Origin of the sequence: Nocardia sp. NPDC057663 (assembly GCF_042799895.1) — a bacterium.
Lineage (GTDB): Bacteria > Actinomycetota > Actinomycetes > Mycobacteriales > Mycobacteriaceae > Nocardia.
Map to the genome: position 1 here is coordinate 1 of NZ_JBHVHX010000019.1, position 52,876 is coordinate 52,876.

Consider the following 52,876-nt stretch of genomic DNA (forward strand, 5'->3'; position numbering starts at 1 on the left):
GGTGCCTGACCGGCGGGACACAAGGGGCCGCCGACTCGAGCGCGCCAGCGCTCCAACGACATAGACTCCTCTCATGCTTGCCGAACAGGCCGCTCAGGCGATCGCCGAACGTACGGGAGTGCCGCGCCATCGCGTGGCCGTGGTGCTGGGATCGGGGTGGCAGGAGGCAGCGGCCGAGATCGGCGCGCCGCATGCCTCGATCGCGATGCCGGAGTTACCCGGCTTCGGCAAACCCAGCGCGCAGGGCCACGGCGGCATGGTCCATTCGGTCACCGTCAACGACAACAACGTGCTGCTGCTGATGGGCCGTCAGCATCTGTACGAGGGCTACACGCCCCAGCAGGTGGTGCACCCGGTGACGGCGGCGATCGCGGCAGGCGCCGAGATCGTGCTGCTCACCAATGCCGCGGGCGGGATCAGGCCCGGCCTGCAGGTCGGCGAGCCGGTGCTCATCGCCGACCATCTCAATCTCACCGCGCGCACGCCGCTGGAGGGCGCCCGATTCGTCGACCTGGTCGATGCCTGGGACCCGGAGCTGCGTGCCCTGGCCAGGGAGATCGACCCCAGCTTGACCGAGGGCGTCTACGCGGGCCTGACCGGTCCGCAGTACGAGACGCCCGCCGAGATCCGCATGCTGGCCACGATCGGCGCCGACCTGGTCGGCATGTCGACGGTGCTCGAGGCGATCGAGGCGCGCTCGCGTGGGGCCAGGGTGCTCGGGATCTCGCTGGTCACCAATCTCGCGGCAGGCGTCACCGGTCAGCATCTGTCGCACGCGGAGGTGCTCGCCGAGGGCCAGGCCGCCGCGCCGCGCCTGGGCAAGCTGCTGCGCGGGATCCTGGAGCGCGTGTAGATGCTGCGCTTCGGGACCGCCGGCCTGCGTGGACCGCTGCGCGACGGCCCGGACGGCATGAATGTGACCACGGTGTCGCGGGCGACGGCCGGTGTCGCGGCCTGGCTGCGTGAGCGGTGCCTCGGCGGCGGCGCGGTCGTCGTCGGGCGGGACGCCAGGCACGGTTCGGCCGAGTTCGCCACCGCGACCGCCGAGATCTTCACCGCGGCAGGCTTTCCGGTGACGCTGCTGCCCGATCCGGTGCCGACACCGGTGGTGGCCTTCGCGGTCCGGCAGCTGGGCGCGGTGGCGGGCGTGCAGATCACCGCCTCGCACAATCCGCCCGCCGACAACGGCTACAAGGTGTACCTCGACGGCGGCTCCCAGCTCATCGCGCCCGCCGACACCGAGATCGAGCAGTGCATCGATGCGGCCGTCGAACCTGTTGCGCGGGAATCTGTTTCCCCCTCCGGCGCGGACCTCGTCGACCGCTATCTCGCGCGGGTCGCCGAGCTGCCCGGCGTCCTCGGCGGCGAAGGCGAGCGGGCCGCGGTGCGAATCGCGCTGACCCCGCTGCACGGTGTCGGTGGCGAGCTCGCGGTGCGGGCGCTGGCCGCGGCCGGGTTCACCGACGTGCACGTCGTCGACGAGCAGTTCGCCCCCGACCCCGACTTCCCCACCGTCGCGTTCCCGAATCCCGAGGAGCCCGGCGCGGCCGACCTGCTGCTGGCGCTCGCCGAGCAGGTCGACGCCGATCTGGCCATCGCCCTCGACCCCGATGCCGACCGCTGCGCCCTCGGCATCCCCGGCCCACACGGCTGGCGCATGCTGCGCGGCGACGAAACCGGTGTCCTGCTGGCCGATTACGTCCTCCGCACCGCCACCGCAGACCCCCTGGTCGCCACCACCATCGTCTCCTCGCGCCTGCTCTCGAAGCTGGCCCCGGCGCGGTCGGCCCGCTACGCCGAGACCCTCACCGGCTTCAAATGGCTGGCCAGGGCGGGCGAAGGCCTCGTCTACGCCTACGAGGAAGCCATCGGCCACTGCGTCGACCCCGCGACCGTCCGCGACAAGGACGGCATCTCCGCCGCGGTCTCGGCCGCCGACCTCGTCGCCCTGCGCAAAGCGGACGGCCGCACCCTGCAGGACGAACTCGACTCCTACGCAGTCGAATTCGGCCTGCACGCGGGCGACCAGGTCTCCCTGCGCCTCCCCGACCAGGCGGCGGCCACCAACCTCGCCGCCGCCCTGCGCGCGACTCCACCCAGTGAGATCGCCTGCACTCCGGTGAAATTCACCGACCAGGCCCAGGTCCGCGGCCGCATGCGCACCGACGCCCTGATCTTCGACGCCGACGACTTCCGCATCGTCGTGCGCCCGTCGGGCACCGAACCGAAACTCAAGTGCTATCTGGAGGTCTTCGCCCCCGTCGTCGATGCCACTGCCCTGCCGCCTGCCAGGGCCGAAGCCACCGCCCGCCTCGCCGACCTGGCTGCGTACTGCCGTTCCCTGGCTACAGTGGCTGGGTGACTGCGCGACACTGCACGCATTGCGGCGGAACGGTTCTACGCCCAGGGATGTTCGAAGGGCCGGCGCAGAACGTCTTCCGCGAAACACGCTGGGTGGAGGGCCCGTTCGAACCGGGCCCTTTCGGCGGACGGCGCTCCCGCAATGTGGCACACAACATCGACGTCTTCCGCTGCCTCTCCTGCGATCACCTGGAGCTGTTCGTCGCCCCTGGCAACTGACTCAGCGCGGCCCGAACTGGCGGTCGCCCGCGTCGCCGAGGCCGGGGACGATGTAGGCGTTCTCGTTGAGCTTCTCGTCGATGACGGCGGTGACCAGCCGGACCGGCAGGCCCGAGTCGGCCAGGGCGGCAACGCCTTCGGGGGCGGAGACTACGCAGACCGCGGTGATGTCGGTGGCGCCGCGGGCGACCAGGAGTTCGAGGGTGTAGCGCATCGAGCCGCCGGTGGCGAGCATCGGGTCGAGCACGAAGACGGGCAGGCCGGTCAGGTCGGCGGGCAGCGATTCCAGGTAGGGCACCGGCAGGTGCGTCTCTTCGTCGCGGGCGATGCCGACGAAGCCGACCCTGGCCTGGGGCACGAGTTCGGCGGCGGCATAGACCATCCCGAGGCCGGCGCGCAGCACCGGAACGAGCAGCGGCGGGGCGGCCAGGCGGAAGCCCTCGGTGACCGCCACCGGCGTGTCGATCGGCGCACGCACTACCGGCGCGTCACGCAGCGCCTCGTACATGAGAATGCCGGTGAGGTCGCGCAATGCAGTGCGGAAAGCAGCGTTGTCGGTGCGAACGTCCCGCATGATGCTCAGCAGGGTCGCGGCGAGCGGATGGTCGACGGTGTCGGTGCGCATGAAAAAACGATAGGGTCGCGAGGCGCTCCGGGGTACGACCGCTGGGGATATTTTTTGCGGTCGAGGGAACCGAATGCGGCCTCGGTGCGTCGAAGCAAGTGAGTGACATAGTCTGCCCGGGAACTCGAGGATTGGGGGAAGTTCGATGCGAAAGATGTCGGCCGATGCCGAAGGTATCGTCGCCTATAGCGCGACTGCCGAGGTCATGGCCACCGACCTGGCAGCGGCGGCAGCCGGTTCGATAGCCTCCGACCCCACCCTCCTCGGCCCGATCATGGGCCTGATCGGCAGCGAATTCGTCACCGCCTACGCGGCGGCACACGCGGGCCATGTGGCCGCAATCGGCCAGCTGTCAGCGGTCATGGCGAGCATGGGCGCGGCCACCGCGAGCGCGGCAACCACCCTCGTCGACACCGACCTGAACAACGCGGCCCCGCTCACCTCGGCCGCCGGCGACATCGGTGTCGAGGCATGATCGACCTCAGCGGATTGGCCCAACCGCTCCTCGATCTGCTGTCCAGCTTCGGCACCGGCGTGCTCGGCACCGACGGCGCGTCCGACGGCCTGCGCTCGACGTCGACCAATCTCGACCAGATCTACGAACTCGGTCGCAACAGCATCAACAACGTGAACACCGCGTGGGACGGTATGGCGGTCGACGCCGCCACCTCCAAGGCGCTGCGCGTGCAGACCTCTTCGGCCACCTTGTCCGACACCGGAAACGAGATGGCGACGGTGCTCGATCAGGCCGCGGCCTACGTGGAGACCGGGCAGAAGGATCTCGACACCGTCGTGAATTCCTTCCTCAGCGATGTGTCCGCGCTCAGTCCCACCCTCGGCACTCCCGTCGGCCTGGCCGCCGTGGTGAGCTCGGCGATCGACCACATCGGCCAGGGCCTCGGCGTCGTCAGCCGGGTGCAGGACGAACTGAGCACCCAGACCGCGTCGATCCAGGAACTCACCCCGGCGCCGTCGAGCACCTCGCTGGCGAGCACCTCCACCGGCGCGACCAACCTCGCGTCGTCGGCGTCGAGCCTGCTGTCCACGGCCACGAGCACCGGCGGCTCGGTGCTCAGCGCGGTCTCGTCCGGCCTGTCGAGCGCGATGAGCAGCACGTCGAGCGGCTCGAAGTCGGGCACCAACGGCACCACCAACAACGGCGGCAAGACGTCGACGGGGTCGTCGTCCGGATCGTCGACCGGGTCCGACGGGACCGGCGTCAAGATCACCCTGCCCGACGGCAGCACCGTCGAGGCGCCCAACGAGGAGGCAGCGACCGCGGTCCGCTCCGCGATCAGCGCGGTCGGTACCCCGTACGTGTGGGGCGGCAACAGCCCCGGCTCCGGCATCGACTGCAGCGGGCTCACGCAATACGCCTACGGCGAGGCCGGGGTCGAGCTGCCCCGGCTCGCGCAGGAACAGCACATCGGACATCCTCAGGTATCCCCCGGTGACCTGATGCCGGGCGATCTGGCCGTGTGGGACGGTCACGTCGCCATGGTGGTCGGCAACGGGCAGCTCGTCGAGGCAGGCGACCCGGTCTCGATCAGTTCCATCCGAACGGAGAACATTGGCATGGAGTTCTACGGCTTCTACAGGCCTACCGCATGACCGGCACGCCGATCCCCGAGGTTCCCAATGTGGAGTCCGCGGTCAGCACCAACCGGTCGGGCACGATCTCGGTCCGCGCGACCAGCATGGGCCTGCCGATCGCGATCAAGTTCGAGCGCAGCGAATACCAGTACGGTGCGCAGGCGCTCGCCGATGAGATCCTGCGCCTGACCCGGCGCTCGACCATCGCCGCCGCGGCCCGCCTGCGTGAGATCTACAGCGAGCAGGCCGCCATCCCCGACCAGCTGCTGGACCGGATGAACCTGCCCACCCGGCGCCAGGCGGTCGACGAGCTCGATCGCATCGACGACGCCGACACCGGTCAGACGAGTTGGATGAGGCCACTGTGAGCGCGGAAATGGATGCCCTGGTCGCCGGAGTGACCGGCAAGCTCGAGGCGCTGGAGGCGGCGCTGTACGGGTTGAAGCAGGTCAACGGGCGATTCACCACCGAGGACGGACTGGTCACCGCCGAGGTGAACAGCGACGGCGCACTGGTCGCGTTGTCCCTGGACGAGGGGATCACGGCGCTGCCACCCGCCGAGGCCGCGCAGCTGATCCTGACGGCGTGCAAGCAGGCCACCGAGAGCGCCGGTGCGGCACGTTCCAACATCATTGCGACACTGAACGAATCGCTCGCCGGGTCCGCGCCGCAGGGGTCTGAGCAATTAGCACCCGGGCCGGATAGTGCCCGGCGCTGAAGCTCGATAGGCTTCGCGTCATGGCTTCTGGAGACATCGTCCCGATCGAGCTCGGTCTGACCGATGGCGATCTCGTCACCCTGTGGGCACCGCGCTGGCGCGACGGTGACGACGAGTGGGAGGCGTTCCTCGGTCACGAGGACGACCTCTACGGTTTCGAGTCCGTTGCGGAGCTGGCGGCGTTCATCCGCACCAACTCCGACAACGACCTCGTCGACCACCCCGCCTGGGCGATCATCGCCGGACTCTCGGCCGCCGAGCTGGAGCCGGAAGAGAACTTCAGCTTCGATCTGGTCGCCGTGCCCGAGCTCGCCGCGGGCGATCCGGACGTCGATGTCGTCGGTGAGCTCGAGGACACCCTGGCGATGGTGCGCAACATCGGCGAGGTGTGCGAGCTCGACGTGGTGACCAAGTTCTTCGGGTCGAACCCGGTGCTCGGCGCCCTGGCCAGCGGCGCGAGCACGTTCGTCGGCCGCGACGGCGAAGAGCTGTGGGATCAGGTCGGCGCCGCGATCGTCAAGGGCTGGGACGACGTGCTCGACGCGATCGACAGCGTCGTCAGCACGCCCGAGGTGGACGCGGCCGCGGTCGCGGTCGCCGAGGCCGAGTTGCTGGCCGCCGAGGAGAACGTGGTCGACGCCGACGACGTCGCCGAGGAGGACGAGGAGTTCGAGAACGTCGACCTCGACGCCGAGGACGACGAAGACGAAGACGAGTCGTTCTGGCACGAGGTCGGCATCGACCCGGTCAAGATCGTCACCTCCGACGGCGAGCAGTACACCCTGCGCTGCTACCTCGACGACGAGCCGATCTTCCTCGGCAACGGCCGCACCATCACCGTGTTCGGTTCCGAGCGCGCGCTGGCCCGCTACCTGGCCGACGATCACGAGCACGAGCTCGCCCGGGTCTCCACCTTCGCCGAGGTGCAGACCGCCGCGGTCGACGGTTCGCTCGAGGTCGAGGTGACCGACGAGAACGTCTACGTGCTGACCGGCCTGGTCGACGACCTCGCCGAGGGCCCGGAGGCGGTCGACGTCGAACAGCTCGATCTGGCCGTCGAACTGTTCAGCGACGCCGCCGACTACGCCGACGACGACAGCGTGGAACAGGCGCTGGCGCCGTCGACTCCGCTCGGCTGGTACATCTCCTACCTGCTCAACCCCGACCCGAACCGGATGGCGCCGAACCCGCCGTTCGCCGCCGAGGCGCAGCAGTTCCGCGACTTGCAGCGCGCATTCGAGGCGCGGCTGGTCAGCGAGTAGCAAGGTTCCCGGTGAGTACATGGGTAACTCACCGGGAACGGGCTGACCTGGCGCCGGCGTTACCGGTAGCCGCGTCGCTACCGGTAACGCGCCTGAGTCTGGCCAGAAGTCGCGGAGAGGCGGGACAGCGTCAGCCGAGCAGTACCGCGTAACCCGGCTTGATCACCTCGTCGATGATCTTGAGGCGGTCGGGGAACGGGATGAACGCCGACTTCATGGCGTTGATGGTGAAGCGCTCGAGGTCGCTCCAGCCGTAGCCGAAGGTGTCGACCAGTTTGAGCATCTCCTCGCTCATGGTGGTGTCGCTCATCAGCCGGTTGTCGGTGTTGACGGTGACCCGGAAGCGCAGGCGGGCGAGCAGGTCGAACGGATGCTTGTCCAGCGAGGGCACCGCGCCGGTCTGCACATTCGACGACGGACACAGTTCCAGCGGGACCCGCATGTCGCGCACATAGTTGGCGACCAGGCCGAGCTCGGCGTCCTCGATACCGCCGGGCACGCTGATGTCGTCGGTGATGCGCACGCCGTGGCCGAGCCGATCACAGCCGCAGAACGCGAGCGCCTCGTGGATGGACGGCAGGCCGAACGCCTCACCCGCGTGAATCGTGAAGTGCGCGTGGTTGACTCGCAGATATTCGAACGCGTCGAGGTGCCGGGTGGGCGGGAACCCGGCCTCGGCGCCCGCGATGTCGAAGCCGGCGACGCCGCGATCCCGGAACCGCACCGTCAGCTCGGCGATCTCCCTGGACCTGGCCGCATGCCGCATCGCCGTGAGCAGACACGTCACCCGGATGATGTTGCCCTGCTCGGCGGCGATCGCCTCACCCTCACGGAAGCCCTCGATGGTGTGCTCGACGACCTCGTCGAGGGTGAGCCCCTCCTCCAGGTGCTGCTCGGGCGCGAACCGCACCTCGGCGTAGACCACACCGTCGGCGGCAAGATCGATCGCGCACTCCCTGGCCACCCGCCGCAGCCCCTCCGGGGTCTGCATCACCGCGACCGTGTGGGCGAAGGTTTCCAGATACCGCTCCAGCGATCCGCTGTCGGCGGCGTCGCGGAACCACGCCCCCAAACTCTCCGCGTCGGAAGCGGGCAATTCGTCGTAGCCGCTGTCGGCGGCGAGCTCTAGCACCGTCGCGGGCCGCAGACCACCGTCGAGGTGATCGTGCAGCAAAGCCTTCGGTGCGCGTCGGATCGAAGCAAGGTCAAGGGGCGCCGGTCCAGTCATGTTTAGACGGTAGCCGCACTCGCCGATCCCGGCAGCGAACTACCCGCATGGCAACCGTCTCGTTGACTGCCCGACCCGCAACGGACTAGTACGTGCCACCCCCAGTGCACACGCTGCGGGTCGCCACCTACCGCCCTCCCGGCCCTGACCACAACTTGAATCCGCCATGACCGCACTCCCAACCCCGCACGACCCGACCCCGAGGAGGGTCCGGCCGCGCAACGGCCTCTCATCGGCGGGACATAAGGGGCCGCGAACACGCACGTGCCAGCGCGCCAAAAACGCAGCACCGTTCTGGGACTGCGCACATAAAGCCGCAGCTGACAACGTCAGCCGAGCCGTAGCTGATCAGCCGACACGCCCGAGAACCAGCTCCCCCGGCTTCCCATCCGGCGCAGATTCGATACTCACCACGTCGACGAGCGCGGCCAACGCCCCCACGAACGCTTCCGGGGTGTCGGTGTGCAGGGTGAGCAACGGCTGCCCCTCCACCACGGAATCGCCGGGTTTGGCGTGCATTTCGATACCCGCACCCGCCTGGACCCGTTCCCCCTGACGCGCACGCCCCGCGCCGAGCCGCCAGGCGGCGATGCCGACGCCCATCGCGTCGAGCCGGGTGAGGACGCCGGTGGATTCGGCGCGGACGGTCTCGGTGTGCCGCGCTACCGGCAGCGGAGCGTCGGGATCGCCACCCTGGGCCTGGATCATCGTGCGCCAGTGGTCCATGGCCCGGCCGTCGGCGAGGGCATCGGCGGGGTCGATGTCCAGCCCGGCCTGGGCAACCATCTCGCGGGCGAGGGTGAGGGTCAGTTCGACCACGTCGGCCGGCCCCCCTCCCGCGAGCACCTCCACCGACTCGGCGACTTCGAGCGCGTTGCCCGCGGTCCGGCCGAGCGGGGTGTCCATCGCGGTGAGCAGCGCGACCGTGTTCACGCCCGCGTCGCGGCCCAGCTTGACCATCGCGGACGCCAGTTCCCGCGCACCGTCGAGGGTCTTGAGGAACGCGCCCGACCCGACCTTCACGTCCAGGACCAGCGCCGCCGTGCCCTCGGCGATCTTCTTGCTCATGATCGAGCTGGCGATCAGCGGAATCGACTCGACCGTGCCGGTGACATCGCGCAGCGCGTAGAGCCGCTTGTCGGCCGGCGCCAGATCGGCGCCCGCCGCGCACACCACGGCGCCGATCGCCGGGTCGGCCAGGATCTCGCGCATCCGCGGCACCGTGACGTCGGCCTGCCAGCCGGGGATCGACTCGAGTTTGTCCAGCGTGCCACCGGTGTGGCCGAGTCCGCGGCCCGACAGCTGCGGCACCGCCGCGCCGCAGGCCGCCACCAGCGGGGCCAGCGGCAGGGTGATCTTGTCGCCGACGCCGCCGGTCGAATGCTTGTCGACGGTGGGCCGAGGCAAGTCGGTGAAGTCCATCCGGCTGCCGGAGGCAATCATCGCCGCGGTCCAGCGGGCGGTCTCGCGCCGGGTCATCCCCCGCCAGAGAATCGCCATGGCCAGCGCCGACATCTGCTCGTCGGCCACGCTCCCCCGCGTGAACCCGTCCACCACCCAGTCGATCTGCGCATCCGACAGCTCGCCGCCGTCGCGCTTGACCCTGATGACCGATACCGCATCCAGTGCCGTCATCCGGCCAGTTTGGCACGCAAAAGCCGCCGCGGCGCGGGGACACCGCGGTCATGCGGCCGTTGCCGCCGACGAAGGGGTGGATCGACTCGAACTGGGCGTGCACACCCGTCATCCTGCGGAGAGCCAGGCGTCCCGCTATTTTACCGCTGCCCCGCCGCCAGATCGTCCGGCCCGAACGCATACGGCAGCAGCTCGCTCAGCGCCTTCGGCCCCTCCGCATGAGCGACGAGCAACTCGCCCCCACCGTGCTCGAACAACAGCTGCCTGCACCGCCCACACGGCATGAGGATTTCCCCTCGGGAATCGGTCACCGAGACCGCAATGAGACGCCCGCCACCGGTTGCGAATAAGTTACCGACGAGTACACATTCGGCGCACAGGGTTAGCCCATATGAGACATTTTCCACATTGCAACCGCTCACAATTCGACCGGCCGTCGTGAGAGCTGCCGCACCGACCGGGAAACCCGAGTACGGCGCATAAGCCAAACCCATAGCGTGAATTGCCTTGTCATGCAAGGTATTCCAGTCGATTTCGGGCATCGTGAACCTCCAGCCGATCCCGCCGAACGCGTCGGCAATCAGGCCTCCGCACCAGTATCCGGCATGGAGAAAGGTAAACCTAACTCGGCCGATTCGCACGCAACGCACGGCACGCCGAATTAGTTCCGCGAAACAGAGAGGATTAGAGTCAGCCGAAGATCGGTTCAGGTTCCCGGCGGCGGGCCAGCGCTCGAGAACACAGCGCAGCCACCTGGGCATTTGCCTCTCCACGCACGCCGGCGTCGGATCTGTGACCGGGTCCATCAACGACGTTGGAGGCACCGCACTCTATGACCACGATAGAAGCTCCGGCTCCGGCCCAGCCGAAGCGGAAGAGCCTGTACCGCGGCGACCCCGGCATGTGGTCGTGGGCGCTGCACCGGATCACCGGTGTCACGCTGTTCTTCTTCCTCTTCGTGCACGTGCTGGACACGGCACTGGTTCGGGTGAACCCCGACACCTACGACAACTCCATCGCCATCTACAAGAACCCCATTGTCGCGTTGATGGAGATGGGCCTGGTCGTCGCCGTCCTGTTCCACGCGCTCAACGGCGTCCGGGTCATCCTGGTCGACTTCTGGTCGCAGGGTCCGCGCTTCCAGAAGCAGATGCTGTGGATCGTGCTGGCCATCTGGGTTCTGGTCTCCGCCGCAGGCGTCGGCCGCCAGTTCTTCTACCTGCTGACGGAGCACTGATATGTCTGCACCTGTCCTCGGCAAGTCCTACGATCGCCCGGCCAGCCTCGACGCACCCCGCTCCCCGCGGGCCAAGTCGAACGGCAACTTCGAGAAGTACGCGTGGCTGTTCATGCGTTTCTCCGGCCTGCTGCTGATCATCCTGGTGCTCGGCCACATGTTCATCATGCTGATGATCGACGGTGGCGTGAACCGCCTGAACTTCGCGTTCGTGGCCGGTCGCTGGTCCAGCCCGTTCTGGCAGATCTGGGACCTGTCCATGCTGTGGCTGGCGCAGCTGCACGGCGGCAACGGCCTGCGCACCATCATCGATGACTACTCCCGCAAGGACTCCACCCGGTTCTGGCTCAAGAGCATCCTGGTCATCTCGATGATCCTGGTCGTGAGCGTCGGCACGTACGTCATCTTCACCTTCGACCCCAACATCACCGGTTAGGAACAGGCCACCTCGCATGAGTGAATCCCGTCCGATTCAGGAGCATCGCTACGACGTCGTCATCGTCGGCGCCGGTGGCGCGGGTATGCGCGCGGCGATCGAGGCCGGTCCGCGGGCTCGCACCGCGGTCCTGACCAAGCTGTACCCGACGCGCAGCCACACCGGCGCTGCCCAGGGTGGCATGTGCGCCGCGCTGGCCAACGTCGAAGAAGACAACTGGGAATGGCACACCTTCGACACCGTCAAGGGTGGTGACTACCTGGTCGACCAGGACGCCGCGGAGATCATGGCCAAGGAGGCCATCGACGCGGTCATGGACCTGGAGAAGATGGGCCTGCCGTTCAACCGCACGCCCGAGGGCAAGATCGACCAGCGTCGTTTCGGTGGCCACACCCGTGACCACGGCAAGGCGCCCGTGCGTCGCGCGTGTTATGCCGCCGACCGCACCGGTCACATGATCCTGCAGACGCTCTACCAGAACTGCGTCAAGCACGACGTCGAGTTCTACAACGAGTTCTACGTGCTCGACCTGGTGATGACCGACACCGAGCGTGGCCCCGTCGCCACCGGCGTCGTCGCCTACGAGCTGTCCACCGGCGAGATCCACGTCTTCCACGCGAAGTCGATCGTGTTCGCCACCGGCGGCTCGGGCCGCATGTACAAGACCACCTCGAACGCGCACACGCTGACCGGCGACGGCATGGCGATCGTGTTCCGCAAGGGCCTGCCGCTCGAGGACATGGAGTTCCACCAGTTCCACCCGACAGGCCTCGCCGGCCTGGGCATCCTCATCTCCGAGGCGGTCCGTGGTGAGGGTGGCATCCTGCGCAACGCCTCCGGTGAGCGCTTCATGGAGCGCTACGCCCCCACCATCAAGGACCTCGCGCCGCGTGACATCGTCGCCCGCTCGATGGTGCTCGAGGTGCTCGAGGGCCGTGGCGCCGGGCCGAACAAGGACTACGTCTACATCGACGTGACCCACCTCGGCGAGGACGTGCTCGAGGAGAAGCTGCCCGACATCACCGAGTTCGCACGCACCTACCTGGGCGTCGACCCGGTCAAGGAGCTCGTGCCGGTCATGCCGACCTGCCACTACGTGATGGGCGGTATCCCCACCCGCATCCGTGGCGAGGTGCTGCGCAACAACACCGACGTGGTCCCCGGCCTCTACGCCGCCGGTGAGTGCGCGTGCGTCTCCGTGCACGGCGCGAACCGTCTCGGCACCAACTCGCTGCTGGACATCAACGTGTTCGGCCGGCGCGCCGGTATCGCGGCCGCCGAGTACGCCCAGCGCACCGAGTTCGTCGAGATGCCGGAGAACCCGGCGCAGATGGTGCAGGACTGGCTGTCGCTGATCCTGTCCGACCACGGCAACGAGCGCGTGGCCGACATCCGCACCGAGCTGCAGTACTCGATGGACATGAACGCCGCGGTGTTCCGCACCGAGGACACCCTCAAGCAGGCCCTCACCGACATCCACGCGCTCAAGGAGCGCTACACCCGGATCACGGTGCAGGACAAGGGCAAGCGCTACAACAGCGACCTGCTCGAGGCCGTCGAGCTCGGCTTCCTGCTCGAGCTCGCCGAGGTCACCGTCGTCGGCGCGCTCAACCGCAAGGAATCGCGTGGTGGCCACGCCCGCGACGACTACCCGGACCGTGACGACGTGAACTTCATGCGGCACACGATGGCTTACAAGGAGGGCCCGGAGCTCATCTCCGAGATCCGCCTCGACTTCAAGCCGGTGGTGCAGACCCGCTACGAGCCGATGGAGCGTAAGTACTGATGACTGCTGTAGCCGAACCCACCACGCAGAAGCCGGCCCCCGTTCCCGAGGGCTCGGTCATGGTCACCGTCAAGGTGGCCCGGTTCAGCACCGAGAACGACAAGGGCGCGTACTGGGATTCGTTCCAGGTGCCGGTCCTGTCGACCGACCGCTTCCTCAACGTGCTGATCTACATCAAGTCCTACCTGGACGGCACCCTCACCTTCCGGCGTTCCTGCGCCCACGGTGTGTGCGGTTCGGACGCGATGCGGATCAACGGTGTGAACCGGCTGGCCTGCAAGGTGCTGATGAAGGACATGCTGCCCAAGGGCGACAAGCACCTCACCATGACCGTCGAGCCGATCCGCGGCCTGCCGGTGGAGAAGGACCTCGTCGTCGACATGGAGCCGTTCTTCGACGCCTTCCGTGCCGTCAAGCCGTACCTGATCACCTCGGGTAACGAGCCCACCCGCGAGCGCATCCAGAGCCAGCACGACCGCGCCCGCTTCGACGACACCACCAAGTGCATCCTGTGCGCCTGCTGCACCACCTCCTGCCCCGTGTATTGGAGCGACGGCAGCTACTTCGGCCCGGCCGCGATCGTGAACGCCCACCGCTTCATCTTCGACAGCCGCGACGAAGGCGCCCGCGAGCGCCTCGACATCCTCAACGACGTCGAGGGCGTGTGGCGCTGCCGCACCACCTTCAACTGCACCGACGCGTGCCCCCGTGGCATCGAGGTCACCAAGGCCATCCAGGAAGTCAAGCGGGCCCTGCTCTTCACCCGCTGACCTCCCCCGGTCCGGCAAAGGCCGCCTCCATCGAAAGATGAAGGCGGCCTTCGCCGTTTCCGGAGTTCCTACCGGTAGTGGGAGGCCGCATCGAGGACGGCGGAGCGGTAGGTGCGGCCGAAGAGGATGGCGTGGGCCAGGAGCAGGGTGAGGTTGTGGAGGGGGATGCGGGATTGCCAGTCGGGTGCGAGGGGGTGGATGTCGTTGTAGGCGGCGACGATTCGGGGGAAGTGGGGGGCGCCGCCGAAGAGGGTGAGGGTGGCGAGGTCGGTTTCGCGGTGGCCGCCGTGGGCGGCGGGGTCGATGAGCCAGGGGGTGTCGGCTCGGCCCCAGACGATGTTGCCGGGCCACAGGTCGCCGTGGATGCGGGACGGGGGCTCGGGTGGGGCTTCGATGTGGATCGATTCGACGGTGGTGGCGTCGGCGGGGTCGAGGGCGCCCGCGTCGACGGCGAGTTTCAGGTACGGGAGGATGCGGTGCTCGCGATACCAGGTCGACCAGTCGTCGCCGGGGCTGTTGTCCAGCGGGAGGCCACCGAGGAAACCGTCGGCCGGGGCGCCGAAAGCCGGGGCGCCTGCGCGGTGGGTGCGGGCGAGGCCCGCGCCGAACCGTTCGGCGGCAGCGCGACTCGGCTCGGCGTGCTCGATCCACTCCATCAGCAGCAGTTCGCCGGTGGCCGCGTACACCTCGGGTACCGCGACACCGTCCGCGTCGCGTAGCCAGCGCAGACCGGCCGCCTCGGCGGCGAAGAGCCCGGTGGGGGCGGGCTGGGTCTCGCCGGTCGGCGCGGCCGACGCACCACCCGGCCAGGTCTTGAGGAACAGATGCGTCCCGTCGTCGAGCACGATCCGTTCGGCGACGCTGATCGAGCCGCCCGTGACAGGCGTCGTTCGCAAGCGCTGATGCGCGAGGAAGGTCGGCAGCAGATGCGGGTTCGCGCGCAGAAACGGCAGGTCCACGCGGCCATCTTGCCCAGCCGGCGGCGATCGCGGCCGGCGAACCGCCCGAATGCCTCGGCACTTATTTGTAAACAGGTATTAGTAAACGCTGTTCATAAAGAGCCCCGGCGTGGTTTCATCATCAGGAACGTGTTCCACATCACGTTCATGACGTCCGCGCACCGGACCGGAGGAGACAGCCGTGACCAGCACAAACATTCCTGCGGGGTTCGATTTCACCGATCCCGATCTGCTCGCCAGCCGATTGCCGATCGAGGAGTTCGCCGAGTTGCGGCGGACGGCGCCGGTCTGGTGGTGCGCGCAGCCGGACCGGGCCAGCGGCTTCGACGACGGTGGCTACTGGGTGGTGTCCAAGCTGGCCGACATCAAGGAGATCTCGAAGAATCCCGACGACTTCTCCTCGCACGAGAACACCGCCATCATCCGGTTCAACGAGGAGACCACCCGCGAGCAGATCGACATGCTCGGCAACATGCTGATGCTGAATCTGGATCCGCCGCAGCACACCAAGATCCGGCGGATCGTGTCCAAGGGGTTCACCCCGCGCGCGGTGGAGAATCTGCGGGCGGCGCTCACCGAGCGGGCCGAGCGGATCGTGTGGGAGGCCAAGAAGTCGGGGCGGGGTGACTTCGTCGAGCAGGTCGCCTGCGAACTGCCGCTGCAGGCCATCGCCGAGCTGATCGGCGTGCCGCAGGAAGACCGGATGAAGCTGTTCGACTGGACCAATCAGATGATCTCCTACGACGATCCGGAGTTCGAGGGCAATCACCACACCGCGACGGCGGAGGTGATGGGCTATGCCTGGAACATGGCCGAGCAGCGGCGCGGTTGCCCGGCGGCCGACATCGTCACCCAGCTGGTCAACGCCGACGTCGACGGCGAGCACCTCGGCTCGGACGAGTTCGCCTTCTTCGTCATCCTGCTCGCCGTCGCGGGCAACGAGACCACCCGCAACTCGATCACCCACGGCATGAAGGCCTTCGTCGACAACCCCGACCAGTGGGAGCTCTACAAGGATCAGCGCCCGCGCACCGCGCCGGACGAGATCGTGCGCTGGGCTACGCCGGTGACCGCGTTCCAGCGGACCGCCACCCGGGATCTGGAACTCGGCGGTCAGCAGATCAAGAAGGGCCAGCGGATCGGATTGTTCTACAGCTCGGCCAATTTCGACGAAGAGGCCTTCGCCAACCCCTTCGAGTTCGATGTGCTGCGCAACCCCAACCCGCACGTCGGCTTCGGCGGCACCGGCACGCACTACTGTGTCGGGGCCAATCTCGCCCGCCTCGAGATCGACCTGATGTTCAATGCCATCGCCGACGCGATGCCGAACCTGCGCCAGGTCGCCGATCCAGTGCGACTGCGCAGCGGCTGGCTCAACGGCATCAAGCGCTGGGAAGTCGAATACGCTTGAACCGACATGTGATCGAGGGGGTGGCCGGGTGACGGGCAAGGCGCGTGGCCGTGCGCCGGTGGTGACCGATGCCGACATCCGGCGGGTCTCGCGGGCGCTGCTGGCCGAGCAGGGTCCGGACGCGGTCACCCTGCGGGCGATCGCCCGCGAACTCGGGGTCACCGCGCCCGCGCTGTACCGGCACTACGCCTCGCGCGACGAGTTGATCGAGCGGATGCGGGTCGAGTTCTGCGCCGATCTGGCCGAATACCTCTCCGCCGAGATCGAACCGCTGCCCGATGACGGTGCGGTGCAGTTCCTGGCCATCTGCCGGGGTTTCCGGCGGTGGGCGCTGGCGAACCCCAGGGAGTTCACCCTGGTGTTCGCCTCGCCCACCTCGGGCCGGTCGATGATGCGCCGCTTCGACGAGCCCTTCGGCCGGATCTTCCTCGCCGCCGCGGGCAGGCTGCTGGCCGGCTTCGAGATCGCGACCCCGCCGGGCGAGACCATCCCCGCCGAACTCCGCAACGACCTCATCGGTTTCCAGACCGAACTGCTCGCCATGCTCTCGGAGTCCGGGCAGAAGTTCCCGGCCGAGAAACTGGACCTGGGCGTCACGTACCTGATGGTGCAGATCTGGGCCCGGCTGTTCGGCCACGTCACCCTCGAGGTCTTCGGGAACTACCCCATCCCGCTGGCCGACCCGGAGATCATGTTCGACGCCATGCTCGCCGACCTCGCGCGCACCACCGGTTTCGCCGGCTGAAGGTCCTGGTCACGAGGCCACCGCCACGGACGTCTCGACTCTGTCGGTGCGGTGGGTCAAGATCGAGGCGGTAACCGAGAGGGACGGGGAGTGACTGCGATGGAGCGCGAGCAGTTCGTGCAGACCGTGATGACGAGCGTGCGGGCCCACGGGGTCGGCGACGCCGAATACTCCGCTGACGAGTTCAGCGTGCACCACAGCGACGGACGGGTTATCTACCTGGACAATATCTTTCGCGAGTGCCAGCACCTGGACGCCGAGGAGAGCGGCGAACGGATCACCGCGTTCGTGGCGGCGATGACCAGTTCGGACGAGGTGCCGGAGGACTGGGATTCGGTCCGGCCGATGCTGCGCTCGGTGCTGCGGCCGGTGACGCTCGGCCAGGACGGACCACGGCCGCTGCATCGGGCGGCGTTCCCGTTCATCGACGAGGTGGTCGTCGTCGATCTGCCGCGGACCCGGTCGTTCGTCTCGGTCGACCAGGCCGCGACGTGGGGTGTCACCGTCGAGCAGGTGTTCGCCGAAGCGCGGAACAATCTGGCGGCGCTGTCGAAGCCCGGCTCGCCCGACGACCTGGAGATCCTGCGGTTCGTCGACGACGGGGATTCCTACTTCGCCTCGTGGCTGCTGGTGCCCGGCTGGCTGGCCGGATACGCGGGCGGGCAGTTCCGCCCGGTCGCCTTCATCGCCGAAAACGATGCGCTGCTGATCGTTCCCGACGATCCGGAGCTGCTGGTCGAGGTGTTCGAGATGGTGGAGCAGCAGTACCGCGACGCCGCGCGCCCGGTCTCGCCGCAGGGGTACACCGTCGACGAGCACGGCACCGTCGTCCCGTTCGACGAGGCGGGCGCGCACCCGTCGATGCCGCTGGCACTGCGGGCCCGCGCCGGCCTGGCCGCGACCGAGTACAGCATCCAGACCGACTACCTCAACAACACCTTCGAAGAATTCCTGGAACTGCCCGACCTCGACATCGACCCCGCCTACGCCGCCACGGTCAACTACGAGGAGTCCACCGACGGCGCCTTCACCTCGGTCGTCTGGGGCGAGGGCGTCGAATACCTGCTCCCCGAAACCGATGTCGTCCGCTTCCTGCGCCGCGACGACAACGACGAGGTCGAACTGCTCTGCACCGTCCCCTTCCCCACGGTCGTAGAAATCCTCGGCCTCACCCCCCTCCCCACCATCGAACCCACCCGCTTCGAAGCCCGCCACTGGCCCGACCCCACCGCCCTCGCCCGCCTCGTCGCCGCCGACATCGAACAGTAGGACTCACTCCAGAGGTGGCGCGGTGGACCAGGTTTCGCCTGCGATGACGAGGTGGTCGAGGTAGCGCAGGCCGACGGTGGTGGCGGCTCGGGTGAGCAGGGTGCTGGCGCGGCGGTCGTCGGTGCTGGGGGTCGGGTCGCCGGAGGGGTGGTTGTGGACGACGGCGAAGGCTCGGCCGTCGTGGCGCAGGACGGTGTTGAGGATTTCGCGGACGGGGACGGCGACGTGGTCGATAGCGCCTTCGGCGACGAAGGCGCGGTGGCGCAGGCGGTTCTGGGTGTCGCAGATGAGGACGAGCAGGCGTTCGACTCTGGCGCCGGCGAACAGAGGTACCGCGACGCGGGCGATGTCGTCGGGTGTGGTCAGTTGCGGCACCGATTCGCTGGTGCGGGAGCGGGTGCCGAGGTGGAACGCGGCGATCACGGTGGCCGCTTTGGCCGGGCCGATGCCTGCTCTGCGGGCCAGTTCCTCCGGTCGCGCCGCGGCGAGTTCGGCTAATCCGCCGTATTCGCCGAGCAATTGGGCCGCCAGCTCCAGCGCGGACAGTCCCCGCGTGCCCTGCCCGAGCAACAGCGCGAGCAACTCACCGTCGCTGAGCGCGTGCGGGCCGAGGAGCAGCAGCCGCTCACGCGGGCGCTGGGCGACGGGCAGATTCGCGATCGGTACCGACATCGTTCCCCCTGCGGATCGGCGACGAGGACGATGATCCCAGCAGGTACCGACAGATTCGCGCCGCAGCTATCCTTCGGCCACCGATTCCGCGCCGACGACCGAGTCGGCCGGTGGTGCGCTGAAGATCGAATCGGCCATGAGCCGCTCCAGATTGCGTAGCTGGCGCTCGTGCACGACGATGCGGCGCAACGCCTCGTTGACGGTCGCGTTGCTGTCGGCTGTGCCCATGATGTCGGCTGCCGCGGCCAGCAGGTGCTGATCGAGATCTATCCGCAGGGATCGCAATCGTCCTCCTTCATCTGGTCGCAATCTTGCGTTACTCGCGCCGCGCGCGTCCGCCGATTCACCGCGTCGTTACCGAATAACCGCGTTCGCAAGTACGCACAGCAACCGCGCCGAGCCGCGGCGATCACCCGTCAGCAAGCGCACAGAAAACGCTGATGATCGCCGGAATCAGCAGTCGAGCCGCACCACAACTGTGCAGTTTGCACAGTTGTGCGCGTCGTTGTTGTCGCCATGGCAGCGCGGTGCTTGCCTGGAGGCATGTTCACCGAGGCACAGCTGTACTCGCCGGTGACGCGTGAGCGCGACGGCGATGTCACCGTGCACCTGAGCTCCGATCACCCCGGCGTCAACGACGAGGTCTACCGCGCGCGGCGCAACGCCATCGCGGCCATGGCCCTCGACTACACGAAGGGCAGCCCGATACCGCACGTCGACTACACCGACGAGGAACAGGAAGTCTGGCGGATCGCCTCGACGGAGCTGGCCCGCAAGCACGAGATCTACGCATGCGGCGAAGTGCGCGAGGCAGCGGCGAACCTTGCCCTGCCGCGTGATCACATCCCGCAGCTCGACGAGGTCTCCAGTCTGCTCGGACCGCTCACCGGATTCAGCTACGTGCCCGCGGCGGGCCTGGTACCGCTGCGCGAGTTCTTCGGCTCCTTCGCCGAGCGGACCTTCCACTCGACCCAGTACATCCGCCACCACTCGGCGCCGCTGTACACCCCGGAGCCCGACGCGATCCACGAGATCATCGGCCACGCCAACCAGATCGCGAGCCCGCGCTTCGCCGCGCTGTACGAGACGGTCGGTGCGGCGGTCGGCCGCTTGCAGACCCAGACCGCGCTCAAATTTCTGGCCGACGTGTTCTGGTTCTCGCTCGAGTTCGGCGTGGTCCGCGAGGGTGCTGAGATCCGCTGTTACGGAGCCGGATTGCTGTCTTCCTACGGTGAGATCGACGAGTTCCGCAACGCCCGGCTACGTCCGCTCGACGTCGCCGAAATGGGCACCATCGACTACGACATCACCCACTACCAGCCGGTGTTGTTCTGCGCGGAGTCGGTGGATCAGATCGTCGGCGTGCTCGGCGAATTCTTCGCGACCATGGACGACGAGACGCCCGTCAGGCTCGGGCACCGCCCGCATTCCGCGGCATAGCGCCATTCGAAAACGTTGTTACAGAACACAGTTCAGCATTATTCGGTTCTCATCTACTGAGATCTGGCAGGCGCGACGGACCGGTCGGCTGTTACTTTCGACCGGTTCTTCGAGCTTTTTGAAAGGGTCTGGTAGACCGAAAATGACTGTGGATGTGACAGATACGCAAGCCGATCAGAATCCCGAGCCGGAAGCCCCGCTGTGGCTGCAGGGCCGCGAAGCGGTGATCGCCGCCGCGGCGCCGGAGGAATGGCGCGGCAACGTCCCCGACTACGCACTGAGCCACGAGGTGATCCCCCGCGAGCGCAGCACCGAGCACGCGCCCGGCTCGCTCGAGGCGATCGTCGAGGACCTGGTGAAGGTCTTCGAGATGGAGGTCTCGCACAAGGGTGATCCGGCCACCTGGCTGTCGGTGGTCGCCGAGCAGTACCGCGGCCGGGTCAACGGCGGCGAGTGGCAGGACGCCGAGGAGTTCGCGCGGATCGGCAGCTACAACATCCTGATCGGCGACAACCCGTTCTACGAGGCGGCGAACGAGACCTTCGAGTCCTCGCACAAGGTCTTCCACACCGCGTTCCCCGGCGGCTTCTTCTGGGAGGTCGTCGAGGTGCTGTCCGGCCCGCCGACCGTGAGCTTCCGCTGGCGGCACTGGGGCAAGTACGAGGGCGAGTACAAGGGCCACCAGCCCACCGGCGAGCAGATCGAGATGTTCGGCGTGACCATCGCCCGCGTCAGCGAGGATCTGCGCATCCTCGAGCTGGAGCACTTCTACGACAACAACAAGCTGCTCGGCCCGCTGGCCCACGGCTGCCCGGTGCAGCACGGCAAGGCCGAATAGTCAGACCTGATCGCTGCCGTTCGGTGCGTCGCCCGTACCGAACGGCAGCCCGGCCTGCAGGAATTGCAGGGCGTGACCGACATTCTCGGCATTGACCGGAGTGGTGGTCACGATGGCCAGCATCGTGCCGATCATCGCGCCCGCGGCCACCCGGACCTCGAAATCGTCGGCGGGCCTGCCGGTGTAGTCGGCCATCAGTTGCGCCGCCAATTCGATGCTGCGCTGGAATTCCAAACCGATCGCCGGACGCAGCTCCGGGACGTGGTACAGCAGGGCGTGGCGTTCCTGCTCGAAGGCCATATCGGCGGCGGACATGCCCGAGAATACCGCCTCGGTGGCATTGCGGAAGGCGGTCAGCGGGTGCTGGCCGCGCGGTTGCGCCGCCAGCGCCTCGATCATCAGCGCGTCCTGATCATCGGCGATGACCAGTTGTTCCTTGGTCGGGAAGTAGCGGAAGAAGGTGCTGGGCGAGACCTCGGCGGCCGCCGCGATCTGCTCCACCGTCGTCTCGGTGTAGCCCTGCTCCCGGAACAGCCGGAACGCCTCGACCCTGATGGTTCGGCGGGTCCGCTCCTTCTTCCGCTCGCGCAGCGACATCTCAACCGGCATGTATCGATTCTGCCGTATCGGCCGCGACAACCGGCGCTTCCGGCCGCCGCAGGAACCCGGCGGTGACGATGGCGGCGCCGAGGCACAGCGCCGCGCACACCCCGAGCATGGTGTCCATGCCCGCGACGAAGGCCTGCTGCACCTGCCCCAGCATCGCCGGATCACCCGCCTCGTGCGCGACGGCCACGCCTGCGTTGACCCCGCCGGAGATCGGTTCCTGGTTCAGCGCGCCGAGCTCGGCCCGGTACCTGGTGGCCAGCACCGTGCCGAGCACCGCGACACCGATGGTCCCGCCCGCCTGCCGAAGTGCTTGCAGCAGCGCCGAACCCGAGCCGGATCTGGCCGCGGTGAGTTCGCCCATCGCCAGGCCCATCGCCGCGGGCATGACCAGGCCCATGCCCGCGCCGAGCACCGCCGTCCACAGCGCGGTCAGTCCGTAGCCGCTGTCCACCCTGGTCGAGGCCCCGATCCCGATACCGCCCGCCAGGACCAGGAACCCCGCGGTGAGCACCACCCGCACCCCCAGTCGCGGCAGCAGCACATCGACCAGTCTGCTCCCGACGACCAGCCCGCCGATCATCGGCAACAACCGCACCCCGCTGCCGAGCGCGTCGACACCGAGCACCGCCTGGAAGTACTGCGGAACGGTGAAGAACATGCCGAACATGGCGAAGCTGACGAGGATGGAAAACGCTGTTCCCCATCGGAATCCGGGCGCGGCGAACAGGCCCACATCGATAAGCGGGTGCGTGCTGCGGCGCTGCCACCACAGGAAACCGCCGAGCAGGACCACACCGCCGGCCACCGCGAGCCAGCCGAGGACATCAGCCCAGTCGCGTTCACCGATCCGGATGAAACCGTAGGTCAGCCCGAGCATGCCCGCGGCCGAGAGCGCGGCGCCGAGGAGGTCGATGCGAAAACTGGTGTCGCCGTGAAATTCCGGCACCAGCGTGGCGACGGCCAGCGCGCCGACGATCACCAGCGGCACATTGATCAGGAACACCGAGCCCCACCAGAAGTGCTGGAGCAGCCAGCCGCCGAGGATCGGGCCGAGCGGCAGGCCGATGGCGGTCGAGGTGACCCAGATCGTCAGCGCGCGTTGCCGCTCGACGGGGTCGGTGAACAGCACCGGCAGCACCGCCATCGACAGCGGCATCATCGCCGCGGCGGCAACACCGAGCGCCACTCTGGCAACGATCAGCTGGTCGGCCGAGCCCGCGAACGCGCAGGCCAGCGAGGCCACCCCGAAGACGACGAGCGCGCCGAGCAGCATCTTCTTGCGCCCGTAGCGGTCGCCGAACGCGCCCGCGGGCAGCATCAGCGCCGCCAGCGCGAGGGTGTACGCGCTGCTGAACCATTGCAGCGCAGAGGTATTCGCATCCAGGTCGACCGCGAGGGTCGGAAGGGCCACCGTCAGCACGGTGACGTCGAGTCCGATCGTGAGCATCGCCAGGGCGAGCGCGCCGAGCGCGAGCCAGCGGCGGGTGGATTCCGTCCGCATATCTCCTCCAAATATGACAGTTACTATCTTTTGCCAGTAACTCTCATTTGATTGCTTCTGTCAAGAGCGGCTCCCGGTCGCCGCGCCGTCGCCACGTGGGCTCGCTAGGCTCTCAGGCGATGAAGATCCGCGAACCCGGCGTGCGCGCCGCCTGTGCCCTCGGCGCCGCCGCGATCGCCGCGGTCATGGCCTGCGCGCCCACCGCCACCGCCCTGCCGGCGACCGACGCACCGCCGAGCAACGGCGCGAGCACGACGACCACGCCCCCGTTCACCACCCCGAACACCGACAGCTGCCCGCAGAAGACGCAGCCGCCGCCCCCGGTCGACACCTCCGAGGTGCCCGCGCCGGGCGAGCCGACGCCGAGTGCGCTGCCGGTGCCATCGCCGGTGATCGGCGGTGACCGGATGAGCGAGTGCGGTGTCGTCCTGCCCAAGGGCGCGTCCCCGCTGCCCGCCGACATCTCGGCCACCTCGTGGATGGTGTCGGACCTCGACACCGGCCGGGTGCTCGCCGCCAAGGACCCGCACGGCCGCTACCGGCCCGCCAGCACCATCAAGGTCGCGCTCGCCATCGTCGCGCTGCGCTCCCTCGACCTGGACACGGTCGTCATCGGCACGCAGGCCGACGCCGATGTCGACGGCACCAGGGTCGGGATCGGGCCCGGCGGCCGCTACACCAACCGCCAGCTCATGCAGGCGCTGATCATGTGCTCGGGCAACGACGCCGCCCATGCCATCGCCACCCAGCTCGGCGGCGACAAGGCCGCCGTGGCGAAGATGAACGACGTGGCGAAGTCGTTGCGCGCGTTGGACACTCGCGCGGCGACCCCGTCCGGGCTGGACGGCCCCGGCATGAGCACCTCGGCCTACGACCTGTCGGTGCTGTTCCGCGAGGCGATGAACATCCCGCTGTTCGCCGAGCTCATCCACACCGAGCAGGTCGACTTCCCCGGCTTCCCGGCCGACCCGGCGATCCCCGACGACAAGGATCACCCCGGCTTCCCGATCGCCAACGACAACCAGCTGCTCTACAACTACGAGGGCGCGATCGGCGGCAAGACCGGTTTCACCGACGACGCCCGCCAGACCTTCGTCGCCGCCGCCGAACGCGACGGGCACCGGCTGGTCGTCACCCTGCTCAAGGCCGATGTGCGCCCGATCCGGCCGTGGGAGCAGGCGGCCCGGCTGCTCGACTACGGCTTCGCGCTCGACGCCGACGACCGGATCGGCAAGCTGCCCGAATCGGGCAGCGCGGCGGTGCAACCCAGCGTGCCGCTGGCCTCACCCCCGCCGCGCGCCGACGGCTCGCAGGCCCAGCCCGACCGGCAGCCGCATCAGGCCGCACGCGTGGCCACCCTGATCGGCGCGCCACTGTTCATCATGGTGGTGCTGCTCTGGATCCGGCAGGCCTACCGGCGCAGGCGCTGAGTCAGCGGCGCCTGCCGAACACCACCAGGGCCAGCGCGGCGATCGCGCCCGCACCGAAGTAGGCCGCACCCGTCCCGGTCGACATGCTCTGCTTCACCACGCGCGGCCGGATGACCACCGCGTTCGGCGGCGCGATGTCGGCGCTGAGCTCGTTGTCGACCGAGGTCGCCGCCCAGGCGGTGGCGAACAGCAGGATCCGGTAGGTGATGTAGCTGAACACCATCAGGCCGATGATCGAGCCGAACGTCGCGCCCGCCGGGCTGCGCAACACGATCTGCAGGTAGTACGCGCCGATGAGCTTGAACACCTCGAACGCGATCGCCGCCAGCGCCGCCGCCCGCGCGGCACTGAGCAGCGAGACCGGCTGGCGTGGCAACCGCGCGATCATCCAGGCGAACACCGCCCACGAGGCGAGCAGGCCGAGCGCGATCGACGCCACCGACAGCACCACCGTCGACCCCGGCAGATGATCCGCCCCGATCGCCGTGAGCAGTTGCGTGCCGAGATCACTCTGCGCGATCGCGGACAGCCCGAGTGAGACCGCGAACGCCAGGCCGAGGCCGACGAGGGCGCCCAGATCCGACAGTTTGCTTCGCCACCAAGGACTTTCGGGGCTCTGCACCTCCCACTGCTCGGTGAGCGCCGCACGCAGGTTCGCCATCCAGCCGAGCCCGGTGTAGAGACCGACGACCAGACCGAGCAGACCGACGGTGCCGCGCGATCGGATCGCCTGATCGATCAAGTCGTTGATCTGGGTGCCGAAGGCCCCGGGGATCTTCTCCTTGACACCGTCCTGGAGCTGGGTCAGCAGGTCGGGCTGACCGGCCAGGATGAACCCCGCCACCGAAAAGGCCACCATCAGCAGCGGAAACAGTGACAGCACAGTGAAATAGGTGATGCCCGCGGCGTAGTAGTCACCGCGTTGACGCTGGAATCGCCCGCCTGCCCTGACCAGATGATCCAGCCAGGGCCTGCGCCCGATCTGCTTCTCGACCGCGGCCGAGATCTTGTCGACGACCTGCATGGCATGCGCCCCTTCAGCCGAAAGCCTCAGGCGCGCATCGGGTCAGCGAGCCAGGAAGCCCACCCGGTCGTACACCTGAGCCAGTGTGTTGCCTGCGATCTCCCGCGCCCGCTCGGCACCCGCGGCGAGGATCCGGTCCAGTTCGGCCTGATCGGACAGGTACTCCTGCACCTTCTTCTGGACGGGGGTGACGAATTCGACCAGCGCGTCGGCCACGTCGGCCTTGAGATCACCGTAACCCTTGCCCGCGAAATTCTCCTCCAGGGTGACGATCGGGGTTTCGGTGAGCGAGCTCAGGATGACCAGCAGGTTGCTCACGCCCGCCTTGTGCTCCGGGTCGTAGCGGACCTCGCGCTCGGTGTCGGTGACCGCCGACTTGACCTTCTTCGCGGTGACCTTCGGATCGTCGAGCAGGTTGATCAAGCCGGCGTCGGTGGAGGCCGACTTGCTCATCTTCGCGGTCGGATCCTGCAGGTCGAAGATCTTCGCGGTGCCCTTGACGATGTGCGGCTCGGGCACCACGAAGGTCTTCTTGAAGCGGGTGTTGAAGCGCTGGGCCAGGTTTCGGGTCAGCTCCAGGTGCTGGCGCTGATCCTCGCCGACCGGCACCTGGTGCGGGCGGTAGAGCAGGATGTCGGCGGCCATCAGCACCGGGTAGGTGAACAGGCCGACGGTCGCGTTGTCCGCGCCCTGCTTGACCGACTTGTCCTTGAACTGGGTCATCCGGCTGGCCTCACCGAAACCGGTGATGCAGCTGAGGACCCAGGTCAGCTCGGCGTGCTCGGGCACCTGGCTCTGCACGAACAGGGTCGACTTCGCCGGGTCGACACCGAGCGCGAGCAGCTGCGCGACGGCGCCCTTGGTGCGGGCCCGCAGCGCCTTGGGGTCCTGGCTGACGGTGATCGCGTGCATGTCGGGGATGAAGTACAGCGCGTCGTAGTCGTCCTGCATCGTCACCCAGTACTGCAGCGCACCCAGGTAGTTGCCGAGGTGGAAGGAGTCGCTGGTGGGCTGGATGCCCGACAGCACCCGCTGCTTGCGTTCGGCCGTCGCGGCCGGGGCAGGACTGGACATGTCCCGATCTTCCCATGGGCCTCAAGCGGAATTTCGCTGCACCCAGTTGCGCGGATCGACGCCGGGCATGCTCGGCTTGCCCGCCTTGACCATTCGCTGTTCGCGGCGGGCGAGCAGCTGGTACGAGGGCGTGCTCGGCCCGGCGAGCGCACCGGCCAGCACCCTGGGCGCCAGCGGCGGGGCGACGTGCGCGGTCCGCAGGCTGCGGCACAGCGTGCTGTAGGCGAGCTGATCGGCGATCCCCCACTCGATGCCGTACAGCTGCCGGATCCGGTCCGGGAGACTGCCCTGGACCAGCAGATACAGCGCCGAGCCGACCTGCTCGGCGGGCGGGCGCAGCCGGTAGGCCTTGCGGTGGCCCGCCAGGTAGGAACCGACCAGGTGGGCCTCGTCGGTGAGGAACAGCTCCGACGAGTTCAGGTAGTCGTCGAAGTACCGGCGGAAGGCCGGATAGTCGGCGGGCGCCGCGTCGCGCGGCATGCCGAACAGCTCGCCCCAGCGGACATAGTCCTGGTAGAGGTCCTCGCGTTCGGTGGCGGTGAGCTCGCGCACCAGCCGGTCGTACATCGCCTCGGCCGAGTCGAAGGTGAAGGCCATGGTCATGAACATCAGGTGCGGATCGTGGGCCGCGTAGGCGGTGCCCGCCGGATGGTGCGCGCCCGCGTCCTCGGGCAGGGTGCCGACGACCTTGTCGTGCTTGCGCCGGGTGAAGGCCAGGGCCCGGTCGGCTTCGGCCTTGCCGCCCAGGAAGACCGCTTCGAACAGCGCGCCGGTGACGGCCAGCCGGGTGTAGGGCGTCGCGCGATGCGCGGTGTGCTCGCTGGTGCCGACGAACAGCAGCGGATGGACGGCGCCGATCACCAGCGCCCGCACGCCGTAGGTCAGACCCACCGCCCGCTTGCTCATCACCCGTCGGATCATCGAATCGTCGGCGAAATATCCGGGTTCGCCTTGCCGTGCGGCCATGCTGCGCCTCCTCGTCGAGTGCATCTGGCAATAGAATCCCCCAGATTCGGTAATCTGGCAAGAGTCTCTACCAGAAAATCATCGGCGGACGGCAGCACGCAGAATGGATCCTGTGACAGCACAACGGACATACGGTGGCGTCTCTGCGCAACAGCGTCGGGCCCAGCGCCGTACCGCCCTGCTGGACGCGGCGCTCGACATCGTCGCCGAAGAGGGGCAGGCCAAGCTCACCGTCGCCGGGCTGTGCGCCCGCGCCGGTCTCAACGAGCGCTACTACTACGAGAATTTCGAGAATCGCGACGGCGTGCTCGAGGCCCTGCTCGACCGCATCGCCGAGGAACTCACCGGCGCCATCGTGGCCGCGTTGACCACCGCGCCCCCCGACAGCCGGTCCCAGTCGCATGCCGCGATCGACGCGGGCATCTCGGTGCTCACCGACGATCCGCGCAAGGCGCAGGCCGCGCTGATCGCGGGCATGGCGACCCCGGAGTTGCGGGCGCGCACCGCCCGCACGGTGCGGGCCTTCGCCCGGCTGGTCGCCGCGGAAGGCAGCGGTTTCTACGGGGTCGAGGTCCCGCAGAACCTGGTCGACTTCCGCGCGATCTACCTCATCGGCGGCTTGACCCAGACCCTGACCACCTGGCTGGCCGGCGACCTCGACCTCACCCGCGAGGAACTGATCGACCAGGTCACCGAGGTGTTCGTGCTCCTCGGTGACGATCTGGCAGGCCGCTACCGCTGACGGACAGCCGACCAGCGTGACCTAGACCGGCACGCACCCGTCGAGAATGACAGTGCACTCTGCGGCGGAACCGGTCGACAGCGCGTGCAGCAGGTTGCCGAGCAAATCGCTGGATCCCGAGGACGGATCGGCGATCCGCGCAACGCCGGTCTGGCCCAAGCTTCCCGGTGCCGAATCGGCGCCGGCCGTCGCCATTCCGGTACTCGCCGCCATGATCGCGGTAAAGATGCCCGCGCTCGCCAGTACTCGCTTCATCGATGTCTCTCCTCACGGGCAGCCTCGGGGCGACTGCTCCGGCGACGACGGTAATCAGACCGATCGGTCACCGGCAGCCATCAATTCAGGTGGCAGTGGAAACTCTGGATCACTCCGTGAGAGCGACGGCGCCGAAGGTGTCCGGGTCGCCCTGCAGGACGACGCGGAAGGCGACATCGCGGCGGGACCAGTAGGCGGCACAGTCGCGCATGGCGCTGTCGAACCAGGCGCGTTCGGTGGGCTGATCGGCGAGCAGGTCGGCCGAATTGCGCACCACGGCGACGTAACCGGCCGCGTCGCCGACGAAATCGTCCAGGTCACGCAGGCATTCGTCGAAGGCGTCCTTGTTCGCGCCGAAGTAGTAAGGGAACTGGAAGGCCGCGGCGAATTCGTCGAAGAGTTCGGCGGTGGTGCGCATCTTGGGACCGCGGAGTTCGCGGACGCGATAGTCGGCGGGCGAGTCGTAGCGGACGCCGCTGAACGCGGCGGCATCGACCGCCAGCGCGCCGAACACGGGATGCGGCGCGGCCGGGGCCTCAGTGGTGGGACGAGCAAGGAACTGCGACAATGTCATTCGCATCAGCGCATCCTCGTGAAGGTCTCGTAGTGGTCGCCGGTGTACCAGGCCGTACCGTCGCTGCCGGTGACGATGCGTTCGGCATCACGACCCCGATTGCGCTGCTTGGGATTGACGTCCCACTCCTGGTAGGTCACCGGCTTGCCCGCCGAATCCTTCAGCGGCAGTTTGGTTCCCCGGTTCATCCACTGCTCACCGCCCTTGGTCCCCGGCGCGTTCGCCGAATCCGGCCAGCGGCCCCCGTCGATCTCGAGGAGGGTCGTGTAGGCGCGATCGGGCACGCCCGCAGCCCCGTTGCCCGGCGCCGCGCTGGCATTCCCGAGGGGCGGGCCCGGTTTCGGCGCGGCCTTGGTGGTCGTGATCCCGGCGACCGCGCGCGTGGTGGTCGCGGCAATGGTGGTGTCGTTGCCGCCGCGTCCCGTGAACAGGGTGAAGCCCACCGCGAGGACGATGAGTACAAGGCCGCCAAGCAGTCCGAGCGTTTTGCGCGAGAGATTCACCGGTATCGCACCGCCGCGGAAGCGTGGTCGGACCACCGCTGGTCGTAGGCATCAGCGCGTCCGGCGAGCGCGCGGCTATCTGTCATGACAGAGGAATCTACGTCAGCGGGGTTGGACCTTCCGACCCCGTTCGATCTAGCCGGCCAGGTCGAGCTCGAGCTGTGCCCCGGAGACCATCAGCGCGCTGGCGGACAGGCCGAAGAGCCGGTGGAAGTTCTCGCTGAGGTGTGACGGGGAGGCGAATCCGGCGTCGGTGGAGCACCGGGTGAGGTTGTGGCCGGCAGCGATGCTCTGCGCGACGCGAAGCATCCTGGCCCATTGCCGGTAGCGGCGGAAGGTAGTGCCCGTCTGGGCAGTGAAGGTGCGCAGCAGGTGTGAGGTGGACCAGCCGACCCCGGCGGCGAGGTTTCGGGCTGTGACGGAAGTGGTGGGGTCGGCACGGATGATGCGGGCCGCCTCGGCGATGCGTGGGTCGAGGCCGGCTCCGGGAAGGGGGAGACTGGCGAGCTGTACGACGCGCTCGATATCGGTACGCAGTGCGGCGGTGATCAGCTCGCGCTCGTTGCGGTGCTGGAATCCGAACGGCCCCTGTTGTCTGCGCATGTGCCGAACATCCTGTGACCGTGCGGTGATCGCCGGGTCTATGAACAGGTAGAGCATGCGCCCGGGTGTGGCAGGCAGGTGGTGGGAGTAGCGGGCGGGTGCGCAGGCACTGCGGGTGGTCACCTCGTCCAGACCGGGCGCGCGAAACACGAACGGTTCGTCCAGCCCGACCGCCGAGCATGCCAGCACCGGTGAGTGTGGCCCGATCGGCAACGACGGGCCGATATACCCCGCGTGACCAGGTCGAATCCACAGCACCGCGCGCGCGGAGTCACCACACGATTGTGAAAGCGCGGCCGCGGTCATGTTTGCCAGGCTAACCCGGTGCGTGTGCGAGGAACGCGCGCGGGAAGGAATGACACAGTGACACAGCGCAACACCACGGATGCCGCGGCGATCGACGCGCCGGCGGACGCCGAGGCAGGAATGGAAGAAGTCGTCGCGACGCTCGCCGCGATGGACCGCCGCACGGTGGGCGCGGGTGAGCGGGGATCGGCAGCCTGGCTGGCCGGGCGCCTCGGCGAGCTCGGGGCCGAGGCGGTGACGGTGAGCACGTTTCGGGGACAGTCGTCGTGGGCGCCCGCTCACCTGGGGCATGTGGTGACAGCGATGGTCGTCGGCCTGCTGCCCGGACGGATCGGGCGGGCGCTGTCACTGGCGGCGGCGGTCTCCTACGAGCTGGAGGTCAGTGGGCGGTGGCAATGGATCCGGAGGGTGCTGCCGAGCCGCCAGGGGGCATCGGTTTCCGCGCGGTTGCCCACGGCGGGCAGGCCGTCCCGGACTCTGGTATTGGTCGCCCATCACGACGCGGCGCACAACGGGATCGTCTGGCACCCGAGAGTGGTCGCCGTCAACCGGCGGTGGTCCGCGCGGACCGGGCGCTCCATGCCAAGCCACCTCGTCCCGCTCGCGGCGATGCTCGCGGCGGCGGTACCCGCCGTCCCGGTGCGGCGGGCAGCGGCGATCGTGCTGGGTATCGCGGGCCTGGCGATGACCCAATCGATGCGCAGCTACACCACACCCGGTGCCAATGACAACGCCACCGGTGTCGCGGCGGTCCTGGAAACAGTGCGTCACCTGCGGGCCCAGCCGTTGACGGACACCGAGGTGATCGTGGTGTTCCCCGGCGGCGAAGAGGCCGGGAACCAGGGGATGCGCCAGTGGGCCGCCGACAACCGTGGGCTGGGGGGCTCCGGACGGACGTTGGTGGTCAACCTCGATTCCCTCGGCAGCGGTGGACACCTGGTCCTCGCGCGACGGGAAGGGCTCACCAGCTTCGCCGCCCGTCGCGACGTCGACACGGTGACGAGGATCGCGAACGAGGCGGGGATCGAGCTGCGCGCGGTGGACTTCCCCAATGTCTGCGATGCCGCGGTCGCGCGGCACGCGGGTATGCGGGCGATCAGCGTGCTGTCCTATGCCGACGGCTGGGTCGAGCACCTGCATCAACGCTCCGACACCGCCGACGCCGTCGGCTGGAACACCGTGCGTGCGGCGGTCACCCTCACCGAACACATCGCCCGCGCCTGGGACCGCGGCGCCTTCTCCAACGATGCCTGAGGAACGAGATATGCGAAATGCCAAGAACAGCAAGGCAATAGCGGTCTATGGCGCAACCGGGTACACCGGCAGGCTGATCGTGCGGGAACTCGTCGACTCGGGGCACGAGGTCATCGTCGCCGGTCGGGACGCGGCCGGCTTGCGCCGAGTGGCCGACCGTTTCGACGGCGCGGTGACCTGTGCGGCGATCGCCCTCGACGACACCGCGGGGCTCATCGCGCTGGCATCGCGCGTGCGCACGGTGGTCAATGCCGCAGGCCCGTTCGCGGACACCTGCGCACCGATCGCCCGGGCCGCTGTCGCCGGCGGTGCGCACTACGTCGACGTCAGCGGCGAACAACACGCGATCCGGGCATTGTTCGACGAACTCGGCCCGGCCGCGACCGAACGCGGTGTCGCGCTCCTGCCGGCCAGCGCGTTCTACGCGACCCTGTGCGACCTACTGGTATCGCTGGCCGCGCGGGACATCGGTCCGGTCATCGATCTCGATATCGCCTATCACGTGGAGAACTGGGTCCCGAGCGGTGCCGCGTTTCGCAATCGTGTGCTCGGCCTGACCCTGTCCACCATCCAATTCGACAACGGCTACACCGACATCGACCGGCAACCCGCGACCCGTTTCGTCGACTTCGGCGGCACCATCGGACGCCGCCGCGTGGCGATGTATCCCGCCCCCGAGGTGCTGACCATCCCGCGCCATGTCGATGTCGCCCGCCTGCGCACGTCGATGGCGACCTCCACCCTGTCGCCCCAGCGGATCGCGGAGCCCCTGGTCCCGCTGCTCGCCCGCATCGCCGCCCGTGGCCTCGAGTCCAGAGCAGCACCGGTGATCGAGAAGCTGGTGACGGCCGGTATCGGCGGATCGCCCACCCGATTCGACTCCGACCCGACCCGATTCGACCTGGTCGCCCACCTGACAGGCACAGCCGGAAAGCGCACCGCGACCCTGTCCGGCCCCGGCATCTTCGACATCACCGGCCCGATCGCGGCCCGAGTCGCCGCCACCACCACCGACGCCGGCTTCATGTCCGCAGGCCCCCTGTCCGCCGCCGAAATCCTCGACCCGTCAGCATTCCTCACCGGCCTGGGCGAGCGAGGGGTGTCGTTTCGGATCGACCGGTCCTCGACAACGCGACCACCCGGGACCAGCCCCGACCCGGGCAGGCAAGAACCCTAAAAGGTCCGATCAGGTTCAGTTGCCGGGTCGTCGCCTGAGATTCACCGGTATCGGGTCGCTCACAATGTCCTCCGGTTCGGCGGCGGCTCCCATTGTTCGAGTGCGGCCAGCAGGCGCCGGATTACCTCGGGCGGTGCGACGGTGATCGGTTCCAGCCGCTTCGGTTTCGGTGTGCGTTTCGGTAGTGGCACGGTCCCCTCCGGTGCGTTGTTTGGCTGCACACCCGACGCTCAGGGCCCGCCACCGTGCGCCGGGGTGCTGTCAGCGATTCTGCTCCGCGTGAGGCGAAACCGCCTACGCTAGACATATGCGCCTGAAATACGCTGGAACCATGAACACGACAGGCGATGTGATCCGGCGTCGCCGGAAGCAGCTGGACATGTCCCAAGCGGCTCTCGGGCGGCATGTCGGGGTGGATCAGAAAACGATCAGTCGATACGAGTCCGGCGAGCTGACGCCGGACCTCATCACCGGCACCAAGCTTGCCGATGTCCTCGGTGTCTCCGTCAACGAACTAGCCGGGCGTGCATCCCGCACGCTCGACCTGTCCGGCGATTGGTGGGCCGCTTGGCAGACCTGGGGAGACACCGGCGAGCGGGTAGACGTACACGAACTAGGAATGATGCAAGACGGTTCGTTCCTCGAGCTGGACGGAGCTCGCGCCCGTCCGGTAGACGAAGGTTCGTACACCTGGCGTGGCGAGCTTCGCTTGTGGGACAACGAATCTCTGATGGGCTGGTACGTCGCGACCGAGGGCGCGGTGAGGTCCAAAGGATCGTTGTACTTCGCGCTGCACCCGCAAGGGCTCGCGCTGGCCGGTTCGTGGGTGGGCCAATCCGCTGCCGGGCTCGTGATTCGTGGATGGGGCGCGATCGTCCGGCACCAGCGGCTCGCGGAACCGTTGATAGACCTACTCAGGGCTGCTGATGGAAACTTGACCGCATGGCCGAAGAGTCTCTAGTCACCGTCACGATTACCGCTGAAACCGCAGAGTGGCTAGCCGAGTTCACTCGACGTCTGGTGGCGGACCGGCTGGCCGCGTGCGGGAACATCGTCCCGGCGGTGCGGTCGATCTACTCATGGAACGGCGAGGTCCAAGACGACACCGAAGCCCTGGTGCTGATCCACACCCGTGCAGCACTGGTCGACGCGATCATCCGCCGAGCCGACGACGAACACCCGTACGACACTCCCCAGGTGCTGGCGATCCCACTCACCGGCGCACACCCGGGGTATGCGGATTGGGTGGTCGAACAGACCATGGGTTGATCTGAGCAAACCGGAGCCGGGCAAGCAGCGTGCTCACCGATACTGAACCGTCACGGGAGCGTGGTCGGACCAGCGCTGGTCGTAGGCATCGGCGCGTTCGACTACGGCCTGCTTGGCGCGGGAAGTCAGGTCTCCGAGGGCAAGCTGATAATCGATCCTCCAGCCGGAGTCGTTGTCGAAGGCGCGGCCGCGGTAGGACCACCAGCTGTAGGGGCCCGCGACGCCGGGATGCAGGGCGCGCACCACGTCGACGTAGCCCGCGGCCAGCAGTTCGGCGATCCAGGCGCGTTCCTCGGGCAGGAAGCCCGCCGACTTCTGATTGCCCTTCCAGTTCTTGAGGTCGACCTCGGCGGGCGCGATATTCCAGTCCCCGCTCACCACGAACTCACCGGTGCGCGTCTTCAGATAGGCGCCCAGCTCTGCCATGAACCGGTACTTCTCGTCCTGCTTCGGGGTGTACTCCTCCCCCGAGTGCACGTACACACTCGCCGCGGTGACCTCACCGAAGTCGGCCTCGAGGTAACGCCCCGACGCGGCGAACTCGCTGCTACCGAACCCGATCCGCACCGCGTCGGGCGCGCGCCGCGACAGAATGCCGACGCCGGCCCGCCCCTTCGACTCCGGTTCGGCGTGCGAGAGCACCCACCCCGCGTCGAGCGCGGGCGCCAGCGCGGTAGCGACCTGCGCATCGGTCGCCCTGGTCTCCTGCAGGCACACGATGTCGGCTTCGGTCGTGTCCAGCCACGACAACATGCCCTTGGTCGCGGCGGCGCGCACGCCGTTGACGTTCACAGTCGAGATGATTATCGGCACCGTACGACCGTACAATGGCAGATCAGGAGTGCTCCTCCGGACACTGTCGTCCAGGAAGGGGTGAATGACGATGACGTCACGCACCGCCAAGTCCACTGCCCCGGCCATGCCTGTCAAGGCATTGCATCTCGGATCCGGTGACCCGGTCCTGCTGTTGCACGGGTTCATGTTGTCGCCACACTGCTGGGAGCAGGTCGCGCGGCGAATGTCGGCGAATTGCGAGGTGTACGCCCCCGCCTTCGCCGGGCATTGGGGTGGACCCAAGGTCGAGGGTTGGTTGCTGGACGTCTACGCGCTGGCCGATCAGATCGAGGATCAGCTCGACGCGCTGGGCTGGAGCACCTGCCATATCGCGGGCAATTCGCTGGGCGGCTGGGTCGGCCTCGAGCTGGCGCGCCGCGGCCGGGCCCGCACCCTGACCACGGTGGCCGCGGCGGGCGGCTGGGCCTCGCCCTCGCTCAGCCAGGTCAGGATCGGCCTGAAGTTCGCCACGATGATCCCCTTTGTCGAGATCGGCAAGCTGCTCGGCGGGGTGGCGATCAACAATGCGCTCATCCAGCACGTGGCCGCGTTCCTGCTGAGCAAGAACACCAGCGCCGTCTCGCGCCACGACCTGGCGACCGTCATCACCGCCGTGCTGCACTGCGACGCGATGATCCCACTGATCCTCGGCAGCCTCCACGCCCCGGGAATGGACGACCTCGGCGAGCTCACCACCCCCGTGCGCATGCTGCTCGCCGAGTACGACCGGATCATCCCCAACCGCGTCTACGCCACCCGCTACCTGCGCGAACTCCCCGAATCCGCCGACCGCATCCTGGTGCACGGCGTGGGCCACGTGCCGATGCTGGAGGCGCCGGACCGGATCGCGACGCTCATCGCCGAGCACATCTACGCCAGCCGCGGACACCTGCGCGCGGTCTGAACACGCGAGAACCCGGCCGCGCGAACACCATTCGCGGCCGGGTCCCCGGTGCCTACTTGCCGAGCAGACCCTTCGCGATGTGGGTCACCTGGATCTCGTTGCTGCCCGCGTAGATCATCAGCGACTTCGCGTCGCGGGCCAGCTGCTCCACCCGGTATTCGCTCATATAGCCGTTGCCGCCGAACAGCTGCACCGCCTCCATCGCCACCTCGGTGGCCGCCTCGGAGCAATACAGCTTCATCGCCGACGCTTCGGCCAGGCTCGGCGGCTTACCCGCCTTGCCCCGCTCGAGCACGTTGAACACCATGTTCTGCACATTGATCCGGGCGATCTCCATCTTGGCCAGCTTGAGCTGGATCAGCTGGAAGCGCCCGATCTCCTGGCCCCACAGCGTGCGATTGCGCGCGTAGTCGACGCAGAGCCGGTGACATTCCTCGATGATGCCCAGCGCCATGAAGCCGACGCCGATCCGTTCGGCGGTGAAACTGGCCCTGGCGCTTTCGCGTCCGTCGCCGCCGCGATGTTCTTCGGTCTCGCCGAGCAGCCGGTCGCGGCCGAGCCGGACATTGTCGAAGAACAGTTCGCCGGTCGGCGAGGAGTGCAGGCCCATCTTCTTGAACGGCTTGCCCTGGGTGAGGCCCTCCATGCCCTTGTCCAGCACGAAGGTGAGTACCTTGCGGTGGCGCTTGTCGGCGCCGTCGCCCTCGTCGAGCTTGGCGTAGACGATCATCACGTCGGCGCACGGGCCGTTGGTGATGAAGGTCTTCTGCCCGTTGAGGATGTAGTCCTCGCCGTCGCGTTCGACACGAGTCTTCATGCCGCCGAACGCATCCGAGCCCGAGTCGGGTTCGGTGATCGCCCAGGACGCCACCTTGCGCAGGGTGACGATATCGGCGAGCCAGCGCTCCTTTTGGGCCAGCGTGCCCCGCGACATGATGGTGGTGGCGCCCAGCCCGATGCTCACCCCGAGCGCGGACACCAAACCCATACAGACGCCGGACAGTTCGCTGATCAGCACCGCCATCATCGACTGCTGCCCGGCGAACAGCGACCCACCGCCGCCACCGGACTTCGCACCGGAACCGGCCGCCTCCTTGGCCAGCAGCTTGGCGACGGCGTCCTCGCCCATCGCATCGATCCCGAACTGGCTGAACAGTTTCCGCAGGATCGGGTACGGCAGCATCTCACCGCTGTCGAGGGCGTCCAGATGTGGGCGCACCTCCTTGTCGATGAAGGTCCGCACGGCATCGCGGATCATCAGATCGGTTTCGGACCATTCGATCATCGTCGTCTCCTGGCGCTCGCCGGTCAGGGCAGCCGCACGGCGATGTCGTCGATCGCCCACGGCCCTTCGGTCTCGATGGTCTTCACGTCGTGCCAGCCGGCCAGCTCGGAGATCGCCCCGCCTTGCACCGCGAACACCTTGCCGGTGATGGGGCACTTGTCCGAGGCCAGGTAGGCGACCAGCGGCGAGATATTCGCCGGGCTGAAGGCGTCGAACCCGCCGGATTCCGCGGCCGCGGCGGCCTCGGCGGCGAACATCTCGCCCATGCCGGGGGTGGCCAGGGTGAGCCGGGTGCGGGCGATCGGCGCGATCGCGTTGACCCGCACGCCGTAGCGGCCCAGTTCCTCGGCCGCGACCTGGGTGAGCGCGGCGATCCCCGCCTTGGCCGCGCCGTAGTTGGCCTGGCCCGCATTGGGCAGGGTGACACCCGATGCCGACGCGGTGTTGATGACGGCCGCATTGGGCTGATTGCCCGCCTTGCTCTGCGCCTTCCAGTAGGCGGCGGCGTGGTGCAGCACGGCCGCGTGCCCTTTGAGGTGCACGGCGATCACCGCGTCCCACTGGGATTCGTCCATCGCGGCGACGAAGACATCGCGCAGGATGCCCGCGTTGTTGACCACGATGTCGAGCCCACCGAACTCCGCGACCGCCTGGGCAATCAGGTTCTGCGCGCCGTCCCAGGTCGCGATGTTGTCGGTATTGGCGACCGCGTCGCCGCCCGCGGCCCGGATCTCGTCGGCGACCTGCTGCGCCGGACCGACGTCAGCGCCTTCGCCGGCATTACTGCCGCCGAGGTCGTTGACGACGACCTTCGCGCCTTCCCGCGCGAACAACAGCGCGTGCTCACGGCCGATGCCGCGGCCCGCGCCGGTGATCACGGCGACCTTGCCTGCCAGGGAACTCATGGGTGACTCCTGTATGTGAGGGGGTTCAGTCCGCGATCACGGCGAGGCCGTCGCTGAGCACGACATCCTCGCCGCGCACCGTCTCGAACGCGTAGGTGGTGACGCCGTCGGCGCTGGTGACCGGCCAGATCCGGGTCTGCAGGTCGTCACCGGGGAACACGAGCTTGGCGAAGCGCACCGCGAAGCGCCGCAGCCGGTGCACATCCGACCCCGCGGTCGCGGTGAGCACGCCCCAGGAGGCCATGGCCATGGTGCACAGGCCGTGCGCGATGATGCCGGGCAGTCCGGCGTCCTTGGCGACCTGCTCGTCGAGGTGCAGCGGCACCGGATCGCCCGAGGCGGGCGAGTACCGGAAGGTCTGGTCGTCGTCGACGTGATGATCGACGACCACCAACGGCGCGCTCGCCCGCAAGCTCTCGTCGAACCGGTGCGACGGCGCCTGCTCCCCCACCGACTTGCCCGCGTCGATATTGCGGAAGAAGGCGGTGAGGTACTGCTCGTTCACCAGTTCGCCTGCGGCGTCGCGGCAGTCGACCAGGATGGTGATGGTGGTTCCGGTGGACTTGCTCGTGTAACCGACCGCCTTGGCCCGCGAGACCAGGTCCTCGCCGGGCCGGATCGGCCGGTGGAAGTGGAAGTCCTGCTCGCCGTGCACGACCCGGCCGAAGATGTCCATCGGCGCCACGTCGATGACGGGCATCATCATGGCTTCGAACACCGGGACGATGGCGAACACCGGCGGGGCGATGGCGCCGTTGCGGTGTGCCTCGATCGGATCATTGGTCGCCGCGGCGTATTCCGCGATCCGGCCCGCCGTGACCGCGAACTGTTCAGCGTCACTCCATTTTTCCAGGCCCGCGTCGTCGAATTCGACGACGCGGCCCGATGCCTGCGCTGTCATCCGGGCGCCCTACGCCGAGGCCAGCGCATCGAGCTGGTCGAGGGATTTGTCCAGCTGGGTGCGGCCGTCCTTCTCCACGGCCTTGCCCAGCGCGCCCTTGATCAGCGCGCCTTCGAAGTCGCCGGACACCAGGATGACGCTCCCGGACCCCTCGGGCTTGATGTCGAAGGTGAATTCGGTACGCACACCGGCCATTCCGGCTCCGGTGAGGGTCAGCCGGTTCGGCACCTCGACGGCCTGCACCGTCCATTCCATCTTGTTCGCCATGCCGAGCATGACGATCTTGGCGACCAGCCCGGCGCCCGCGACCAGCACGGCGGGCGGTTCCTCCATGAACTTCTCGTGGATGGTGAACCACTTGTCCCAGGTCTGCGGGTCCGAGACGACGGCCCACAGCGCTTCGGGAGTGGCGGTGACGGTCTTGGTGGCTTCGATATGTCCCATGGCGGTACTCCTCGTTCGGGTCAGCGCACCGCGCGCTGGTAGGCGGTGACCACGGCGGCGCCGCCGAGGCCGATGTTGTGCTGCAGGGCAGCGGTGACGTCGTCGACCTGGCGTTTGCCCGCGGTGCCGCGCAGCTGCCAGGTGAGCTCGGAGCACTGGGCCAGGCCGGTCGCGCCGAGCGGATGCCCCTTGGAGATCAGGCCGCCCGACGGGTTGACCACCCACTTGCCGCCATAGGTGGTCTGGCCCGCGTCGATCAGCTTCCCGGCCTCGCCCTCGCCGCACAGGCCCAGCGCCTCGTAGAGCAGCAGTTCGTTGGCGGAGAAGCAGTCGTGCAGCTCGATCACCTGGAAGTCCTCGGCGCCGAGCCCGGCCTGCTCGTAGACCATGTGCGCGGCAACGACATTCATGTCGTAGCCGATGAGGTTCTTGGCCGTGCCGTCGAAGGTCGAGGCGAAGTCGGTGGTCATCGCCTGCCCGACGATCTCGACCGCCTGGGCGGACAGGTCGTGCCGGTCGACGAACGCCTCGCTCGCCAGGATCGCCGCGCCGGAGCCGTCGGAGGTCGGCGAGCACTGCAGCTTGGTGAGCGGGTCGTAGATCATCCGTGAGCCCAGGATGTCGTCGAGCGAATACTCGTCCTGGAACTGCGAATACGGGTTGTTCACCGAGTGCTTGTGGTTCTTGTGGCCGATCTTGGCGAAGTGCTCGGCGGTGGTGCCGTAGAGCTTCATGTGCTCACGTCCGGCCGCGCCGAACATCCACGGCGCCACCGGGAAAAGCACCTCGGAGATCTCCGCGAGCGCCATCACGTGCTTGCCCATCGGCTGCTCGCGGTCGTCCCAGGTGGAGCCGAGCGAGCCCGGCTGCATCTTCTCGAAGCCCAGCGCCAGCGTGCACTCGGCCAGCCCGCCCCGGATCGCCTGTGCCGCGAGGTAGAGCGCGGTGGATCCGGTGGAGCAGTTGTTGTTGACGTTGACCACCGGGATGCCGGTCATGCCCAGCTCGTAGACCGCGCGCTGCCCCGAGGTCGACTCGCCGTAGACGTAGCCGACGTAGGCCTGTTCCACCTCGCGGTAGTCGATGCCCGCGTCGGCCAGCGCCTTGGTCCCCGCCTCGCGGGCCATGTCCGGATAATCCCAGGCCCGGGTGGTCCCGTCGGCCTCCTCGACCTGCTTGCGGCCCGGCTTCTCGAACTTCGTCATCCCGACGCCGACCACGTAGACCTTGTTCGCCATTGAACTCCCATCCTCACGCTTGGCCATAAACATACAGCCCTGCATGTATCTTCACAATGGGATTCAGTGACTCGGGTCACCATCGAGCCGCGCGACAGCCCTTCCCGAAGTCGTGGCGGCGCCGGGTCTTGTCGTCAGAGGAGTTTGCGGACCAGTGGGAGGGGGAGGGTACGCAGGGCGAAACCGATCGGGACCCACGGCCAGTCCGGCACGTAAGCCTTGGCGCGGCGCTTCTCGATGGCGGCGACCATGGAGCGGACGCCGGTTTCGGTGTCGACCATGAGCTTCGGCTCGTGCTTGATCCGGTCGTTCATCTCCGAGCGGATGTAGCCGGGGTAGATCACCGAGACGTCAACGCCGGGAACGGCTTCCGCGCGCAGACCTTCAGCGAGTGCCGCGACTCCCGCCTTGGTGGCGGCGTAGGTGGTCAGCGTCTTGGGCATGCCGCGCAGGCCGGAGATCGAGGAGATCATCACCAGGTGGCCCTTGCCCTGGGCGCGGAAGATCTTCATCGCGGCCTCGGTCTGGGCCAGTGCGGCAAGGAAATTCACCATCGCCGTCTCGCGATTGGCGTCGTGCCGGCCGGTGCCCAGTGGCGCGCCCTTGCCGAGGCCCGCGTTCACCACCACGCGGTCGACGGCGCCGAATTCGGCCGCGAACTCGTCGAAGACGGTGAACACGGCGGCGTCATCGGTGACGTCGAGCTGTCGGACCGAGACGACACGGTCGGGATGCGCGGCCAGGATCTCCGCGCGCAGTTCCTCGAGCCGTTCGGTGCGGCGCGCGCACAGACCGAGGTCATAACCGAGAGCGGCGAACTGGCGGGCCATCTCCGCGCCGAGGCCGGAGCTGGCGCCGGTGATCACGATGGTGCCCCGGCTCACGACACGACCGCCGGTACTGGTGCCAACGAAGGCTCGATGTGCGATTCCATGGGCCCACGCTAGTCATCCGGCGCCCGCCGCCCCGCCGGAACCGATCACTGCCGAGTCGCGGCGCCCACGATCAGTGGGGACCGGCGGCGATCACGGCGGTGGCCGCGGAACGCAGATCCACCACGGCGCGATGCCAGCGGCGGTGTGCGCGTTCCTGGTCGGGAACGACGAAATTGGCGACCAGGATGCCGCGCAGCGCGTCCATCGCGGTGTAGGTGAAATCGCGGGCACCCTTGCGGCGCAGATCATCCGGGACCAGTTCGGCCACAGCCCGCAGTACCGCCGTGTTGACCAGCGGTTCGACCTCCTCCATGGCGGCGGCCAGCACCGGATCGGTCCGGCCCGCCACCCACAGCTCCACCGTCGCGATGAACAGCGGCCCCTGATGCAGGTCCCACAGGAACTCGAGCGCGGCACCGACCGGATCGTCACCCACCCTGACCTGCGTCATCTCGCTCATCGCGGCCGCCACCCGCCGCTCGGCCAGATGATTGATCGCGGCGACGACCAGATCGTGTTTGGAGCCGAAGTGGTGCACCTGCGCGCCGCGGGTGACGCCGGCGAGTTCGGCGACCCGCGGCGTCGTCGTGCCCGCGTATCCGTATTCGACCAGGCAGTCGATGGTCGCGTCGAGCAGGCGCGTGCGCATCTCGCTGCTGCGCTGCTCCTGGGTACGCCGCGGCGGTTTATCGGCTGCGGTGCTGGTCATCGGCCGATCGTACCTCTTACATACAGACCTGAAGGTAAGCGGTCGGCCGGTGACCAGCCGGGTCAGCGTGCCGCGACCAGCCGGGCGGTGTTGGCCGACTCGTCGTCGCTCGCCTCGTTGGCGGCGAGTTCGGCGTGCACCCGGTCGTAGTAGCGGTTGATCTCGGCGTTGGCGGTCTCGTCGTCCCAGCCGAGCAGCGGCGCGATCAGGCGGGCGATCTCCGGCGCGGCGGCGAGGCCACGATCGGGGACCTCGATCGAGATGCGGGTGCGGCGGGTGAGCAGGTCGTCGAGGTGCAGCGCGCCCTCGTGGGTGACCGCGTAGACGGCCTCGGCGGCCAGGTAGTCCGGCGCGCCCGGAATCGGCAGGCGCAGTGCGGGATCGGCGCTGACGAGGTCGAAGATGTCGGTGGCCAGCGCGCCGTAGCGGCCGAGCAGGTGTTCGACGACGTCGACCGGCAGACCCACCGTGGCGGCCAGTTCGGCGGCCTCGGCCAGCATTTCCCGGTAGCCCTCCGCGCCCGCGATCGGGAGCTGCGCGGTCGCCGAGGCGGGGATGTCGCCGCCGAGGCGGGCGGTGACGGCGTCGACCACGTCGGCGGCCATCACCCGGTAGGTGGTGTACTTGCCGCCCGCGATGACGAACAGGCCGGGCGCGGGCTCGGCGACGGCGTGCTCGCGCGAGAGCTTGGCGGTCTCCTTCGTCGCACCCGTCATCAGCGGGCGCAGCCCGGCGTAGGTGCCGACGATGTCGGCCCTGGTCAGCGGCTCCCGCAGCACCGCGTTGACGTGGTCGAGGATGTACTGCACGTCGGCGGCGGTGGCCGTGGGGTGGTTCTTGTCCAGCGACCACGCGGTGTCGGTGGTGCCGATGATCCAGTGCTCGGCCCACGGGATCACGAACAGCACCGACTTCTCCGTGCGCATGATCAGGCCGGTGTGCAGGTCGAGCCGGTCGCGCGGCACCAGGATGTGCACGCCCTTCGACATCTGGACGTGGAACGGGAAGTCGACGCCGGTCATCTTGATCATGTCGTCGGTCCACACGCCGGTCGCGCTGATCACGCTGCGGGCCCGGATCGTGTGGGTAGCACCGGTTTCCAGGTCGACCACCTGCGCGCCGACGACCTGCTCGCCGTCGCGGACGAGTCCGGTGACCTTGGTGCGGGTCAGCACGGTCGCGCCGCGATCGGCGGCGGTCCTGGCGATCATCATGGTGTGGCGGGCGTCGTCGACCTGGGCGTCGTAGTAGCGGATGGCGCCGGTCATCGCGTCGGACCGCAGCGCGGGCGCGAGTTCCAGTGCGCCGGTTCGGGTCAGGTGCTTGTGCATGGGCACCGTCCGCGCGCCGCCGAGGGTGTCGTAGAGGGCGATGCCTGCGCCGATGTAGGCGCGCTCCCAGACACGGTGCTGCAACGGGAACAGGAACGGCACCGGGTGCACCAGATGCGGGGCGAGCGTATTCAGCAGCAGCCCACGCTCTTTCAGCGCTTCGCGCACCAGCGCGAAGTCCATCTGCTCCAGGTAGCGCAGCCCACCGTGGATGAGCTTGGACGAGCGGCTCGAAGTGCCCGCGGCGAAATCGCGGGCCTCCACGAGGGTCACCGACAGTCCGCGCGAGGCGGCATCGAGCGCGGCACCGGCGCCGGTGACGCCGCCGCCGATCACCAGCACGTCGATCTCGCTGTCGCCGAGCGCCGCGATCGCCTTGGCGCGGTAGGTGGAGTCCAGGGGAACGGACACGACTTGCTCCTTGTTGTGGTGATCGTTCATCAGTCGATTTCGGCCCAGTCGAGGGTGCGTTCGACGGCCTTGAGCCAGCGGGCATAGCCGCGTTCGCGCTGCTCGTCGGACCAGGTCGGGAACCAGCGGACGTCTTCGTGCCAGTTCGCGAGCAGTTCGTCGGTGGAATCCCAGACGCCGACCGCCAGGCCTGCCGCGTAGGCGGCGCCGAGGGCGGTGGTCTCGGCGACGACCGGGCGCGAGACCGGGACGCCGAGCAGGTCGGCCTGGATCTGCATGGCCAGCTTGTTCATGGTCACGCCGCCGTCGACCCGCAGCGTCGCCAGCCGCACGCCGGAGTCGCGCTGCATGGCCTCGACCACGTCGCGGGTCTGGTACGCGATGGATTCCAGTGTCGCCCTGGCCAAGTGGGCATTGTTGCTGTAGCGCGACAGGCCGACGACCGCGCCGCGCGCGTCGGGTCGCCAATAGGGCGCGAACAGACCGGAGAACGCGGGCACGAAATACACACCGCCGGAGTCGGCGACCTGGTCGGCCAGGTCCTCGATCTGCGCGGCGCCCGCGATGATGCCGAGCTGATCGCGCAGCCACTGCACGGCCGAGCCGGTGACCGCGATCGAACCCTCCAGCGCGTAGACCGGCTTGTCCTCGCCGAACTGGTACGCGACGGTGGTGATCAGGCCGTGCGTCGAGCGCACGATGTCGGCGCCGGTGTTGAGCATCAGGAAATTGCCGGTGCCGTAGGTGTTCTTGGCCTCGCCCGGCTGGAAGCAGACCTGGCCGACACCGGCGGCCTGCTGGTCACCGAGGACGCCCGCGATCGGCACCGCGCCCTTGAACGGGCCGTCGGGATTGGTGGTGCCGAAACCGGCCGGGTTCGACGACGGGGCGATGGCGGGCAGCATGGCGCGCGGGATATCGAAGACGCGCAGGAGTTCGTCGTCCCAGCGCAGCGTCTCCAGGTCCATCAGCATGGTGCGCGAGGCGTTGGTGGGATCGGTGACGTGCACGCCGCCGCGGATGCCGCCGGTGAGATTCCAGATCAACCAGGTGTCGAGCGTGCCGAACAGGGCGTCACCGCGTTCGGCGTCGGCGCGCACGCCCTCGACATTGTCGAGGATCCAGCGCAGCTTGCCGCCGGAGAAGTAGGGGGCGGGCGGGAGTCCGGTCTTCTCGCGGATGAGCTCGCTGTGCCCGGCCGCCTCGACTGCGGCGATGATGCGATCGGTGCGGGTGTCCTGCCAGACGATCGCGTTGTAGTACGGGCGGCCGGTGTGGCGGTTCCACACGATCGTGGTCTCGCGCTGATTGGTGACGCCGATCGCCGCCAGATCGGCGGCGGTGAGATCGGCCGTCGCGAGCGCGGTCTTGACGACAGTGCGCGTGCGTTCCCAGATCTCGTCCGGATTGTGTTCGACCCAGCCCGCCCGCGGCATGATCTGCTCGTGTTCGAGCTGATGCCGGGCGACGACGGCGCCTGCGTGATCGAAGACCATGAAGCGCGTCGAGGTCGTGCCCTGATCGATCGCACCCACATACCGGTTCATCGCGGTCCTTTCGAGGACTCGCCATCGAGTCCGTCCACCAGGCGCACGGTCACCGCCGGGCCCGAGCTCCACGCTAGAAACGGGACAACCCGGACGCCACGGCAGCCGTTCGACAATGCTGAACGCTGGGGCTGATAGATTCGGATCGTGCCCGGACCGATCCAGTCGATCGAACGCGCCGCAGCGGTGCTGCGTCTGCTCGCCCGTGGACCGGGGCCGATGGCGGTAGGCGAGATCGCCGCCGCGCTCGACCTGGCCAAACCCACCGCGCACGGCATCCTGCGCACCCTGCTCGGGGTGGGCTTCGTCGAGCAGGACCCGGCGACGGGCAGGTATCTGCTCGGGCGTGCGCTGGGCGAACTCGGCACCGACCATCTCGACGTCAACGAGCTGCGCTCGCGCGCTATCCACCGGGCCGATGCGCTCGCGTCGCGCACCGGGGAATCGGTACGTATCGCGGTCGCGCGGGACGCCGGGATCACGGTGATCCACCATGTCTTCCGGCCCGACAACACCGAGCAGGTGCTCGCCGTCGGCGAGGTGCTGCCTCCGCATGCGACCGCGCTGGGCAAGGTGCTGCTCGCCTATGACGCGGCGTCGAATCTAGCTGCGCTGCAAGCTTTCACGCGCCGCACTATCGTTGAGCGGACAGCGCTGGACCGGGCGATCGCCGAGATCCGCCGAACCGGCTGGGCGAGCGAGGTCGAGGAGTACCGGACCGGCGAGGCGGGTATCGCCGCACCCATCCGCGCTCGAGGCGGGCTGGTGGTGGCAGCCATCGGCGTCACGGGTCCGATGGACCGGTTGTGCGACAACCGGTTACAGCTCAGGACCGCCGCGGTCGAGCAGGTGCGTGCCGCCGCTCAGGCCGTACACCGCGATCTCAGGGCTGCGCAATGAACGACGTGACAGCGGTGACGCCACCCGACTCTGCCTCAGCGACGTTCGCCACCCACGCGCCGGCTGAGCAACCCGCCGGGGCTCATCTCACAGCGATCAGCACGGACGAGAGCAGACACCGATGACGCAACGCTATGTGCTCGCCATCGATCAGGGGACTACGTCGAGCCGCTGCATCGTCTTCGACCGGCACGCGCGGCTGGCGGGCTTGGCTCAGCGCACGCACCGCCAGCGCTATCCGCGCTCGGGCTGGGTGGAGCAGGATGCGATGGAGATCTGGCGGACCGTCGAGCGGATCGTGCCCGCCGCGCTGCGGGACGCGGGGATCACCGCCGGGCAGGTGGCGGCGATCGGGATCGCCAATCAGCGCGAGACCACCGTGGTGTGGGATCGCGAGACCGGGGTGCCGGTGCGGCCCGCCATCGTCTGGCAGGACATCCGCACCGAGGAGCTCGTCGAGCGTTTGCGGAAAGCGCCTGGCGCGCACCGGATCACGGAGCTGAGCGGGTTGCCGCTGGCCACCTACTTCGCCGCCCCGCGACTGCGCTGGCTGCTCGACCACGTCGACGGGTTGCATGCGCGCGCCGAACGCGGCGAGGTGCTGTTCGGGACCATGGAGTCCTGGCTGATCTGGAATCTCACCGGCATCCATGTCACCGATGTCACCAATGCGGGCCGCACCCTGCTGATGAACCTGGCCACCCGGCAGTGGGACGAGGAACTGTTGCGGTTCTTCGATATTCCGCGCGCGATGCTCCCCCGCATCGAACCCTCGACCGGTGATTTCGGGACCGCACGCACGGTCGCACCCGGCGTCCGGATCGGCGCTGCTCTCGGCGACCAGCACGCTGCTCTGTTCGGCCAGACCTGTTTCGCGCCCGGCGAGACCGAATGCACCTACGGCACCGGTGGATTCCTGATGATGAACACCGGCGCCGACCTGATCCGGTCCGAACACGGACTGCTCACCACCATCGGTTACCAGGTCGGCTCCGATCCGGTGTACGCGCTGGAAGGGCCGATCGCGGTCACCGGTTCTCTGGTGCAGTGGCTGCGCGACATCGTCGGCCTGATCGCCACCGCGCCCGAAATCGAAACCCTCGCCGACACCGTCGACGACAACGGCGGCTGCTACCTGGTCCCCGCGTTCTCCGGGCTCTACGCGCCGCATTGGCGCAGCGACGCCCGCGGGCTGCTGATCGGGCTGACCTCGTATGTCACCAAGGGCCACCTGGCCCGCGCCGTACTGGAGGCCACCGCCTGGCAGACCCGCGATGTCGTCGAGGCCATGAACGCCGATGCCGGGCTGCGGGCACAGTCGCTGCGCGTCGCGGGCGGGATGGCGGCGAACAATCTGCTCATGCAGATCATCGCCGATGTGCTCGGCGTGCCGGTGATGCGTCCGCTGGTGACCGAGACGGTCTCGCTCGGCGCGGCCTACGCGGCCGGGCTGGCCGTGGGGTACTGGCCGGATCTGCAAGGGTTGCGGCGCAATTGGCGGGTGGCGGCACAGTGGGTGCCACAGGCCGATCGCTCCGTCCGCGACGAGGAGTACGAGCGGTGGCAGCGGGCGGTGCAGCTCAGCGTCGGCTGGGCGCGGCCCGCGGGCGGTGCGTCGGCCGAGCGGTAGCCCCGCAAACTAAACCGATCGTTCACGAATGCCTGCGCGACGTGTGCCGCGTGCGCGCCGGACTCAGCCCAGGATCGATGCGGCCACCCGGCCCGCATCCCGCAGGCGGGTGGCGGAATTGGGTGCCCGTTCGAGTACCCAGACGCCCTGGAAGAAGACGAGCAGAAAGCGGGCCATGGCGCGGGTATCCGCGTCGGGGGCCAGCTCCTCCTGCACCCGGGCGCGAGACAGCGCGGAGAACAGCGCCGTCTCCGTGCGCGCCCAGCTGGATTCGACCAGCCGGGCGACGTCGGCGTCGCGGGCGGCGAGCTCGACCGCGGCGGTCGTCACCAGGCAACCGAGGAATCGGTTCTCCGCACAGGACTCGTTCACGAACCGGTCGATCAGCCCTCTGATCGCGGGCAGCGCGGGACCCGGACGGGCCAATTCCGCGGTGACCCGCGCGTCGACGATCTCCAGGTGGCGTTGCAGCGCCTTCATGAAGAGCTCGTGTTTGCTGCCGAAAGTCGCGTAGATACAGCCCCTGGCGATCCCGAGATGCTCGATCAGATCCGCTATCGAGGTCGTCTCGTAGCCGCGCTGCCAGAAAAGATCGAGCGCGCGGTCCAGCACAATATCGGGATCGAATTCCTTGGTACGCGCCACTTTCCGAGCATACCAAGGCTATGTCGACCGATCAGTCAACTATGCAACCCCGCGAGCCGCCATCCACAACCACCACCGACATCTTTCAGAGGGGAGCGATCTCGGGACATTGCCATGGCGATTCCCATTTCATGGCCTCTTTGTTGTCGGAGAGCCCGTCCAGCTTGGTCAGGCTGATCCGCGAGGAGTCGTCGATCGGAACGATCAGCGAATAGCCGTTCTCCACCGTCCACCGGGCGGGGACGAGCACCCAGCGGTCAGGACGGACCACGAGGGTTCGAAAGCACTCGTAGCGATGGGTAAAACGCTGACCTGGTTGCATACCGAGCGCAGATTCCAGGACCAGGTTCGACGGGGCGAACAGGGGCTCGGTCGTATCGAGCGTCACTACGGTTTCCCTGTCCCAGAGATCGGCTGCGGTGTTCTGCGCCTGCTGTCGGCCGTACTCGGTGGCGAAAATGTTCGTCAGCCAGAACGCCGCCAGCACGATCGCCGCACCGGCGAACATCCAAATGGATCGCTGAGCTGGGGTGGCGGAACGCGGCGTGTCTCCCGACCGGAGCGCCGCCAAAGCCTCGGATCCCGCCACTATCAACAATGCCCCCGCTGCCAGCGCCACCGGAATCAGCGTTGTGGAGCGCAGCACCGAATATCGGGGCGCAACAACTCCCAACACCGCCAGCGCGGTCAGAATCGCCCCCGTCACCATCGCCGCCCAGCCGCCGCGATCCGCAAGAGGAGATCTCCCGACCTTACGAAGGGCTCGCCTCCCGTACGCGCGGAGCGCGAACATCGCACAGGCGACAACCAGCGCAATCACGAGGGCCGGGTAGAGCACGCTCACGCTGCGCAGGACGTAGTCCGCCGTCGAGTACTGGAAAGACTCGGTATCGATACCGAAGTAGGCGAAATAGGCCCGGGCGGAGACGAACCCGAAGTAGTAGCACAATCCGGTGATCACCGTCGTGGGCGCGACGACGCCTGCGACCACGCCAATCCACTTGTCCACGGCGACCGTCGGTGTCGGCGAAGACGGCGCGCTCATTGTGCAGGGCCCATTTCGAGTCGAGGATCCGGGGCTGGTGGCGGAGCCGGCGTCGTTGGGATCGTTCCAGGTGGGCGAACCGTCATCGTTGGAACCATGGTCGTCGTCGGACCACCGGGTAGCGGACCTGCCGAAGTCGGCTGGGGCCCTGGAACCCGTGTCCGACCGCCGAAGGTTGGGGACGCCGACCACGTCGTCTGCTCGGCTGGCGTGGACTCATCCTCGGCCGTTGCCGGCGCGGACCACATCGTCGGCTCCGATGTCGTGGCCTCGTCCCCGACGGATGAGGCCGGCGCGGGCCTCGTCGTAGTGGACGATGGAGGCTTTCCTGGCGATCGATCACACCCAGAAGCGAGTGCTGTTGTCAGCACCAGAGCCAGTGACAGCACACCCATGAGAAGGTACGCACCCAGCGAGACCTTGGCGCGGCCGTGTTTTGTCGATCGCATCGGACCTCCCGCTGACGATCTTCGGCAGAGCTTCCCGGGGCGACACCGGTGTATCGAACCGGTAGGTGACAAGTGTTGTCCGCTGCGGTACACGTCGCACGCGTACCCGACTACTCGATAGCCGGACGTCGACTACTAGTGCGGTCGGCGGTGTAGGGGATCACTATGGACAAAGGCAGCTTCCGAGACGCGCCGGCGAATTTGCCGCGCACAACGTGCATGGGAGTTTGAGATGACCGATTCCAGTCACACCCTGACCTATATCGCTCCGCCGAGGGACGGCTCCTACGCGGAACTCGTCCGATGGGCCTTCGGGCGGCTCAATGCCAAGGATGTCGACAGCCTGCGGGATTCCTGGTGGACGGCCGACAGCGTTGTGCACTTCCCGACCGGGACATGTCGTGGCACCGACGAGATCGCCGCCTACTTCGAGCAGACCTTCGCCGCCGTGGCCGACCTCGACCTCGAGATCGTGGCGATCGCCGAGTCCGGTGATGATGTCTTCGTGCACTGGCATCTGACCGGTCGGCATGCCGGCACGTTCGTCGGTATCGACGGAACCGGACAGCGCATCGACTTCGAGGGCATGGATCATTTCGTTCTCGCGGACCGGAAGGTCGCCACGAACACGGTGCGCTACGACCAGATGGAGTTCGCCCGCCAGATCAAGCTGCTGCCCCCGGACGGATCGCTGGCGGATCAGGCGTTGAAGGCCGCCTTCAACGCCAAAACACGCGTAGTGGGCATCGTCAGCCGTCGCTAGCGGTGCTCCGCTGCCTCACGGCAGCTTGCACGATCATCAGCCCCGCGCGAGGACCGGCAGCATTGCTGCCGAGCGTGCGGGGGTCAGCTCGCGCTCGGTGTGCCCGTCGTGCTGCGGCGGGCAGCCCACACGGTGACAGTGAAAAGCAGGACGCCGAGGACTGCCAGTAGCGCGCCGACCAGGGCGGGAGCGGTGTAGCCGAGGCCGGCGGCGATGACGAGGCCCCCGAGCCAGGCACCCGCGGCGTTGGCGATATTGAGGGCGGCGTGGTTGAGGGCGGCGGCGAGGGTCTGGGCGTCGGCGGCCACGTCCATCAGGCGGGTTTGCAGGCCGGGGGCCAGGGCAGCGCCGGATGCGCCGACCAGGAAGGCGCCGATGCCGGCGGTGATGGGGTTGTGGGCGGCCAGGACGAAGCCGGCCAGGATGACCACCATCGCGATCATGGCGAAGAAGATCGAGCGGTCGACACCACGGTCGGCCATGATGCCGCCGAGGATATTGCCCGCGATCATGCCGAGGCCGAACAGGGCCAGCACGATCGGGACGGCGCCGATCGGCATGCCCGCGACATCGGTCATGGTGGTGGCGATGTAGGTGTAGACGGCGAACATGCCGCCGAAGCCGATCGCGCCCACTGCCAGGGTGAGCAGCACCTGCGGGCGCCGCAGCGCGCCGAGTTCGGTCATCGGGTTGGTGACCTTCATCCCGGTCAGGCTCGGCACGAACCGCCACAGCGCGGCCACCGTCGCCACGCCGATCACGGCGACGACGACATAGGCGTCCCGCCAGCCCAGATGCTGACCGAGCCAGGTCGCGCCCGGCACGCCGATCACATTCGCCACGCTCAGCCCGAGCATCACCGCGGCCACCGCCTTCGCCCGCTGCCCGACCGGGGCGAGCGTGGCCGCCGCCAGCGAGGCGACACCGAAGTAGGCGCCGTGCGGGAGCCCGGAGACGAACCGGGCCGCCACGAGCGTGCCGAAGGTCGGGGCCAGCACCGTCGCGGCATTGCCGACGGTGAACGCGGCCATCAACGCGATGAGCAGTTTCTTGCGCGGTACCCGGGCGCACAGCGCGGCGATGAGCGGCGCGCCGACGACCACGCCGAGCGCGTACGCCGACACCGCGTGCCCGGCCGTCGGCTCGGAGATGCCGAAGTCCGCCGCGATATCGGGCAGCAGGCCCATCGTCACGAACTCGGTGGTGCCGATGCCGAACCCTCCCAGCGCCAGCGCGAGCATCGCCGGGACATGCCAGCTCGTGCGTGGCGTCTCGACGAGAACGGGGGCGGATGAGAGGAAAGAAGTCACGCCTCAATGCAACGGGCCCCGATACCCGATCGCTACCTGGGGCGAGCGTGAGTTATCCCACCCCCGGTCCCGGCGACAGAAAAGGGGCGGGCCTTGGGGGCGGTTCGCGCCCCGCTCTGATCGGGGGGGGGTACGCGGTTAGTCGCCGAAAAACCCCCTCATATAACTTACCGGCGCGCGGCTCGGTAGAGTCCAGAGC

At 68.2% G+C, this 52,876-nt stretch carries 56 protein-coding genes; 27 read left to right on the top strand and 29 right to left on the bottom strand.

Annotated elements, in window-relative coordinates; all coding sequences use genetic code 11:
- Positions 1-73: 73 nt before the first annotated feature.
- The 3 genes from ACFVAV_RS28370 to ACFVAV_RS28380 are packed head-to-tail and all read left to right on the top strand — an operon-like array spanning position 74 to position 2,580.
- Positions 74-853: a purine-nucleoside phosphorylase gene (locus ACFVAV_RS28370; protein ID WP_379038576.1), complete on the top strand. Its 780-nt coding sequence runs from the start codon at positions 74-76 to the stop codon at positions 851-853.
- Positions 854-2,362, top strand: a complete 1,509-nt coding sequence (locus tag ACFVAV_RS28375) for a phospho-sugar mutase (protein ID WP_379038577.1) — start codon at positions 854-856, stop codon at positions 2,360-2,362. It begins immediately after the preceding gene.
- A 47-nt stretch (positions 2,363-2,409) separates the two neighbouring features.
- A complete protein-coding gene (locus tag ACFVAV_RS28380; RefSeq protein ID WP_379038578.1) occupies positions 2,410-2,580 on the top strand; it encodes a hypothetical protein in 171 nt (56 codons plus the stop codon).
- A 1-nt stretch (position 2,581) separates the two neighbouring features.
- Here the strand turns inward: ACFVAV_RS28380 and upp are convergent, their stop codons facing one another.
- The gene (gene upp, locus ACFVAV_RS28385) at positions 2,582-3,205 is read right to left on the bottom strand and encodes a uracil phosphoribosyltransferase (protein WP_379038579.1); all 624 of its coding nucleotides are present in this window, start codon (positions 3,203-3,205) and stop codon (positions 2,582-2,584) included.
- 145 nt (positions 3,206-3,350) lie between these two features.
- Between upp and ACFVAV_RS28390 the strand changes: the two genes are divergently transcribed.
- The 5 genes from ACFVAV_RS28390 to ACFVAV_RS28410 are packed head-to-tail and all read left to right on the top strand — an operon-like array spanning position 3,351 to position 6,778.
- Positions 3,351-3,680 (top strand): hypothetical protein, encoded by a 330-nt coding sequence (locus tag ACFVAV_RS28390; RefSeq protein ID WP_379038580.1) that lies wholly within the window; start codon positions 3,351-3,353, stop codon positions 3,678-3,680.
- Complete coding sequence (locus ACFVAV_RS28395) at positions 3,677-4,816, top strand: C40 family peptidase (RefSeq protein WP_379038582.1); 1,140 nt, start codon at positions 3,677-3,679, stop codon at positions 4,814-4,816. Before ACFVAV_RS28390 ends, ACFVAV_RS28395 begins: the two co-directional genes overlap by 4 nt.
- On the top strand, positions 4,813-5,166 hold the full coding sequence (locus tag ACFVAV_RS28400; RefSeq protein ID WP_379038583.1) for a hypothetical protein: 354 nt from the start codon (positions 4,813-4,815) through the stop codon (positions 5,164-5,166). The genes ACFVAV_RS28395 and ACFVAV_RS28400 overlap by 4 nt, the downstream gene beginning before the upstream one ends.
- The gene (locus ACFVAV_RS28405; protein ID WP_379038584.1) at positions 5,163-5,516 is read left to right on the top strand and encodes a YbaB/EbfC family nucleoid-associated protein; all 354 of its coding nucleotides are present in this window, start codon (positions 5,163-5,165) and stop codon (positions 5,514-5,516) included. The genes ACFVAV_RS28400 and ACFVAV_RS28405 overlap by 4 nt, the downstream gene beginning before the upstream one ends.
- A gap of 20 nt (positions 5,517-5,536) precedes the next feature.
- On the top strand, positions 5,537-6,778 hold the full coding sequence (locus ACFVAV_RS28410) for a primosomal protein (RefSeq protein WP_379038585.1): 1,242 nt from the start codon (positions 5,537-5,539) through the stop codon (positions 6,776-6,778).
- Positions 6,779-6,908: 130 nt separating this feature from the next.
- On the opposite strand, the gene ACFVAV_RS28415 is transcribed toward ACFVAV_RS28410, so the two are convergent.
- The 3 genes from ACFVAV_RS28415 to ACFVAV_RS28425 all read right to left on the bottom strand — a co-directional run bounded on the left by ACFVAV_RS28415 (position 6,909) and on the right by ACFVAV_RS28425 (position 10,183).
- Positions 6,909-8,006 carry an adenosine deaminase gene (locus ACFVAV_RS28415; RefSeq protein WP_379038586.1) on the bottom strand — a complete coding sequence of 366 codons (1,098 nt, stop codon included), beginning with the start codon at positions 8,004-8,006 and terminating at the stop codon, positions 6,909-6,911.
- Between the two features lie 348 nt (positions 8,007-8,354).
- The gene (locus ACFVAV_RS28420) at positions 8,355-9,641 is read right to left on the bottom strand and encodes a thymidine phosphorylase (RefSeq protein ID WP_379038587.1); all 1,287 of its coding nucleotides are present in this window, start codon (positions 9,639-9,641) and stop codon (positions 8,355-8,357) included.
- 140 nt (positions 9,642-9,781) lie between these two features.
- Entirely contained in the window at positions 9,782-10,183 is a 402-nt protein-coding gene (locus ACFVAV_RS28425) for a cytidine deaminase (RefSeq protein ID WP_379038589.1), read from the bottom strand.
- A gap of 290 nt (positions 10,184-10,473) precedes the next feature.
- Here ACFVAV_RS28425 and sdhC point away from each other — a divergent pair, with 290 nt between their 5' ends.
- From sdhC to ACFVAV_RS28445, 4 genes are read left to right on the top strand one after another with little or no spacing between them, the layout of a single operon-like run.
- Entirely contained in the window at positions 10,474-10,878 is a 405-nt protein-coding gene (gene sdhC, locus ACFVAV_RS28430; RefSeq protein ID WP_379038591.1) for a succinate dehydrogenase, cytochrome b556 subunit, read from the top strand.
- 1 nt (position 10,879) lies between these two features.
- Positions 10,880-11,314, top strand: coding sequence for a succinate dehydrogenase hydrophobic membrane anchor subunit (locus ACFVAV_RS28435; RefSeq protein WP_379038592.1), 435 nt, complete (start codon positions 10,880-10,882; stop codon positions 11,312-11,314).
- 16 nt (positions 11,315-11,330) lie between these two features.
- Entirely contained in the window at positions 11,331-13,100 is a 1,770-nt protein-coding gene (sdhA, locus tag ACFVAV_RS28440; protein ID WP_379038593.1) for a succinate dehydrogenase flavoprotein subunit, read from the top strand.
- Positions 13,100-13,870, top strand: a complete 771-nt coding sequence (locus ACFVAV_RS28445) for a succinate dehydrogenase iron-sulfur subunit (protein WP_379038594.1) — start codon at positions 13,100-13,102, stop codon at positions 13,868-13,870. Before sdhA ends, ACFVAV_RS28445 begins: the two co-directional genes overlap by 1 nt.
- A gap of 68 nt (positions 13,871-13,938) precedes the next feature.
- On the opposite strand, the gene ACFVAV_RS28450 is transcribed toward ACFVAV_RS28445, so the two are convergent.
- Positions 13,939-14,829: a fructosamine kinase family protein gene (locus tag ACFVAV_RS28450; protein WP_379038595.1), complete on the bottom strand. Its 891-nt coding sequence runs from the start codon at positions 14,827-14,829 to the stop codon at positions 13,939-13,941.
- Positions 14,830-15,010: 181 nt separating this feature from the next.
- On the opposite strand from ACFVAV_RS28450, the gene ACFVAV_RS28455 reads away from it, so the two are divergent.
- The 3 genes from ACFVAV_RS28455 (at position 15,011) to ACFVAV_RS28465 (ending at position 18,254) form a co-directional block, all read left to right on the top strand.
- Entirely contained in the window at positions 15,011-16,240 is a 1,230-nt protein-coding gene (locus tag ACFVAV_RS28455; RefSeq protein WP_379038596.1) for a cytochrome P450, read from the top strand.
- A gap of 28 nt (positions 16,241-16,268) precedes the next feature.
- A complete protein-coding gene (locus tag ACFVAV_RS28460) occupies positions 16,269-16,985 on the top strand; it encodes a TetR/AcrR family transcriptional regulator (protein WP_379038597.1) in 717 nt (238 codons plus the stop codon).
- 90 nt (positions 16,986-17,075) lie between these two features.
- A complete protein-coding gene (locus tag ACFVAV_RS28465; RefSeq protein WP_379038598.1) occupies positions 17,076-18,254 on the top strand; it encodes a hypothetical protein in 1,179 nt (392 codons plus the stop codon).
- Positions 18,255-18,257: 3 nt separating this feature from the next.
- Here ACFVAV_RS28465 and ACFVAV_RS28470 read toward each other — a convergent pair whose 3' ends face one another.
- Positions 18,258-18,926, bottom strand: a complete 669-nt coding sequence (locus tag ACFVAV_RS28470; protein WP_379038600.1) for a RadC family protein — start codon at positions 18,924-18,926, stop codon at positions 18,258-18,260.
- Between the two features lie 66 nt (positions 18,927-18,992).
- Entirely contained in the window at positions 18,993-19,211 is a 219-nt protein-coding gene (locus ACFVAV_RS28475) for a type II toxin-antitoxin system VapB family antitoxin (protein WP_379038602.1), read from the bottom strand.
- A gap of 258 nt (positions 19,212-19,469) precedes the next feature.
- Between ACFVAV_RS28475 and ACFVAV_RS28480 the strand changes: the two genes are divergently transcribed.
- Both ACFVAV_RS28480 and ACFVAV_RS28485 read left to right on the top strand, forming a co-directional pair.
- Entirely contained in the window at positions 19,470-20,366 is an 897-nt protein-coding gene (locus ACFVAV_RS28480; protein ID WP_379038603.1) for a phenylalanine 4-monooxygenase, read from the top strand.
- Positions 20,367-20,520: 154 nt separating this feature from the next.
- A complete protein-coding gene (locus ACFVAV_RS28485; protein ID WP_379038605.1) occupies positions 20,521-21,204 on the top strand; it encodes a SnoaL-like polyketide cyclase in 684 nt (227 codons plus the stop codon).
- Here the strand turns inward: ACFVAV_RS28485 and ACFVAV_RS28490 are convergent, their stop codons facing one another.
- A complete protein-coding gene (locus ACFVAV_RS28490; RefSeq protein WP_379038606.1) occupies positions 21,205-21,813 on the bottom strand; it encodes a TetR family transcriptional regulator in 609 nt (202 codons plus the stop codon).
- Positions 21,803-23,314, bottom strand: a complete 1,512-nt coding sequence (locus ACFVAV_RS28495; protein ID WP_379038607.1) for an MFS transporter — start codon at positions 23,312-23,314, stop codon at positions 21,803-21,805. Before ACFVAV_RS28495 ends, ACFVAV_RS28490 begins: the two co-directional genes overlap by 11 nt.
- A 119-nt stretch (positions 23,315-23,433) precedes the next feature.
- Here ACFVAV_RS28495 and ACFVAV_RS28500 point away from each other — a divergent pair, with 119 nt between their 5' ends.
- Positions 23,434-24,744 carry a D-alanyl-D-alanine carboxypeptidase family protein gene (locus ACFVAV_RS28500; protein WP_379038608.1) on the top strand — a complete coding sequence of 437 codons (1,311 nt, stop codon included), beginning with the start codon at positions 23,434-23,436 and terminating at the stop codon, positions 24,742-24,744.
- Position 24,745: 1 nt separating this feature from the next.
- On the opposite strand, the gene yhjD is transcribed toward ACFVAV_RS28500, so the two are convergent.
- From yhjD to ACFVAV_RS28515, 3 genes are read right to left on the bottom strand one after another with little or no spacing between them, the layout of a single operon-like run.
- The gene (gene yhjD / locus ACFVAV_RS28505) at positions 24,746-25,768 is read right to left on the bottom strand and encodes an inner membrane protein YhjD (RefSeq protein ID WP_379038609.1); all 1,023 of its coding nucleotides are present in this window, start codon (positions 25,766-25,768) and stop codon (positions 24,746-24,748) included.
- A 42-nt stretch (positions 25,769-25,810) separates the two neighbouring features.
- Positions 25,811-26,842, bottom strand: a complete 1,032-nt coding sequence (trpS, locus tag ACFVAV_RS28510; RefSeq protein WP_379038610.1) for a tryptophan--tRNA ligase — start codon at positions 26,840-26,842, stop codon at positions 25,811-25,813.
- Positions 26,843-26,863: 21 nt separating this feature from the next.
- Positions 26,864-27,808 (bottom strand): oxygenase MpaB family protein, encoded by a 945-nt coding sequence (locus ACFVAV_RS28515; protein WP_379038611.1) that lies wholly within the window; start codon positions 27,806-27,808, stop codon positions 26,864-26,866.
- A 103-nt stretch (positions 27,809-27,911) separates the two neighbouring features.
- Here ACFVAV_RS28515 and ACFVAV_RS28520 point away from each other — a divergent pair, with 103 nt between their 5' ends.
- Positions 27,912-28,550 (top strand): TetR/AcrR family transcriptional regulator, encoded by a 639-nt coding sequence (locus ACFVAV_RS28520; protein ID WP_379038612.1) that lies wholly within the window; start codon positions 27,912-27,914, stop codon positions 28,548-28,550.
- Between the two features lie 21 nt (positions 28,551-28,571).
- Here ACFVAV_RS28520 and ACFVAV_RS28525 read toward each other — a convergent pair whose 3' ends face one another.
- The 4 genes from ACFVAV_RS28525 to ACFVAV_RS28540 form a co-directional block, all read right to left on the bottom strand.
- Positions 28,572-28,805 (bottom strand): hypothetical protein, encoded by a 234-nt coding sequence (locus ACFVAV_RS28525; RefSeq protein WP_379038613.1) that lies wholly within the window; start codon positions 28,803-28,805, stop codon positions 28,572-28,574.
- Between the two features lie 109 nt (positions 28,806-28,914).
- Complete coding sequence (locus ACFVAV_RS28530; protein ID WP_379038615.1) at positions 28,915-29,385, bottom strand: barstar family protein; 471 nt, start codon at positions 29,383-29,385, stop codon at positions 28,915-28,917.
- Positions 29,385-29,882 (bottom strand): ribonuclease domain-containing protein, encoded by a 498-nt coding sequence (locus tag ACFVAV_RS28535; protein ID WP_379038617.1) that lies wholly within the window; start codon positions 29,880-29,882, stop codon positions 29,385-29,387. The genes ACFVAV_RS28530 and ACFVAV_RS28535 overlap by 1 nt, the downstream gene beginning before the upstream one ends.
- 135 nt (positions 29,883-30,017) lie before the next feature.
- On the bottom strand, positions 30,018-30,791 hold the full coding sequence (locus ACFVAV_RS28540; protein WP_379038618.1) for a helix-turn-helix domain-containing protein: 774 nt from the start codon (positions 30,789-30,791) through the stop codon (positions 30,018-30,020).
- A gap of 57 nt (positions 30,792-30,848) precedes the next feature.
- On the opposite strand from ACFVAV_RS28540, the gene ACFVAV_RS28545 reads away from it, so the two are divergent.
- The 4 genes from ACFVAV_RS28545 (at position 30,849) to cutA (ending at position 34,491) form a co-directional block, all read left to right on the top strand.
- The gene (locus ACFVAV_RS28545; RefSeq protein ID WP_379038619.1) at positions 30,849-32,045 is read left to right on the top strand and encodes a M28 family metallopeptidase; all 1,197 of its coding nucleotides are present in this window, start codon (positions 30,849-30,851) and stop codon (positions 32,043-32,045) included.
- 10 nt (positions 32,046-32,055) lie between these two features.
- Entirely contained in the window at positions 32,056-33,222 is a 1,167-nt protein-coding gene (locus ACFVAV_RS28550) for a saccharopine dehydrogenase NADP-binding domain-containing protein (RefSeq protein ID WP_379038620.1), read from the top strand.
- Between the two features lie 307 nt (positions 33,223-33,529).
- Positions 33,530-34,183, top strand: coding sequence for a helix-turn-helix transcriptional regulator (locus ACFVAV_RS28555; RefSeq protein WP_379038621.1), 654 nt, complete (start codon positions 33,530-33,532; stop codon positions 34,181-34,183).
- On the top strand, positions 34,165-34,491 hold the full coding sequence (gene cutA / locus ACFVAV_RS28560) for a divalent-cation tolerance protein CutA (protein WP_379038622.1): 327 nt from the start codon (positions 34,165-34,167) through the stop codon (positions 34,489-34,491). The genes ACFVAV_RS28555 and cutA overlap by 19 nt, the downstream gene beginning before the upstream one ends.
- Before the next feature lie 33 nt (positions 34,492-34,524).
- On the opposite strand, the gene ACFVAV_RS28565 is transcribed toward cutA, so the two are convergent.
- On the bottom strand, positions 34,525-35,304 hold the full coding sequence (locus tag ACFVAV_RS28565; protein ID WP_379038623.1) for an exodeoxyribonuclease III: 780 nt from the start codon (positions 35,302-35,304) through the stop codon (positions 34,525-34,527).
- Positions 35,305-35,374: 70 nt separating this feature from the next.
- On the opposite strand from ACFVAV_RS28565, the gene ACFVAV_RS28570 reads away from it, so the two are divergent.
- Positions 35,375-36,229: an alpha/beta fold hydrolase gene (locus tag ACFVAV_RS28570; protein WP_379038624.1), complete on the top strand. Its 855-nt coding sequence runs from the start codon at positions 35,375-35,377 to the stop codon at positions 36,227-36,229.
- Positions 36,230-36,281: 52 nt separating this feature from the next.
- On the opposite strand, the gene ACFVAV_RS28575 is transcribed toward ACFVAV_RS28570, so the two are convergent.
- From ACFVAV_RS28575 to glpK (ACFVAV_RS28615), 9 genes are all read right to left on the bottom strand, one after another.
- Positions 36,282-37,514 carry an acyl-CoA dehydrogenase family protein gene (locus ACFVAV_RS28575; RefSeq protein ID WP_379038626.1) on the bottom strand — a complete coding sequence of 411 codons (1,233 nt, stop codon included), beginning with the start codon at positions 37,512-37,514 and terminating at the stop codon, positions 36,282-36,284.
- A gap of 23 nt (positions 37,515-37,537) precedes the next feature.
- Positions 37,538-38,419 (bottom strand): SDR family oxidoreductase, encoded by an 882-nt coding sequence (locus ACFVAV_RS28580; protein WP_379038628.1) that lies wholly within the window; start codon positions 38,417-38,419, stop codon positions 37,538-37,540.
- A 25-nt stretch (positions 38,420-38,444) separates the two neighbouring features.
- The gene (locus ACFVAV_RS28585) at positions 38,445-39,320 is read right to left on the bottom strand and encodes a MaoC/PaaZ C-terminal domain-containing protein (protein WP_379038629.1); all 876 of its coding nucleotides are present in this window, start codon (positions 39,318-39,320) and stop codon (positions 38,445-38,447) included.
- A 9-nt stretch (positions 39,321-39,329) separates the two neighbouring features.
- Positions 39,330-39,764, bottom strand: a complete 435-nt coding sequence (locus ACFVAV_RS28590) for an SRPBCC family protein (protein WP_379038630.1) — start codon at positions 39,762-39,764, stop codon at positions 39,330-39,332.
- Positions 39,765-39,784: 20 nt separating this feature from the next.
- Complete coding sequence (locus ACFVAV_RS28595) at positions 39,785-41,002, bottom strand: lipid-transfer protein (RefSeq protein WP_379038631.1); 1,218 nt, start codon at positions 41,000-41,002, stop codon at positions 39,785-39,787.
- Between the two features lie 134 nt (positions 41,003-41,136).
- The gene (locus ACFVAV_RS28600; protein WP_379038632.1) at positions 41,137-41,886 is read right to left on the bottom strand and encodes an SDR family oxidoreductase; all 750 of its coding nucleotides are present in this window, start codon (positions 41,884-41,886) and stop codon (positions 41,137-41,139) included.
- 121 nt (positions 41,887-42,007) lie between these two features.
- Complete coding sequence (locus ACFVAV_RS28605) at positions 42,008-42,646, bottom strand: TetR/AcrR family transcriptional regulator (protein WP_379038633.1); 639 nt, start codon at positions 42,644-42,646, stop codon at positions 42,008-42,010.
- A gap of 62 nt (positions 42,647-42,708) precedes the next feature.
- On the bottom strand, positions 42,709-44,388 hold the full coding sequence (locus ACFVAV_RS28610; protein ID WP_379038634.1) for a glycerol-3-phosphate dehydrogenase/oxidase: 1,680 nt from the start codon (positions 44,386-44,388) through the stop codon (positions 42,709-42,711).
- A gap of 29 nt (positions 44,389-44,417) precedes the next feature.
- Positions 44,418-45,935, bottom strand: coding sequence for a glycerol kinase GlpK (gene glpK, locus ACFVAV_RS28615; RefSeq protein WP_379038635.1), 1,518 nt, complete (start codon positions 45,933-45,935; stop codon positions 44,418-44,420).
- A 147-nt stretch (positions 45,936-46,082) separates the two neighbouring features.
- On the opposite strand from glpK (ACFVAV_RS28615), the gene ACFVAV_RS28620 reads away from it, so the two are divergent.
- Together ACFVAV_RS28620 and glpK (ACFVAV_RS28625) are read left to right on the top strand one after the other, a co-directional pair.
- Complete coding sequence (locus ACFVAV_RS28620) at positions 46,083-46,835, top strand: IclR family transcriptional regulator (RefSeq protein WP_379038636.1); 753 nt, start codon at positions 46,083-46,085, stop codon at positions 46,833-46,835.
- 121 nt (positions 46,836-46,956) lie between these two features.
- Complete coding sequence (gene glpK, locus ACFVAV_RS28625; RefSeq protein ID WP_379038637.1) at positions 46,957-48,465, top strand: glycerol kinase GlpK; 1,509 nt, start codon at positions 46,957-46,959, stop codon at positions 48,463-48,465.
- 63 nt (positions 48,466-48,528) lie between these two features.
- Here the strand turns inward: glpK (ACFVAV_RS28625) and ACFVAV_RS28630 are convergent, their stop codons facing one another.
- Both ACFVAV_RS28630 and ACFVAV_RS28635 read right to left on the bottom strand, forming a co-directional pair.
- Entirely contained in the window at positions 48,529-49,110 is a 582-nt protein-coding gene (locus tag ACFVAV_RS28630; RefSeq protein ID WP_379038638.1) for a TetR/AcrR family transcriptional regulator, read from the bottom strand.
- Between the two features lie 85 nt (positions 49,111-49,195).
- Positions 49,196-50,155 (bottom strand): hypothetical protein, encoded by a 960-nt coding sequence (locus ACFVAV_RS28635; protein ID WP_379038640.1) that lies wholly within the window; start codon positions 50,153-50,155, stop codon positions 49,196-49,198.
- Positions 50,156-50,836: 681 nt separating this feature from the next.
- On the opposite strand from ACFVAV_RS28635, the gene ACFVAV_RS28640 reads away from it, so the two are divergent.
- On the top strand, positions 50,837-51,367 hold the full coding sequence (locus tag ACFVAV_RS28640) for an ester cyclase (RefSeq protein ID WP_379038641.1): 531 nt from the start codon (positions 50,837-50,839) through the stop codon (positions 51,365-51,367).
- A gap of 83 nt (positions 51,368-51,450) precedes the next feature.
- On the opposite strand, the gene ACFVAV_RS28645 is transcribed toward ACFVAV_RS28640, so the two are convergent.
- Complete coding sequence (locus tag ACFVAV_RS28645; protein WP_379038642.1) at positions 51,451-52,677, bottom strand: MFS transporter; 1,227 nt, start codon at positions 52,675-52,677, stop codon at positions 51,451-51,453.
- Between the last annotated feature and the right edge of the window lie 199 nt (positions 52,678-52,876).

What these genes read in the sequence shown, in the direction of transcription:
- ACFVAV_RS28400 (WP_379038583.1), top strand. Translation starts at nt 4,813, where the DNA reads ATGACCGGCACGCCGATCCCCGAGGTTCCCAATGTGGAGTCCGCGGTC.
- ACFVAV_RS28370 (WP_379038576.1), top strand. Translation starts at nt 74, where the DNA reads ATGCTTGCCGAACAGGCCGCTCAGGCGATCGCCGAACGTACGGGAGTG.
- glpK (WP_379038637.1), top strand. Translation starts at nt 46,957, where the DNA reads ATGACGCAACGCTATGTGCTCGCCATCGATCAGGGGACTACGTCGAGC.
- cutA (WP_379038622.1), top strand. Translation starts at nt 34,165, where the DNA reads ATGGCCGAAGAGTCTCTAGTCACCGTCACGATTACCGCTGAAACCGCA.
- ACFVAV_RS28585 (WP_379038629.1), bottom strand. Translation starts at nt 39,320, where the DNA reads ATGACAGCGCAGGCATCGGGCCGCGTCGTCGAATTCGACGACGCGGGC.
- ACFVAV_RS28550 (WP_379038620.1), top strand. Translation starts at nt 32,056, where the DNA reads ATGCGAAATGCCAAGAACAGCAAGGCAATAGCGGTCTATGGCGCAACC.
- ACFVAV_RS28410 (WP_379038585.1), top strand. Translation starts at nt 5,537, where the DNA reads ATGGCTTCTGGAGACATCGTCCCGATCGAGCTCGGTCTGACCGATGGC.
- ACFVAV_RS28500 (WP_379038608.1), top strand. Translation starts at nt 23,434, where the DNA reads ATGAAGATCCGCGAACCCGGCGTGCGCGCCGCCTGTGCCCTCGGCGCC.
- ACFVAV_RS28595 (WP_379038631.1), bottom strand. Translation starts at nt 41,002, where the DNA reads ATGGCGAACAAGGTCTACGTGGTCGGCGTCGGGATGACGAAGTTCGAG.
- ACFVAV_RS28390 (WP_379038580.1), top strand. Translation starts at nt 3,351, where the DNA reads ATGCGAAAGATGTCGGCCGATGCCGAAGGTATCGTCGCCTATAGCGCG.
- upp (WP_379038579.1), bottom strand. Translation starts at nt 3,205, where the DNA reads ATGCGCACCGACACCGTCGACCATCCGCTCGCCGCGACCCTGCTGAGC.
- ACFVAV_RS28395 (WP_379038582.1), top strand. Translation starts at nt 3,677, where the DNA reads ATGATCGACCTCAGCGGATTGGCCCAACCGCTCCTCGATCTGCTGTCC.
- ACFVAV_RS28420 (WP_379038587.1), bottom strand. Translation starts at nt 9,641, where the DNA reads ATGACGGCACTGGATGCGGTATCGGTCATCAGGGTCAAGCGCGACGGC.
- trpS (WP_379038610.1), bottom strand. Translation starts at nt 26,842, where the DNA reads ATGTCCAGTCCTGCCCCGGCCGCGACGGCCGAACGCAAGCAGCGGGTG.
- ACFVAV_RS28415 (WP_379038586.1), bottom strand. Translation starts at nt 8,006, where the DNA reads ATGACTGGACCGGCGCCCCTTGACCTTGCTTCGATCCGACGCGCACCG.
- ACFVAV_RS28515 (WP_379038611.1), bottom strand. Translation starts at nt 27,808, where the DNA reads ATGGCCGCACGGCAAGGCGAACCCGGATATTTCGCCGACGATTCGATG.
- ACFVAV_RS28605 (WP_379038633.1), bottom strand. Translation starts at nt 42,646, where the DNA reads ATGACCAGCACCGCAGCCGATAAACCGCCGCGGCGTACCCAGGAGCAG.
- glpK (WP_379038635.1), bottom strand. Translation starts at nt 45,935, where the DNA reads ATGAACCGGTATGTGGGTGCGATCGATCAGGGCACGACCTCGACGCGC.
- ACFVAV_RS28580 (WP_379038628.1), bottom strand. Translation starts at nt 38,419, where the DNA reads ATGAGTTCCCTGGCAGGCAAGGTCGCCGTGATCACCGGCGCGGGCCGC.
- ACFVAV_RS28480 (WP_379038603.1), top strand. Translation starts at nt 19,470, where the DNA reads ATGTTCACCGAGGCACAGCTGTACTCGCCGGTGACGCGTGAGCGCGAC.
- ACFVAV_RS28540 (WP_379038618.1), bottom strand. Translation starts at nt 30,791, where the DNA reads ATGACCGCGGCCGCGCTTTCACAATCGTGTGGTGACTCCGCGCGCGCG.
- ACFVAV_RS28530 (WP_379038615.1), bottom strand. Translation starts at nt 29,385, where the DNA reads ATGCGAATGACATTGTCGCAGTTCCTTGCTCGTCCCACCACTGAGGCC.
- ACFVAV_RS28635 (WP_379038640.1), bottom strand. Translation starts at nt 50,155, where the DNA reads ATGAGCGCGCCGTCTTCGCCGACACCGACGGTCGCCGTGGACAAGTGG.
- sdhA (WP_379038593.1), top strand. Translation starts at nt 11,331, where the DNA reads ATGAGTGAATCCCGTCCGATTCAGGAGCATCGCTACGACGTCGTCATC.
- ACFVAV_RS28575 (WP_379038626.1), bottom strand. Translation starts at nt 37,514, where the DNA reads ATGATCGAATGGTCCGAAACCGATCTGATGATCCGCGATGCCGTGCGG.
- ACFVAV_RS28435 (WP_379038592.1), top strand. Translation starts at nt 10,880, where the DNA reads ATGTCTGCACCTGTCCTCGGCAAGTCCTACGATCGCCCGGCCAGCCTC.
- ACFVAV_RS28640 (WP_379038641.1), top strand. Translation starts at nt 50,837, where the DNA reads ATGACCGATTCCAGTCACACCCTGACCTATATCGCTCCGCCGAGGGAC.
- ACFVAV_RS28425 (WP_379038589.1), bottom strand. Translation starts at nt 10,183, where the DNA reads ATGCCCGAAATCGACTGGAATACCTTGCATGACAAGGCAATTCACGCT.
- ACFVAV_RS28590 (WP_379038630.1), bottom strand. Translation starts at nt 39,764, where the DNA reads ATGGGACATATCGAAGCCACCAAGACCGTCACCGCCACTCCCGAAGCG.
- ACFVAV_RS28555 (WP_379038621.1), top strand. Translation starts at nt 33,530, where the DNA reads ATGCGCCTGAAATACGCTGGAACCATGAACACGACAGGCGATGTGATC.
- ACFVAV_RS28525 (WP_379038613.1), bottom strand. Translation starts at nt 28,805, where the DNA reads ATGAAGCGAGTACTGGCGAGCGCGGGCATCTTTACCGCGATCATGGCG.
- ACFVAV_RS28495 (WP_379038607.1), bottom strand. Translation starts at nt 23,314, where the DNA reads ATGCGGACGGAATCCACCCGCCGCTGGCTCGCGCTCGGCGCGCTCGCC.
- ACFVAV_RS28445 (WP_379038594.1), top strand. Translation starts at nt 13,100, where the DNA reads ATGACTGCTGTAGCCGAACCCACCACGCAGAAGCCGGCCCCCGTTCCC.
- ACFVAV_RS28380 (WP_379038578.1), top strand. Translation starts at nt 2,410, where the DNA reads ATGTTCGAAGGGCCGGCGCAGAACGTCTTCCGCGAAACACGCTGGGTG.
- ACFVAV_RS28520 (WP_379038612.1), top strand. Translation starts at nt 27,912, where the DNA reads ATGGATCCTGTGACAGCACAACGGACATACGGTGGCGTCTCTGCGCAA.
- ACFVAV_RS28490 (WP_379038606.1), bottom strand. Translation starts at nt 21,813, where the DNA reads ATGCCGGTTGAGATGTCGCTGCGCGAGCGGAAGAAGGAGCGGACCCGC.
- ACFVAV_RS28470 (WP_379038600.1), bottom strand. Translation starts at nt 18,926, where the DNA reads ATGTCGGTACCGATCGCGAATCTGCCCGTCGCCCAGCGCCCGCGTGAG.
- sdhC (WP_379038591.1), top strand. Translation starts at nt 10,474, where the DNA reads ATGACCACGATAGAAGCTCCGGCTCCGGCCCAGCCGAAGCGGAAGAGC.
- ACFVAV_RS28375 (WP_379038577.1), top strand. Translation starts at nt 854, where the DNA reads ATGCTGCGCTTCGGGACCGCCGGCCTGCGTGGACCGCTGCGCGACGGC.
- yhjD (WP_379038609.1), bottom strand. Translation starts at nt 25,768, where the DNA reads ATGCAGGTCGTCGACAAGATCTCGGCCGCGGTCGAGAAGCAGATCGGG.
- ACFVAV_RS28570 (WP_379038624.1), top strand. Translation starts at nt 35,375, where the DNA reads ATGACGTCACGCACCGCCAAGTCCACTGCCCCGGCCATGCCTGTCAAG.